Annotated in this window: 50 protein-coding genes and 1 pseudogene (1 of these 51 running past the window's edge); 25 read left to right on the forward strand and 26 right to left on the reverse strand. The window is 53.8% G+C overall.

From position 1 onward, the window contains the following. A protein-coding gene (locus B9K09_RS01210) for a fatty acid desaturase (RefSeq protein ID WP_087515135.1) crosses the window boundary here: on the reverse strand, positions 1-618 show its 5' portion. 453 nt of this gene lie to the left of the window's left edge; 618 of the gene's 1,071 nt are visible here — the first part of the coding sequence; the start codon lies at positions 616-618; its stop codon lies off the left edge, out of view. Positions 619-769: 151 nt separating this feature from the next. On the opposite strand from B9K09_RS01210, the gene B9K09_RS01215 reads away from it, so the two are divergent. From B9K09_RS01215 to B9K09_RS01235, 5 genes are all read left to right on the forward strand, one after another. Beyond that, positions 770-1,783 carry an AraC family transcriptional regulator gene (locus B9K09_RS01215; protein WP_087515136.1) on the forward strand — a complete coding sequence of 338 codons (1,014 nt, stop codon included), beginning with the start codon at positions 770-772 and terminating at the stop codon, positions 1,781-1,783. A gap of 8 nt (positions 1,784-1,791) precedes the next feature. After that, the gene (locus B9K09_RS01220; protein WP_087515137.1) at positions 1,792-2,868 is read left to right on the forward strand and encodes an FAD-dependent oxidoreductase; all 1,077 of its coding nucleotides are present in this window, start codon (positions 1,792-1,794) and stop codon (positions 2,866-2,868) included. A 401-nt stretch (positions 2,869-3,269) separates the two neighbouring features. Next, positions 3,270-4,634 carry a glutamine synthetase family protein gene (locus B9K09_RS01225; RefSeq protein WP_087515138.1) on the forward strand — a complete coding sequence of 455 codons (1,365 nt, stop codon included), beginning with the start codon at positions 3,270-3,272 and terminating at the stop codon, positions 4,632-4,634. A gap of 124 nt (positions 4,635-4,758) precedes the next feature. Further along, a complete protein-coding gene (locus B9K09_RS01230) occupies positions 4,759-6,072 on the forward strand; it encodes an FAD-binding oxidoreductase (protein ID WP_087515139.1) in 1,314 nt (437 codons plus the stop codon). 57 nt (positions 6,073-6,129) lie between these two features. Beyond that, a complete protein-coding gene (locus B9K09_RS01235; protein WP_087515140.1) occupies positions 6,130-6,654 on the forward strand; it encodes a DUF962 domain-containing protein in 525 nt (174 codons plus the stop codon). Between the two features lie 45 nt (positions 6,655-6,699). On the opposite strand, the gene B9K09_RS01240 is transcribed toward B9K09_RS01235, so the two are convergent. From B9K09_RS01240 to modA, 8 genes are all read right to left on the reverse strand, one after another. After that, entirely contained in the window at positions 6,700-7,473 is a 774-nt protein-coding gene (locus tag B9K09_RS01240; protein WP_087515141.1) for a hypothetical protein, read from the reverse strand. Positions 7,474-7,685: 212 nt separating this feature from the next. Further along, positions 7,686-8,510 carry a biofilm regulation diguanylate cyclase SiaD gene (siaD, locus tag B9K09_RS01245; RefSeq protein ID WP_087515142.1) on the reverse strand — a complete coding sequence of 275 codons (825 nt, stop codon included), beginning with the start codon at positions 8,508-8,510 and terminating at the stop codon, positions 7,686-7,688. A 3-nt stretch (positions 8,511-8,513) separates the two neighbouring features. Next, entirely contained in the window at positions 8,514-8,894 is a 381-nt protein-coding gene (siaC, locus tag B9K09_RS01250; protein WP_087515143.1) for a biofilm regulation phosphoprotein SiaC, read from the reverse strand. Between the two features lie 24 nt (positions 8,895-8,918). After that, complete coding sequence (gene siaB, locus B9K09_RS01255; RefSeq protein ID WP_087515144.1) at positions 8,919-9,461, reverse strand: biofilm regulation protein kinase SiaB; 543 nt, start codon at positions 9,459-9,461, stop codon at positions 8,919-8,921. A 79-nt stretch (positions 9,462-9,540) separates the two neighbouring features. After that, positions 9,541-11,538: a biofilm regulation protein phosphatase SiaA gene (gene siaA, locus B9K09_RS01260; protein WP_087515145.1), complete on the reverse strand. Its 1,998-nt coding sequence runs from the start codon at positions 11,536-11,538 to the stop codon at positions 9,541-9,543. 270 nt (positions 11,539-11,808) lie between these two features. Then, positions 11,809-12,942 carry a molybdenum ABC transporter ATP-binding protein gene (gene modC, locus B9K09_RS01265; protein WP_087515146.1) on the reverse strand — a complete coding sequence of 378 codons (1,134 nt, stop codon included), beginning with the start codon at positions 12,940-12,942 and terminating at the stop codon, positions 11,809-11,811. Beyond that, complete coding sequence (gene modB, locus B9K09_RS01270) at positions 12,939-13,622, reverse strand: molybdate ABC transporter permease subunit (RefSeq protein WP_087515147.1); 684 nt, start codon at positions 13,620-13,622, stop codon at positions 12,939-12,941. Before modB ends, modC begins: the two co-directional genes overlap by 4 nt. A 16-nt stretch (positions 13,623-13,638) precedes the next feature. Then, positions 13,639-14,397 carry a molybdate ABC transporter substrate-binding protein gene (modA, locus tag B9K09_RS01275; protein ID WP_087515148.1) on the reverse strand — a complete coding sequence of 253 codons (759 nt, stop codon included), beginning with the start codon at positions 14,395-14,397 and terminating at the stop codon, positions 13,639-13,641. A 225-nt stretch (positions 14,398-14,622) separates the two neighbouring features. Between modA and B9K09_RS01280 the strand changes: the two genes are divergently transcribed. From B9K09_RS01280 to B9K09_RS01310, 7 genes are all read left to right on the forward strand, one after another. Next, entirely contained in the window at positions 14,623-16,227 is a 1,605-nt protein-coding gene (locus B9K09_RS01280; RefSeq protein ID WP_087515149.1) for an inorganic phosphate transporter, read from the forward strand. Between the two features lie 25 nt (positions 16,228-16,252). Continuing rightward, positions 16,253-17,176, forward strand: a complete 924-nt coding sequence (gene ppk2, locus B9K09_RS01285) for a polyphosphate kinase 2 (protein ID WP_087515150.1) — start codon at positions 16,253-16,255, stop codon at positions 17,174-17,176. A gap of 104 nt (positions 17,177-17,280) precedes the next feature. Further along, the gene (gene chrA / locus B9K09_RS01290) at positions 17,281-18,633 is read left to right on the forward strand and encodes a chromate efflux transporter (protein ID WP_087515151.1); all 1,353 of its coding nucleotides are present in this window, start codon (positions 17,281-17,283) and stop codon (positions 18,631-18,633) included. Between the two features lie 130 nt (positions 18,634-18,763). After that, on the forward strand, positions 18,764-19,237 hold the full coding sequence (locus tag B9K09_RS01295; RefSeq protein WP_371917443.1) for a chalcone isomerase family protein: 474 nt from the start codon (positions 18,764-18,766) through the stop codon (positions 19,235-19,237). Between the two features lie 329 nt (positions 19,238-19,566). After that, positions 19,567-20,754, forward strand: coding sequence for a delta-9 fatty acid desaturase DesA (gene desA, locus B9K09_RS01300; RefSeq protein ID WP_087515153.1), 1,188 nt, complete (start codon positions 19,567-19,569; stop codon positions 20,752-20,754). A 138-nt stretch (positions 20,755-20,892) separates the two neighbouring features. Then, complete coding sequence (locus B9K09_RS01305; protein ID WP_087515154.1) at positions 20,893-21,864, forward strand: sensor domain-containing diguanylate cyclase; 972 nt, start codon at positions 20,893-20,895, stop codon at positions 21,862-21,864. Between the two features lie 478 nt (positions 21,865-22,342). After that, positions 22,343-23,605: an OprD family porin gene (locus tag B9K09_RS01310; protein ID WP_087515155.1), complete on the forward strand. Its 1,263-nt coding sequence runs from the start codon at positions 22,343-22,345 to the stop codon at positions 23,603-23,605. 85 nt (positions 23,606-23,690) lie between these two features. Here B9K09_RS01310 and aguA read toward each other — a convergent pair whose 3' ends face one another. From aguA to B9K09_RS01350, 8 genes are all read right to left on the reverse strand, one after another. After that, positions 23,691-24,797 (reverse strand): agmatine deiminase, encoded by a 1,107-nt coding sequence (aguA, locus tag B9K09_RS01315; RefSeq protein ID WP_087518932.1) that lies wholly within the window; start codon positions 24,795-24,797, stop codon positions 23,691-23,693. 81 nt (positions 24,798-24,878) lie between these two features. Continuing rightward, entirely contained in the window at positions 24,879-25,757 is an 879-nt protein-coding gene (aguB, locus tag B9K09_RS01320) for an N-carbamoylputrescine amidase (RefSeq protein ID WP_087515156.1), read from the reverse strand. 270 nt (positions 25,758-26,027) lie between these two features. Beyond that, positions 26,028-26,666, reverse strand: a complete 639-nt coding sequence (locus B9K09_RS01325) for a TetR/AcrR family transcriptional regulator (protein WP_087515157.1) — start codon at positions 26,664-26,666, stop codon at positions 26,028-26,030. 96 nt (positions 26,667-26,762) lie between these two features. Continuing rightward, positions 26,763-27,266: a TPM domain-containing protein gene (locus tag B9K09_RS01330; protein WP_087515158.1), complete on the reverse strand. Its 504-nt coding sequence runs from the start codon at positions 27,264-27,266 to the stop codon at positions 26,763-26,765. Continuing rightward, on the reverse strand, positions 27,266-28,126 hold the full coding sequence (locus tag B9K09_RS01335) for a YgcG family protein (RefSeq protein WP_087515159.1): 861 nt from the start codon (positions 28,124-28,126) through the stop codon (positions 27,266-27,268). The genes B9K09_RS01330 and B9K09_RS01335 overlap by 1 nt, the downstream gene beginning before the upstream one ends. 1 nt (position 28,127) lies before the next feature. Further along, on the reverse strand, positions 28,128-28,739 hold the full coding sequence (locus tag B9K09_RS01340; RefSeq protein WP_087515160.1) for a LemA family protein: 612 nt from the start codon (positions 28,737-28,739) through the stop codon (positions 28,128-28,130). Between the two features lie 192 nt (positions 28,740-28,931). Continuing rightward, on the reverse strand, positions 28,932-29,987 hold the full coding sequence (locus B9K09_RS01345) for a polyamine ABC transporter substrate-binding protein (protein ID WP_087515161.1): 1,056 nt from the start codon (positions 29,985-29,987) through the stop codon (positions 28,932-28,934). A gap of 312 nt (positions 29,988-30,299) precedes the next feature. Next, entirely contained in the window at positions 30,300-31,679 is a 1,380-nt protein-coding gene (locus tag B9K09_RS01350; protein WP_087515162.1) for a glutamine synthetase family protein, read from the reverse strand. A 277-nt stretch (positions 31,680-31,956) separates the two neighbouring features. Here B9K09_RS01350 and B9K09_RS01355 point away from each other — a divergent pair, with 277 nt between their 5' ends. The 9 genes from B9K09_RS01355 to B9K09_RS01395 all read left to right on the forward strand — a co-directional run bounded on the left by B9K09_RS01355 (position 31,957) and on the right by B9K09_RS01395 (position 43,118). Further along, complete coding sequence (locus tag B9K09_RS01355; RefSeq protein ID WP_087515163.1) at positions 31,957-32,709, forward strand: gamma-glutamyl-gamma-aminobutyrate hydrolase family protein; 753 nt, start codon at positions 31,957-31,959, stop codon at positions 32,707-32,709. A gap of 43 nt (positions 32,710-32,752) precedes the next feature. Continuing rightward, positions 32,753-34,111, forward strand: a complete 1,359-nt coding sequence (locus tag B9K09_RS01360; RefSeq protein ID WP_087515164.1) for a glutamine synthetase family protein — start codon at positions 32,753-32,755, stop codon at positions 34,109-34,111. A gap of 59 nt (positions 34,112-34,170) precedes the next feature. Continuing rightward, positions 34,171-35,544: an aspartate aminotransferase family protein gene (locus B9K09_RS01365; protein ID WP_087515165.1), complete on the forward strand. Its 1,374-nt coding sequence runs from the start codon at positions 34,171-34,173 to the stop codon at positions 35,542-35,544. A 162-nt stretch (positions 35,545-35,706) separates the two neighbouring features. Next, positions 35,707-36,801 (forward strand): polyamine ABC transporter substrate-binding protein, encoded by a 1,095-nt coding sequence (locus B9K09_RS01370; RefSeq protein WP_087515166.1) that lies wholly within the window; start codon positions 35,707-35,709, stop codon positions 36,799-36,801. 527 nt (positions 36,802-37,328) lie between these two features. Beyond that, positions 37,329-38,426 carry a polyamine ABC transporter substrate-binding protein gene (locus B9K09_RS01375; protein WP_256574176.1) on the forward strand — a complete coding sequence of 366 codons (1,098 nt, stop codon included), beginning with the start codon at positions 37,329-37,331 and terminating at the stop codon, positions 38,424-38,426. Positions 38,427-38,479: 53 nt separating this feature from the next. Continuing rightward, a complete protein-coding gene (gene potA, locus B9K09_RS01380) occupies positions 38,480-39,622 on the forward strand; it encodes a polyamine ABC transporter ATP-binding protein (protein ID WP_087515167.1) in 1,143 nt (380 codons plus the stop codon). A 26-nt stretch (positions 39,623-39,648) separates the two neighbouring features. Then, positions 39,649-40,530: an ABC transporter permease subunit gene (locus tag B9K09_RS01385; protein ID WP_177408693.1), complete on the forward strand. Its 882-nt coding sequence runs from the start codon at positions 39,649-39,651 to the stop codon at positions 40,528-40,530. Then, on the forward strand, positions 40,527-41,405 hold the full coding sequence (locus B9K09_RS01390) for an ABC transporter permease subunit (RefSeq protein WP_087515169.1): 879 nt from the start codon (positions 40,527-40,529) through the stop codon (positions 41,403-41,405). The genes B9K09_RS01385 and B9K09_RS01390 overlap by 4 nt, the downstream gene beginning before the upstream one ends. Before the next feature lie 393 nt (positions 41,406-41,798). Next, the gene (locus B9K09_RS01395; RefSeq protein ID WP_087518934.1) at positions 41,799-43,118 is read left to right on the forward strand and encodes a PAS domain-containing methyl-accepting chemotaxis protein; all 1,320 of its coding nucleotides are present in this window, start codon (positions 41,799-41,801) and stop codon (positions 43,116-43,118) included. 66 nt (positions 43,119-43,184) lie between these two features. On the opposite strand, the gene B9K09_RS01400 is transcribed toward B9K09_RS01395, so the two are convergent. The 5 genes from B9K09_RS01400 to B9K09_RS01420 form a co-directional block, all read right to left on the reverse strand. Next, a complete protein-coding gene (locus B9K09_RS01400) occupies positions 43,185-44,021 on the reverse strand; it encodes an ABC transporter ATP-binding protein (protein ID WP_087515170.1) in 837 nt (278 codons plus the stop codon). Next, the gene (locus B9K09_RS01405) at positions 44,009-44,812 is read right to left on the reverse strand and encodes an ABC transporter permease (RefSeq protein ID WP_087515171.1); all 804 of its coding nucleotides are present in this window, start codon (positions 44,810-44,812) and stop codon (positions 44,009-44,011) included. Before B9K09_RS01405 ends, B9K09_RS01400 begins: the two co-directional genes overlap by 13 nt. Before the next feature lie 70 nt (positions 44,813-44,882). Then, complete coding sequence (locus B9K09_RS01410; protein ID WP_087515172.1) at positions 44,883-45,866, reverse strand: ABC transporter substrate-binding protein; 984 nt, start codon at positions 45,864-45,866, stop codon at positions 44,883-44,885. A 138-nt stretch (positions 45,867-46,004) separates the two neighbouring features. After that, entirely contained in the window at positions 46,005-47,387 is a 1,383-nt protein-coding gene (locus B9K09_RS01415) for an aspartate aminotransferase family protein (RefSeq protein WP_087515173.1), read from the reverse strand. Between the two features lie 13 nt (positions 47,388-47,400). Next, positions 47,401-48,891: an aldehyde dehydrogenase gene (locus tag B9K09_RS01420; RefSeq protein WP_087518935.1), complete on the reverse strand. Its 1,491-nt coding sequence runs from the start codon at positions 48,889-48,891 to the stop codon at positions 47,401-47,403. Between the two features lie 388 nt (positions 48,892-49,279). Here B9K09_RS01420 and B9K09_RS01425 point away from each other — a divergent pair, with 388 nt between their 5' ends. Beyond that, positions 49,280-50,203, forward strand: a complete 924-nt coding sequence (locus B9K09_RS01425) for a LysR family transcriptional regulator (RefSeq protein ID WP_087515174.1) — start codon at positions 49,280-49,282, stop codon at positions 50,201-50,203. A gap of 11 nt (positions 50,204-50,214) precedes the next feature. Here B9K09_RS01425 and argE read toward each other — a convergent pair whose 3' ends face one another. The 4 genes and pseudogenes from argE to B9K09_RS01445 form a co-directional block, all read right to left on the reverse strand. Then, complete coding sequence (gene argE / locus B9K09_RS01430) at positions 50,215-51,375, reverse strand: acetylornithine deacetylase (RefSeq protein WP_087515175.1); 1,161 nt, start codon at positions 51,373-51,375, stop codon at positions 50,215-50,217. 24 nt (positions 51,376-51,399) lie between these two features. After that, positions 51,400-52,077: a DUF1028 domain-containing protein gene (locus B9K09_RS01435; protein ID WP_087515176.1), complete on the reverse strand. Its 678-nt coding sequence runs from the start codon at positions 52,075-52,077 to the stop codon at positions 51,400-51,402. Beyond that, entirely contained in the window at positions 52,074-52,493 is a 420-nt protein-coding gene (locus tag B9K09_RS01440) for a RidA family protein (RefSeq protein WP_087515177.1), read from the reverse strand. Before B9K09_RS01440 ends, B9K09_RS01435 begins: the two co-directional genes overlap by 4 nt. Continuing rightward, positions 52,493-53,840 (reverse strand): annotated as a pseudogene (locus B9K09_RS01445) (flavin-containing monooxygenase). Before B9K09_RS01445 ends, B9K09_RS01440 begins: the two are co-directional and overlap by 1 nt. A gap of 670 nt (positions 53,841-54,510) precedes the next feature. On the opposite strand from B9K09_RS01445, the gene B9K09_RS01450 reads away from it, so the two are divergent. From B9K09_RS01450 to B9K09_RS01460, 3 genes are all read left to right on the forward strand, one after another. Next, positions 54,511-55,038 carry a fimbrial protein gene (locus B9K09_RS01450; protein WP_087515178.1) on the forward strand — a complete coding sequence of 176 codons (528 nt, stop codon included), beginning with the start codon at positions 54,511-54,513 and terminating at the stop codon, positions 55,036-55,038. A gap of 147 nt (positions 55,039-55,185) precedes the next feature. Next, positions 55,186-56,505, forward strand: a complete 1,320-nt coding sequence (locus tag B9K09_RS01455) for a serine hydrolase (protein WP_087515179.1) — start codon at positions 55,186-55,188, stop codon at positions 56,503-56,505. Between the two features lie 199 nt (positions 56,506-56,704). Further along, complete coding sequence (locus tag B9K09_RS01460) at positions 56,705-57,421, forward strand: class I SAM-dependent methyltransferase (RefSeq protein WP_087515180.1); 717 nt, start codon at positions 56,705-56,707, stop codon at positions 57,419-57,421. Positions 57,422-57,671: the final 250 nt, after the last annotated feature.

Here is a 57,671-nt window from a genome sequence, read left to right on the forward strand (position 1 = left end):
GAGGAACAGATACCAGATGCCCCAGTTGAGCAATGCCAACGGTGCGTAAACCATCAATGAGCGCTTGAGGATTTTCCCGCGAATCTCGGCTGTAGGTGCGCGAACCGCGCGAATAACGGTAGACATGACGTTATCGCCAACCATTAACAAACGTGCAATTCCCCACGGTTCGCCGTTGGTAATGGCGCGCTCTTCGATATCCTGCTCGGTGCCGGAAACCTTGTGGTGATTAAGGTGCAGGTGGCGTCTGACCCACGGGTTGATCGTGCTTGGGCGAGCCATCCACACCAGCGCCATCATCAGGTTGTGCGGGATGCGTTGCTTGCGAAAATACATTGAGTGAATCAGGTCGTGTTCAAGTTCATGGGTCAATGATGCAAAAAACGCATTCAGTAACAGGCATACCCACCATGCCATATAGCCGCCGATGTACAGTGCTGCAGAGCCGATCATCCCAAGCAGGGCAAAGGTCAGAATCCCAGCACCCAAGGCATCTTGGTGCTGTAAAACCGGAAAACGCTGACGCAGCTCAACGCCATGCGCCATCACTGTTTGGCGAATATGCGCTGATCGTTGCTGATCATTCATCGCGTCAACGCTTGCAGAATTGTTCGACATAACCCCATCCTCTAATTATTGGCCGCAAAATGTCTTAAGGTGAGTTCAGTGATCTTGCTGGCAGCACTTTCAGTGACCTTAACCTTGCGCCATTTGTTGTGTGTGTGCCCAACCGAGTACGCCAACCTGTTGACTGGATACGCCAACCTGCATGACCCATGAAGCGACTACCCTAGCCAGTTGGACCCGCGCACTGCGTAAGCAGCTGGATGTGTTGGGGCTTGATAGCGAGCAACTGTGCGCACAGGCAGGGTTTGAGCCCGGCGCGCTGGATGATCCCAATGGACGTTGTCCGCTGTCGGCCACTACGCGGCTCTGGCAGTTGGCGGTTGAGGCCAGCGGTGATCCGGCGCTGGGTCTTAAAACCTCGCAGTTTGTGAGCCCGACGACCTTTCATGCGCTGGGCTATGCGCTGATTGCCAGTTGCAGCATGCGTGAGATGTTCGAGCGTACAGTCCGCTACTACCGTGTTGTCAGCGATGCAATGGAGCTGGAACTACGCGAATGCGCGGACTGTTATGAGTTCCGCTTTCTCACTGTCCCCGGCAACCTTGCGCCTGCGCCCGAGGCGCTCGATGCATTTGCGGCAATCTACGTGCGCAGTTGTCGTAATCGGTTGGGGCGCGACTTTGCGCCCTTGGCGGTTTATTTGCAGCGGCCTGAGCCTGCTGACCCCGAGCCTTGGCATGCGGTGTTTCGTGCTCCGTTGGTTTTTTCTGCAGCCGAGAACCTATTGCGCTTTGCAAAACCTGAATTTGAGCAGCAGCTTGAGGATGGTAACCCTGAGTTGGCTGAGCACAACGAGGTGGTGCTTAAGCGCAACCTGGAGCAATTGCAGGGGCCGCACTGGGTACGCAAGGTACGCGCTCGCCTGCAAGCACAATTGCCCGAGGGAGAGCCCTCGGCAGAGCGCATTGCACAAGCCCTGCACATGAGCTTACGCAGCCTGCAGCGGCACTTGGCTGACGAAGGTACAAGCTATGAGGCTGTACTTGCTGAGACTCGTCATGCGCTGGCTTTGCAACATATACGCGAAGCCAATTGCTCTATTAGTGAAATTGCCTATTTACTTGGCTTCTCAGATGTCAGTAGCTTTAGTCGCGCTTTCAAGCGCTGGACTGGACAGGCGCCGAGCCAATACCGCGAGACTCTCAAGAATGACTAAAAAGCGTTATGAATGACTACGATTTAATCTTGGTCGGTGCTGGCCACGCGCACCTTGGGGTATTGCGCCGTTGGGCGATGCTTGAGCGTCCGCCAGGACGTATTGCTTTGGTCAGCGCTGATCCGCAAGCCTGGTATTCAGGGATGCTTCCCGGTTTACTTGCTGGCCGTTTTTCAGCACAGGATTGTGCTGTTGAACTGCAGCCGATGTGTCGAGCTGCCAAGGTCGATTTAATCATCGCCCAAGTCGAATCGATTTCCGCCGAGCAACGCAGGGTGACGCTCACTGAGGGGCGCGGGCTAAACGCTAATTGGTTGTCGCTCAATGTTGGCGGGCAAATTACTTCTTTGGCGCAACAGGGCGATGCTATGCACTGCCTGGCAGTTAAACCCTTTGCGCAGTTCCTGGCGGGCTGGCAACAATGGCAGCAGTCGCCCAAGCCATTAGCCATTATCGGCGGTGGCGCCGCAGGGGTTGAGCTGGCATTGGCGCTTGCCGATAAAGTGCCGCAGTTATCGCTGTTTTGTGCGGGTAAGTTGCTGGCTGGGCATAGCCCTGGGCTGCATCTGCGGGCGATCGGTGCGCTACGCCAACGTCGAGTGCGGCTACGTGAATACAGCCCGGTAAGCCGCATCGAAGGCGACCAGTTATTCAGCGAGGATGAGTTGGTTTGGCGCGGCGAGCGGGTGTTGTTGGCAACGGGTGCGCAAGCATTACCTTGGCTTGGGCAAAGCGGCTTGCAGTGTGATGCGCGCGGTTTTGTGCAAGTTCTGCCAACGTTGCAGAGTCAATCACATGGGCAAATCTTTGCAGTAGGCGATTGTGCAAGCTTACCCGGCGTCCGCAAAAGCGGTGTTTACTCGGTACGTCAGGGGCCAGTATTGGCGCATAACCTGATGGCCGCACTGCGTGAGCAGCCATTCAAAAACTACCGCCCGCAAAAAAACAGCCTGGCACTGCTGGCCACGGGGGATGGTGGGGCGTTGCTGGCGTGGCGCGGGCTCAGTGCGAGCGGACAAATCTATGGTCGCTGGAAGGATTACCTCGACCAGAGCTTTATTCGTCGGCATAGATTTTCGGGATAACTGACGCCGAGTGTTCGATTGTTTAGTCTGAAATAATCTGAACATGTAAAAAATCTGCTTTAACAAACATTGTGCGCTGTGCCAGTCTTCAGCTCTATGAGTTCGCCAGCGCTTCTTTCTAGCCAGACCGTATTTGTTCCGTTGTCACGGGAACGGCTCTGCTTTGCTGCAAACCGGGTGAACCCTCTCTTCCCAAAAATTCTTGCCTTCTGGGCGCTTTGGCACTGCCGACATGCGCGCCCTCCCGATGGGGCTTTCGCCACGACCTGCTAACCGTCTGCACGCTTCGTGCATTCGCCGGTTATCGATCCTCCGCAGCCATCATACGCTGCTGCTCTATTGCTTATCCCGCCTGCCTATTGGCAAGTGACCTATGCGCACTGCTGCGCTATCGAGATCCCATGCAATTTGCTCACGTGCAAGAAGCTGAAAAATTTCTAGCTGATAATTCTGATATCGAGATGTTTGAGTTATTCATTCTCGACGCAAACGGCGTGCCGCGTGGCAAGCTGTTGCACCGTGATGAGTTACTCGCGGTGTACAAAACCGGACGGCCACTGCCGAGCACTATTCTGGGTTTGACCATGAATGGTGATGACGTTGAGGACTCGGGTTTGGTCTGGGAGGTAGGCGATATTGATTGCCGCGCCTATCCGTTATCCGGCAGCTTGACCCGTATGCCTTGGCGGCAAATTCCGACTGCTGCGGTGCAGGTCAGCATGCACCCAACAGAAGGCTTGCCAGCCACTGTCGCTGATCCACGGCATCTGCTGGTGCAGGTGATTGAGCGTCTGAAGGCAGACGGTTATCACCCGGTCATGGCCTGCGAGCTGGAGTTTTATCTGCTTGATCAGAAGCGCGATGCGCATGGTCGCCCGCAACCCGCTCTGGATGTTGACGGCGGTCGTCCGCGTAGCACACAGGTCTACGGTTTGCGTGAGCTGGAGCAGATTGAGCCCTTTCTGGCTGATCTCTACAGCGCCTGCAAAACCCAAGGTATTCCGGCGCGCACAGCGATTTCTGAATATGCACCGGGGCAGGTTGAAATTACCCTGGAGCATGGCGATGCGCTAGAGGCCATGGATCAAGCTGTTCGCTACAAACGCATCGTTAAAGGCGTCGCCCACAAGCACGGCATGCAGGCCTGCTTTATGGCCAAGCCTTACGATGATTTGGCCGGTACCGGAATGCATATGCACGTCAGCCTGGCGGATGGGCAGGGCAACAATCTCTATGCCAGCGAAGATCCAGCGGGTACGCCACTGCTGGCCATGTCCGTGGCGGGGATGCTCAGTGCCTTGCTCGACTCGTTGCTGTTGTTCTGCCCGAACGCCAACTCGTATCGCCGCTTTCAAGCCAATAGCTATGCGCCTTTAGCGCCAACTTGGGGAGTGGATAATCGCACCGTCAGCCTGCGCGTGCCGGGCGGTCCAGCGAATACCCGTCATGTCGAGCACCGTATTTGTGGCGCGGATGCCAACCCTTATCTGGCTGCTGCGGCGATACTCGCAGCGATTCATCACGGTATCCGTCAGGAGCTTGATCCGGGCGCACCGGTCACAGGCAATGGCTATGCGCAAGCCACAGAACTGCTGCCAACTGATTGGCTGACCTCTTTACGTGCGCTTGAAAAATCAAGCTGGGCACGTGAGGCGCTGGGTGGCGAATTTCTTGATGTGTACATCGCGGTTAAGCGCGAAGAGCATCGCCAATTCATGGCTGAAGTGGGTGAGCAAGATTGGCGCTGGTACTTAACCAACGCTTAGTTTTTAGCTGTAACCACTGATTCGTGCGTAATGCTGCGGCAGCCGATGCTGCGGCAGTCGATGCTGCGGTAGACGTTGATGCGTCAGCGGTCGTCAGGCCAGACAGTTTTAGTAAGGGTTTTGTATGAATGCTCAAGTAGATGTTGTGACCCCAGCAGCTGAGCGCTGCAAGTCGTATTACACGGCCACGCTTAATCAAGAAACCAATTATCCGACCCTGCAAGGTCAGGTCAGTGTCGATGTGGTGATTATTGGCGGCGGCTTTACCGGTGTTGCCAGTGCGGTTGAACTGGCGGAACGGGGTCTGAAAGTCGCGATTGTCGAGGCCAAGAAGATTGGCTGGGGCGCAACAGGACGCAACGGCGGTCAAGTCACCGGTAGCCTGTCGGGCGATGGCGCCATGCGTAAACAGATGCGCAGCAAGCTCGGCAGCGAGGTCGATGATTTTATCTGGGGACTGCGCTGGCGCGGTCACGAGATTATCAAGCAGCGTGTGGATAAGTATTCGATCGCCTGTGACCTCAAATACGGTCACCTGCACGCTGCCTACAAACCTAGCCACATGAATGACTTAAAGGCTGATTACGAAGAAGCGTTGCGCCGTGGTATGGATGATGAGCTGACGCTGCTGGACCGCAGTGCGATGCGCAAGCATCTCGACAGTGAGCTGTATTACGGCGCGATCAAGAACATGCGCAATATGCACTTGCACCCACTGAACCTGTGTATTGGTGAAGCCAAAGCTGCCGAAAGTCTAGGAGCGTTGATTTTCGAGCATTCAGAAGTGCTGGAAATTATCCACGGTGATAAACCCGCGGTGGTGACCGCGCAAGGCCGGATCGATGCAAAACAAGTGCTGCTGGCTGGCGATGTGTATCACCAACTGGAGCCGAAAAAGCTCAAGGGCATGATTTTTCCGGCCATGGGCGGAATTGTCACCACTGAGCCGCTTGGTGAATTGGCGGATCAAATCAATCCACAAGACCTGGCCGTGTATGACTGTCGTTTTGTTCTCGACTATTTCCGCCTGACTGCTGACAAGCGCCTGCTGTTTGGCGGTGGTGCCAATTACTCTGGGCGCGACTCGCGTGACATTGCCGCAGAGCTGCGTCCGGGCATTGAGCGTACATTCCCTAAACTGAAAGGCGTTGATATCGACTTCCAGTGGAGTTGCGCCATGGGTATCGTGATTAACCGCATTCCACAGCTGGGCAAGCTTTCTGACAACGTTTGGTATTGTCAGGGTTACTCAGGTCACGGCATTGCCACGACGCACATCATGGGTGAAGTCATGGCGAATGCGTTGACCGGCAGTTTGGAGAAGTTCGACACCTTTGCAGGCTGCTCGCACATTAAAGTGCCATTTGGCGATGTATTTGGTAACCCGATGCTGGCAGTCGGGATGTGGTATTACCAACTGCTTGAGAAACTGCGCTGATTCAGGATTGTCAGGTTATGATCTGCATAGTGACCCTAGCTACAGCGGAGAATAATAATGAAAACTCTGGTCGATCATCTGGCGCAATACGCGGCGTACCACCGCGATCAGCGAAATATTATCAGCCACTTTATCGGTATCCCGATGATTGTATTGGCCGTGGCGGTATTGCTGTCACGTCCAGGTGCTGAGTGGCTCGGGTTGTGGTGGTCTGGCGCAGCACTTGTAAGCCTTGTTGCAGCCGTATTTTACCTGCGGCTTGACCTGCGTTACGGCCTCGCCATGAGCGTCGGGCTGCTGCTGTGTGTCTGGGTGGGTGCGCTGCTGGCGCAGCAAAGTACAGCGGTGTGGTTGAGCTCGGGTATCGGCCTGTTTGTTATCGGTTGGCTGATCCAGTTTGTTGGGCATTATTTTGAAGGCCGCAAACCGGCTTTCGTCGACGATGTCATGGGTTTGGCAATCGGGCCGCTGTTTGTGGTGGCTGAAGCGACATTCCTGCTGGGATTACGCACTGAGGTTGAACAACAAGTCGTCGAGCGCTCCGGGCCGGTAAGACACCGGAGCGGCCAACAGTCGATTTAATACCCTCGATTTAAGCGCTGGTGGACAAACTTGGCGTTGTCCACCTTACGGCTGTGCGGCGACAGAAGGGGTGGTCAGTTGGCGATCCATCCAGTTTTGCGTCAGCGTGCGTGAGTGTCGATCAACTGTAATCGGTGCGAATGGCTTGCCCGAAACACTCTGCAGGGTATTGCTCTTGCTGTTCATGTCGGCGAGTGCGCTTTTTAGGTATTCCCAGCGTGCTCTGAGTTTGTTCTGCGCCGGGTCGTCGCTTGAGCCAAGGTCATTGAGTTGACGATCAATCTTTGGCAGCAGAATACGTTCGTCCTGCCCTAAGTAAGTGTCGGGCTGCTCGCGGGCAATTTCAAAAGTGCCCATATAAGAGCGACTCAGGTATTGCACCGCAAGGTATTCAACCTCAACAGGCAACTCGTTATCACTGCCTTGTGGCATTTGTCGCGCCTCATGCAGAAACTCACGTAGCGCTTTGCTAAGTTCCTGAGGATAACGCCATGGCACATTGTCTTCGCTGGGGCCATAGGAAACACCGTTGCGCAATTGGGTAACAAGCTCTGTGCGCGTGGTTATCAGGCTTTGGCTAGGCTGGGAAATAGCTTGCATGGCGCCATTTAGAGCCTGCAGATCATTTTCCAGGCGCTGTTGGTGGGTCTTTTGAAAGCCTTCGCCACGCAACAATAGCAAGCTGCTGGTGGCGCGACAGGCATATACCTGAGCGAGCTCGGCGGGGCTGAGCGCCGCCGCAAAAGTAATGGTTGGGAGGCTCGCCATGAACCCAATGATTAATATAAAAACATTAGTAGTCAAAAGCTTGGAACGCATTCCGGGGTGCTCCTTATTATTTTTGTGAGCAGTGCGGATAAGACTTTGCGCAGCAATACGCAGGGTTGTTGGCGTCAATTAAGCGGCTGTAGACCCTTGGTATAGATTACTTTTCTGAGGGTGTTATGAAATTAGCCGAAAGAGTGATTTCATCGAGCATTTAGGGTTAATCGTGCGACCGTTTCGATTGCACGGGTTAACAGCGTTGACTGTCAGGGCAATGCTTTAGGCTCGGCGCTGCTAATTGGCTCTTGCGATGCGTAAATGCAGCGGTCGCGGCCATCGCGTTTGGCCTGCAACAAGGCTGCGTCTGCTCGGTTGAGCGTTTGTGAGTAGCTTTCATCGCTTTGGTGCTCTGCTACGCCGAAGCTGGCAGACACGCTCAGCAGCTCAGTGCTGACCCGTACAGCCAGTGTGCGCAGGCCGTTGCGCACGCGCTCAATAACCAGCTCTGCCGCGCTCAAATCGGTGTCGGGCAACAGAATCAGGAACTCTTCGCCGCCCCAGCGTCCGCAAAGGTCATAGCCACGCACCTCGGCCTGTAATACGCGAGCTATCTCTTCGAGCATGCGGTCGCCGATATCGTGACCCCAGGTGTCGTTAATTTGTTTGAAGTGGTCTACGTCAACCATCGCCAAGACAAATGTCTTGTTTTGGCGGGTGGCCCTGGCAACCTCTTCCTTGAGCCGTTCAATCAACATCCGGCGATTGGCCAGGGAGGTCAGTGGGTCGCGGTTGGAGGCTTCTTTCAGGGCGAGGTTGAGGTCGCGCATCATTTGTTGGTAGCGGTCAGAAATACGCGCGACTTTTTCCAGTTTGCGCAGTTGCTTGTTATAGCGCTCGGACAACGACAGGTTTTGCTCGCGAGCCAGAGATTGATAGCCATCAGAGATTCGCGCAATACGTTCGATGCGACCTAGATGCTCAATATTCTGCTGGTGCAGGCGCTGCAGTGCATCACGTAGTGGGTGATCCGCATAAGCAGGATCAGCCAGCAGGCTTTCTATCAGCAGATCTAGGTCGCGCTCGCGGTTCATACCTTACTCGTCTAACGTGCTGATAGTGAACGCAAATGTACAGTCTTCCCGGAACTCTTCAGCGAGTTCCGCGACACGCTCGTTACGGCTGTCGTAAAGCCAGGTGACACTCACTTCCCGGCCCTGGTTATGCGCCTCTTCAAGCAGGTCGAAGATGTCCATCATGGCTTTGATCGAACTGGTATTGAGGTACAAAAGCCTTAGTTGTAGTGCTAGAGGGCGAGGTTCTTGCCCCAAAAAACGCTCAACCCATTGAATGACCTGATCGTACAGCTCAAAAGAGTTCTCGGGATAAGAATCGCCTTGCATTGCCAGCACACCAGCTACCCAGTCACCATGAATGGCCGGGGTAGATTGGGTGCTAGCGATATTAAGTTCGCTCATGGTTTTACTCTCAATATCCTTATTTCAAATGACCACGCTAAGACTGAAAAAAGCTCTGCCGTCTTGTTGCTCGCGCAAGCTGGTGCGCAGGGGGACGCTGGATTTACGGGCAATATCCAGTAAACCAAGGCCCGCACCACTACTGGCACCTTCTTCGCGCGGTTTGCGCAGCTGTTCTTTATAGGCGGCTTTGAGCTGAACTTTGTCTAGCGTAGATAATCGTGCGACAAAGTCGACCAGCTTCCGGCCGTCGTCAAGCGATACCAGGTTACCTGCCGACACTACATAGCGGCCTTCTTCATCGCGCGAAATGGCTACGGTGGCAGAGGCGTCTTGGTCACTAAAACCCTTCTGGGTCGCATAATGCCTGATGTTTTGCGTCATCTCGATGTAAACCGCAAATACGTCCATTGCCGCCGAAGGTTTGGCTTGTTCAGCCTGCATATAATTACGCAGTGCGTTGCCGATTTCTTCGATCAAGCTGCGTGATATCGGGCCATTGAAGCAAAGCATGACGCGCTGGCGATTGTAGCTTTCACGCATTGCAAGTAGGTCTAACGATTCCATAGGCGCCCTTGTTATTGTCTGCTCTCATGAATATGAGGGGAGCTTATCGGTCCGCCTCTTTCTACCCGGCATTTCAATTTTACAGCTGGCTGTTCTGGTCGAAGCGAAAGGACAGCACGGTGATGTCATCACGTTGCGGCAACTCGCCTTGATACTCTGCGAGTATTGCTGCAAATAGTTCAGCTTGCTCAGCTAACGGTAATCGGCCATGTTTTTTCAGCATAGCGGTGAACCGCTTATTGCCAAATCCGAAGCCATGTTCGCCGCCCGCCTGGTCGAGAAATCCGTCAGTGCACATGTAGTAGGTCCAGCCTGGGCTTAATGCCAGCTCGATGTTCTGGTATTCGCCTTTACGTTTGTCACCCAACGCTCTGCGACCACCACGCAACTCCTGGACCGCTTCGCCGTCAGTGGCAAACAGGCCAATCTTGGCCCCAGCAAATAATAGTTTGTTGTGGCTGGGATTAACCCAGACCAAACCGGCATCGGTATTGGTGGCCAGTGCACGAGATAATTGTGCGTCACCCAGCATGCCCCGCAGCGCCAGGTCTGTTTCGCGCAAAATAGCCGCAGGATCATCCTCGCCAGCAACACCAATAGCGTGGTCGATAGCCGCGCGGGCGAGCATGGTCATCAGCGCCCCAGGGACACCGTGACCTGCGCAGTCGAAGACGCCGAGCAAATAGCCGTTGGGGTGTTCGCGATACACATAAAAGTCGCCACCGACCGTATCGCGAGGCTGCCAAAGGACAAACTGCCGCTGACCGAGCGACGCACTGAGCTGGCGATCTGGCAGAATCGCACGTTGGATCAAGCTGGCGTAGTCGATTGAGTCATCAATCTTCTTATGTGCTGCGACCATCTCCTGGTTTGCCTGCTCCAGCGCATGGGTACGCTCTTGCACTTTGCCTTCCAGTTCTCGTGTGTGCTGCAACACTTGATCAGCCATGCTCGAAAATGCTTGAGTCAGCTCGCCAATTTCATCGTTACGAGCATCGGGAAGTGGCTCCTCATAATGGCCAGCAGCAATGGCCAAAGCGGATCGGCGTAGCCCCTTGATTGGTCTTACCACCAAGCTTTCAACGGCGTAGGCAAAGCCTAGTAAAAGCACGGCAAGCAGGGCGACAAAGCTGATCAGCAGTAACCATAACCAGCGGCTATCGACGACATTGGCAGCCTGCAGGTCAACCGAGGTCATGACATACCACTTGAGTGGTTCGATGTAGGTAAGTGCCAGCAAACGCGGCTTGCCGTTAACCATCGCGTCCATGGTTTTGACCCGATTCGGTTCGGTTAGCGCCTGCAGCATGATCTGGCGCAGCAATTGGCGATCGTCGCGATTACTCAGGTATTCGAAGATGTCGTGGCCGTTTACTGCGTTGCTGTTTACTGCGTAATTATTCTTAGGTTGCGCCTGAATAATGCCATCGTGATTAAACAGCATCGGCGTGATGCCCGGTTCGGTTCTGGCGAACAGCTCATCAATAAAGGGTTTGAGGCTCAACTCGCTGCCAGTGATGCCGAGAAGGTTGTTCTGCGCATCGCGAACCCGCACGTTGAAGCGGATCTTGCTGGCGTTATGCTGCTCGTCTACCTCAATGCTAAGGCTGTAGTCGGTTGGGTCTTCACGCAGGGCAAAGTACCAAGCGTCTTTCGGATCATTTGCGCTGAGGGTGTAACGGCGTATCTGACTGACTGGGCTGTTTTCATCGTTGCGATAAAGGTTCAGTGATGAGTCAACAATGATGAAATAGGACTTATCCAGAAAATCGCTGCGAAAACCTTCAGCCTCATCAAAAAAACGCGTTCGGTGTACCGAGATGCTTTCGTCTTGCAGCCACAGCCGGGTGCCGAGGGAATTAGCCAAGCGTTTTGATAATGCCAATTCACGGCTTAAGGGCGCCGCAATTTGCTGACGATGGAGGAGGGTGAAGTTACGTGCGTAGGCTTCACCAAAATGACCACGAATATCGCCAAGCGCGCGCCAGCCAAAAAGTGCTGCCGGTACAAGTGCAATAGCGCATGCAAGCAAGACTGCGAGCGCAGACTTACTCCGTAATCCCCATTTTGCAGCCATACGCTATGTCCTTTAGCCGCGGAGCTTTTGTGAGCTACGCGCTTTATAAATAGTGTTGGCGGTAGACCGGCAATTATAGCGTTTGCTTGAAAGTCGCAAATCTCTGGCTTAGAGACGTAGATCACAAATAAGTGATGCAGTTGGGCGGAAATGCGACAGGTTTTTGGATAAAAGAGCTTTGTGCGTCAGTTACAAGTGACGGATGAAAAACTCATCCACCTTTGCATCTGTCCGAAAGGGTTGGCATCCAGCGGCGTGCAGGTGCGCTAATCAGTCTGCGCTGAGCAGTGATACTGACTTGATTTGCAGCCACACCTGTTGCTGCGGCCAGAGCTTTAGCTTGTCGAACGAATAGCGGGTGATTCGCGCCACAATTTGTTCATCGCCCACCGTCGCATGGACCAGCACCTGAGCTTGATCCTCAACCGTCACGGTGCTGATGATCTGTGCTGGAATCAGGTTGAGAATACTGCTGGCATCGGCTTTTTGCAGGCTGATACTGACGTCCCGCGCCTTAATCTTGACCCTTACCGGTTGGCCATTTTCAAGCATCGAGTGAGGCAGTTTAAGTAGGCTATCGCTGCCGTTTAAGCGAATACTCAGCAACTGATAAGTCTCGTCGTAGTGGTTGACGTGCCCATCAACCACCGCTTCGGCGTCAGCCTCGAAAATAAACGGTAAATCATCACGGATCAGCGTCTGCTTTAGCGGGCCAGCGGCTTGTACCTGACCTTCTTCGAGTACGACCAGGTGGTCAGCCAAACGGCCAATTTCATCTGCGGAATGGCTGACATAGATGACTGGAATCTGCAGCTCTGCATGCAGACGCTCCAGATACGGCAGTACTTCAGATTTGCGCTTGGGGTCGAGCGCGGCCAAGGGTTCGTCCATCAATAGCAACTCGGGGCTACACAGTAGCGCCCGGGCGATGGCCACGCGTTGCCGTTCACCGCCCGAGAGTTTGTCGGGCATGCGTTGTAGCAAATGGCTGATGCCGAGCAACTCGACGGCTTGCTGCAGAGGGACTTTGCGCTGCTCGCGAGCGATACGTTTCAAGCCGTATTGAAGATTGCCCTGCACACTCAGGTGCGGAAACAAATTAGCATCCTGGAAGACGTAGCCAATCGCGCGTTTATGAGGCGGTATGAACACGCCATTTTGGCTGTCTTGCCAGACTTCGCCATTGACCTTCAGATACCCCACCTCGGGTTTTTCCAACCCGGCAAAGCAACGCAGGCAACTGGTTTTCCCTGACCCTGAGTGGCCAAAAAAACCAGTGACGCCGGCGCCTGGAAGTTGTAAATCAACATCCAAAGTAAAGCTGCTGTGGGCAAGTTTGAAGCGCGCTTGAATAGGCCCGCAACCCGAGGCCTCTGCTTTATCCAGCGCGGAGTGCTTGCTCATGATTGCCAGCTCTTATTCGTCTGGCGGCTAGAGTACAGCGCGAGCAGCACAACAAACGAAAACAGCAGCATTCCACCCGCCAGCCAATGCGCCTGAGCGTATTGCAGGGTTTCGACATGATTGTAGATTTGCACTGACACAACCTGGGTCCTGTTTGGAATATTGCCGCCAATCATCAGCACCACGCCAAACTCACCGACTGTGTGCGCAAACCCTAAAATCGAGGCCGTAATAAAGCCCGGGCGTGCCAGCGGAATGACCACTGAGAAGAATGTATCCAGCTTGCTTGCGCGCAGTGTCGCCGCGGCTTCAAGGGGAGCATTACCAATCGACTCGAAGGCATTTTGCAGGGGTTGCACAACAAAAGGCAGCGAGTAAAACACTGAGCCGATCACCAGCCCGGTAAAGCTGAATGTCAAAATCCCCAGCCCCAGACTTTCCGTGAGTTGGCCGATGTAACCATTGGGACCGAGGGCAATAAGCAAATAAAAGCCGATAACGGTCGGTGGTAATACCAGCGGCAATGCGACGATGGCGCCAATGGGGCGTTTTAACCATGAGTGTGTTCGTGCCAGCCACCAAGCGATTGGCGTGCCAATGAGTAGCAATAGCACGGTGGTTAGCGATGCCAGTTCAAGGGTTAGCCAAATGGCGCTCAGGTCGTCTTTGCTAAGGGGCATTACGCTGGCTCAGGTCTCAAATCTTGTAGCCGTAAGACTTGATGATCGCCTCGGCTTTAGGGCCTTGCAGGTAATCAGTCAGGGCTTTGGCTGCCGGGTTGTTTGCGCCTTTCTTGAGGATCAGTGCGTCTTGTTTAATCGGCTGGTAGTAGGACTCAGGCACCAGCCAAGCTGAGCCGCTGGTGATCGCGCCATCTTTATACACCTGCGACAGCGCAACAAAACCCAGCTCAGCATTGCCGGTTGAGACGAACTGCAGGGTTTGAGTGATGCTTTGGCCCTCAACGATCTTTCCCTTGAGGCTATCAGTCAGGCCGAGCTTGTCTAAGGTTTCAGTGGCTGCTCGACCGTATGGCGCGGCTTTTGGGTTCGCCATCGCCAAATGTCTGAACGTATTTTTCTTGAGTACAGCGCCTTGCTCGTCTACGTAAGCGGATTTGGCTGACCATAAAACCAGAGCGCCGGTGGCGTAGGTAAAGCGTGAGCCAGCAACACTATTACCCGTTTGTTCGAGCTTGGTTGGGGTCGTGTCATCAGCGCTGAAAAACACTTCAAACGGCGCGCCGTTGTTGATTTGCGCAAACAGTTGGCCAGTAGCACCGAATGCGGGGACAACGGTGTTGCCGGTGTCTTTTTCAAACTCGATTGCGATCGCCTTCATCGGCGCGGTGAAGTTGGCCGCAACGGCGACATGAACCTCATTGGCTAGGGCATGAGTGCTTAGTGCGCCAATAACGATGATGGCGCATAGCGCGTCGAGGCGAGGGCGGATCATGGACTTCTCCTGAGGTGTGGCGATCGCTATAGACAAAAATATACAGCGGTTTTCAGAATGAGGCCCAAATTATTTCCAGTGTAAGCGTCGGCCAACGGTCAGACGTCCATATTCTAAGCGTGGTCATCTGCGTTTCATCAGTCTGTCATCTCCAGCGGAATAAATTATTAGCCAAAACGACCTCCCCACAATGGGGCACAGGCGCTTTAGTCTGGAGAGATAAAAATGGCAGGCTCCCCAACATCCAGTAGCGTTAACGCTACTCCTGTAAGCGGTATCTCGAAAATTAGTGTGGCATTCGCTGCCATGCTGGTAGCGGTCACGTTGTATTTTATGGTTTGGGGGCTTGAGTACACCCACAGCAACTATGCGTTTTTATTCATTCTGGCGACGTTGTTCGGCATTTTTATGGCCTTCAACATCGGCGGTAACGATGTCGCTAACTCCTTCGGTACCAGCGTCGGCGCGGGCACTCTGACAATACGTCAGGCATTGATGGTGGCAGCGGTATTTGAGGTCAGCGGTGCTGTAATCGCGGGTGGTGAAGTAACCTCAACCATCCGCGGCGGCATTGTTGATTTGGGTGGCATGGCGGTTTCGCCGATGGACTTTGTTTACATCATGATGTCGGCGTTGATCGCGGCGGGCGTCTGGTTGCTGTACGCGACCAAAAAGGGTTATCCCGTCTCAACCACTCACTCGATCATTGGGGCGATTGTCGGCAGCTCGATCGCCTTGGGCATCTTGATGAATGGCACCGAGTCGGCGCTGGCCTTGGTGCAGTGGGGCAAAATCGGTCAAATCGCTATTTCCTGGGTGCTCTCGCCGCTACTGGGTGGCGCTGTAGCGTATCTGCTGTACTCGCAGATTAAAAAATACATCCTCACTTATAACGACGAAGCTGAAAGCCAAATAAAGCAGATCCGCGAAGAAAAGCGCGACCATCAGCGTCGGCATAAAGAAGCATTTGAGCGGCTCTCGGAGATCCAGAAAATCTCTTACACCCACGCCATGACGCGCGACATGCAAGTGGTCTATGACCGTGATTTCCAAGCTGAAGATCTGGAGTCTGATTACTACCGCGACCTGCAGAAAATCGAGAGTAAACGCGGCCAGTTGCGTACCCACAATGCGCTCGAAACCTGGGTGCCGATGATTGCCGCGCTCGGCGCGGTGGTTATCTCTTCAATGCTGCTGTTCAAGGGCTTGAAGAACATGAACCTGGGTCTCAGCACACTCAACAGCTACCTGATTATGGTGATGATTGGCGCGCTGGTTTGGCTGGCTACCTTTATCTTCGCCAAAACCCTGAAATCTGAGTCGCTGAGCCGGGCGACTTTCGTCATGTTCAGCTGGATGCAGGTGTTTACCGCTTGTGGCTTCGCCTTCAGCCATGGTTCCAACGACATCGCTAACGCCATTGGCCCCTTTGTGGCGATTCTTGAAGTGCTGCGCACCGGCGCCATCGGTTCTGAAGCCGCTATACCAACGGCGGCAATGATTACCTTCGGCGTCGCCTTGATTGCTGGCTTGTGGTTCATCGGCAAGGAAGTGATTCAAACCGTTGGCCACAACCTCACGGCATTACACCCCGCTTCGGGATTTTCCGCTGAGCTGGCGGCCGCGGCCGTGGTGATGCTGGCCTCGGTAATGGGCTTGCCGGTATCGAGCACGCACATTCTGATTGGTGCGGTACTGGGTATTGGTTTGGTTAACCGGCAAACCAACTGGGGATTGATGAAACCGATTGCACTGGCGTGGGTGATCACTTTGCCTGCGGCTGCAGTTCTTGCCGCGGTCGCCTTTCTTGCCTTGCGAAGCATCTTCTGACGCTGTCTAACCCTGAGGATCTGTCATGACTGATAATTTGAATCTGGATTTCGCCGAGCAAGCCTCGCGCCTGCATGCCGATATTCTTGACAGTTTTGATGAAGAGCTTGAGATGGAGTTTGACGATGTTCGTCTCGATCCCATTCTCAAAGAGTTAGGGCATGAGGCGCCGGTCGGCATGGATCGGCGTGTGTATCTGCGCGAGCTGCTGCGCCTGCAGTCCGAGCTGGTCAAATTGCAGGAATGGGTTGTCGAGCAAAAACTCAAAGTCGTGGTGCTGTTTGAGGGCCGTGATGCGGCCGGTAAGGGCGGCGCAATCAAGCGTATTACCCAGCGCTTGAACCCGCGTGTATGTCGTGTTGCAGCCTTGCCTGCACCGAGTGAGCGTGAGCGCAGCCAATGGTATTTCCAGCGTTATACGGCGCATTTGCCCGCAGCCGGTGAAATGGTCCTGTTCGACCGTAGTTGGTACAACCGCGCGGGTGTTGAGCGAGTCATGGGCTTTTGTAATGACGCCGAGTACGAAGAGTTCTATCGCAGCGTTCCAGAGTTTGAACGCATGCTGATTCGCTCAGGGGTTATCTTGGTCAAATACTGGTTTTCGATTACCGATGACGAACAATATCGGCGGTTTTTGATGCGTATTCATGACCCGCTCAAGCAATGGAAACTGTCGCCAATGGATCTGGAGTCCCGCCGCCGCTGGGAGGATTACACCCGCGCCAAGGAAGAAATGCTTAGCCGTACGCATACCGAGCAAGCGCCTTGGTGGATCGTTGAGGCCGACGATAAAAAACGTGCACGGCTCAATTGTATTCAGCACCTGTTGACGCAGATCCCATATGGCCAAACCGAGCAGCCGGAGGTGGTGCTGCCCGCTCGGGTCTATAATGCAGACTATCTGCGCTCTCCGGTTCCGCAGGAGATGCTGGTGCCGCAGGTATACTGACTTTATATTCGTCTGACTTTGGCTTCGTTGGTGACGTTTTCACGCAGCCTGTTTAGCAGTGGTTTTTTGTCTGCCCGTAATTTATGACGGCTAATAAGGGGTCTATGTCTTCCTCGTCAACCGCACGCCAAGCGCCTGAATCCGTCAGCCTGTTTGAGGCATTCCGTTTCTGGCTGAAGCTGGGGTTGATCAGCTTTGGTGGCCCGGCCGGGCAAATTTCAATCATGCATGAGGAGCTGGTGGTGCGGCGTCGCTGGCTGTCCGAGCGACGATTTCTGCACGCACTCAATTACTGCATGATGCTGCCGGGGCCAGAGGCTCAGCAGTTGGCGACCTATATCGGCTGGCTAATGCATCGAACCTGGGGCGGTGTGATTGCTGGGGCACTGTTTATCCTGCCGTCGTTGATTATCCTGATCCTGTTGTCCTGGCTATACATTGCCTTTGGCGACTTACCGCTGGTTGCCGGGGTGTTCTACGGGATTAAACCGGCGGTCACCGCCATTGTTATTCAGGCGGCCTATCGAATAGGTTCACGAACCCTGACCAACCCGGCACTCTGGGTAATCGCCGTGGCTGCGTTTTTGGCGATTTTTGCGTTCAATGTTGCCTTTCCGTTGATTGTTTTAGGCGCCGCGGTGACTGGCTACTTTGCCGGGCGTTTCTGGCCGCACTGGTTTAGCTCCAGGGGCAGTCATGGTGAGGCTAAACAGGCGGGGCTTGGCGCCTTGATTGACGATCACACGCCTACACCGTCGCATGCCCGCTTTTCAGTGACAGGTTTAATCAAGTTAGGATTTATTGGTGCTTTGCTTTGGCTACTGCCAATGGCGCTGCTGATACTTACATTTGGTTGGGATGGCACGCTGACGCAAATGGCGTGGTTCTTCACCAAGGCGGCGCTGCTGACATTTGGTGGCGCCTATGCGGTGTTGCCCTATGTCTACCAAGGCGCGATCGCTCAGTATGGCTGGCTGACGCCGTCACAGATGATTGATGGCCTGGCCCTGGGTGAAACCACGCCAGGGCCGCTGATCATGGTCGTTGCCTTTGTTGGTTTTATTGGCGCCTATGTGCAGCAGGTATTTGGTGCCGAACAGATGTTTCTGGCTGGAGCGGTAGCGGCAATACTGGTCAGTTGGTTTACCTTTTTGCCATCGTTCTTATTTATTCTGGCTGGCGGGCCACTGGTTGAATCGACTCATAACCAGTTGCAATTCACCGCGCCACTGACTGCAATAACTGCTGCGGTGGTTGGGGTAATTCTTAACTTGGCGCTATTTTTTGCCTATCACGTTCTCTGGCCGCAAGGCTTAAGCGTAGCGTTCGACTGGCCGTCGGCGTTAATAACCGCCGCAGCAGCTGTGGCGCTGCTGCGCTATAAACGTGGTGTTATTCAGGTAATTGCGCTGAGTGCCTGTTGCGGGCTGCTGGTGCATCTGCTTCGCGTAAGTTAGCAGTGGCTCTGTACTCGATTGCACCGGGCTATCAACCGGCAACGGTTTAACTCACATGGAGAGTTTCTGATGAGTAGCGCCACCAGCGCAGCTATGCAGGGCTCTGTGGCTCAGCTGCTGTTTAGCCGTTATTCCGCTTACAGCGACAGCCAGTTGGCGCAATGTCTTGCCTGATGCCGAGTTGGTTGGCCAAGGCGATTTGCGCATTTGGGGTTTTCGCATCTATACCGCACGGCTATGGAGCGCCCAGCAGCCGTTTGATAGCAGCCAGCCTTTTGCCCTTGAGCTGACTTATCACCGTGAAATCAGTCGTGACGAGTTTGTTGACGCCAGTCTTGATGAAATCCGTCGCACATCCGCTGGTCAGGTTAGCGATTTGCAGTTGCAGGCGTGGCGCAGCGAAATGCAGCGTGCTTTCGTCGATATCAAAGAGGGGCAACGCATCACTGGGGTAAATTTGGCCGAAGGCTGTCAGTTTTATGTAGATGGTCGTCTGCACTATGAGGTGCGCGACAGTGCATTTGCCAAGGCATTCTTTGACATTTGGTTTGACCCGAAAACCCGCGACCCGGGACTACGAAAGCAGTTGCTCGGCAGCCGCTGATCTTGTCGGAAGATCGGCACCCAGCGAGACCACAACAGCCGGCCAGGCTTGTTTTTGCAGATTTAAACACCATATCCATAATGACCGGCTGTCTATTCCTTCATGTCAGTCATTTCGTCGAGCGCAGGTCAATATGGCCGAACTTCCCATAAACCCGCAGGTTGCTGCCGGTTTTTGGCGCTGGCGTGCAACGTAACAGCACGGCTGGCAGTCTCGTAACATTCATATGCAAAAGTCCGTCTGGTTTTCTTCATTAAGAAAGAGATAATGCAGCACGGTGATAATTCTAACGACACCGTGTATTTACCTTCCGAGAGGTTCTCTAACGCATGTGGTACAACGGTATTCTCGACTTGTCGATCTGGCAATTGATCGCAGTCACCCTGCTGATGACGCACATTACGATCGTCAGCGTAACGGTATATCTGCACCGTTACTCCGCGCACCGTGCACTTGAGTTGCACCCGGCGCTTAAACACTTCTTCCGCTTCTGGCTGTGGCTGACCACGGCACAGAACACTCGCGAGTGGACCGCTATCCACCGTAAACATCACGCCAAGTGTGAAACGCTGGATGACCCACACAGCCCGGTAGTCAAGGGGCTGAGCACCGTATTACGCAAAGGTGCCGAGTTGTACGCTGAAGAGGCCAGCAACCCGGATACGCTGCGTATCTACGGCAAAAACTGCCCAGAAGACTGGATCGAGCGGAATCTGTATTCACGCTTCCGCTTGGGCGGCGTGGCGATCATGGCGGTTATCGACCTGGCACTGTTTGGTGCGGCTGGTATCACCGTTTGGGCTGTGCAGATGATGTGGATCCCGGTGTGGGCTGCTGGCGTCATCAACGGCCTTGGTCACGCTGTCGGTTACCGTAATTTTGAATGCCGTGATGCCGCGACCAATCTAGTGCCCTGGGGTATTTTGATTGGTGGTGAAGAGCTGCATAACAACCATCACACCTACCCGAACTCCGCCAAGCTCTCTGTGCGCAAGTGGGAGTTCGACATGGGTTGGGCGTGGATCAAGCTATTCAGTTTCTTTGGTCTGGCTAAAGTTCAGCGCGTCGCACCTATCGCGCACCGCGTCGAAGGCAAGCACAGCCTCGATATGGACACCGCGATGGCGATTCTCAACAACCGCTTTCAGATCATGGCCCAGTATCGCAAGTTGGTGATCGGTCCGCTGGTCAAGCAAGAGCTGGCGAAGGCGGATGCCTCGGTACGTGACCGCTTTCATCGCGCCAAACGCCTGTTATCGCGTGAGCCCAGCTTGCTCAACGATCATCACCAGATACGCATTGATGCGATGCTTGAGCAAAGTCAGGCACTGAAAGTCATTTATGAGAAGCGTTTGGCGTTGCAATTGATCTGGGCCAAAACCAGTTCCAATGGCCACGAAATGCTCGAAGCCATCAAGCAGTGGGTGCACGAGGCTGAAGCCAGTGGTATCCAGTCGCTGCGTGACTTTGCCGCTCAGCTGAAAACCTACTCGTTGCGGCCTACCGCCAGCGTTTAGATGCTCGTTCGTCTAAAAAGCCCGCCAATTGGCGGGCTTTTTGTTTTTATTAGAACTAAACACTATGTTTCATCTCTTATCTAGGCATTTACTAGCAGCAACTCAATGTTAGTACTAACCCATGCTAGGAATAACCCCATGGTTGAGCATAGTCAGCTCCCTACAGAGCTCGAAGAATTAACGCTGGCGTTGTTGCACAGTCGTTCTGAAGTCACGCGTTTACGTGAGCGTGAGCAGTTAATCAGCTCATTATTGGGCAGTATCAATGCTGTGGTCTGGGCGCTTGACTGGAATACCCAAAAAGTCATTTACGTAAGCCCTGCTTACGAAGTGATATTTGGCCGTCCTGCTGCCTCGCTCATGGCGGACTACGGCGAATGGCGTAACTCGATTTATCCGGATGATGTTGAGTATGCCGCGAATAGCCTGGCCAAGGTGTTGCAAACCGGTGCTGTCGAGTCCCGCGAATACCGCATTATTCGTGCGGATGGGCAACTGCGCTGGCTTAGTGATAAGTGTTTTATGGGCCGCCTGAGCCATGAAGATGAGGCAAGTGTCGTGGTTGGCATCGCCGAAGATATCACCGAGAAGAAGCAGCTTGAAGGTGAACTCCAGCGTTTGGCAACCACTGATGTGCTGACTGAAAGCAGTAATCGTCGGCATTTCTTCGAGTGTGCTCAGCAAGAGTTTGAGCATGCTCGCAAGTTCGGTTCGCCGCTGTCTTTCTTGTTACTTGATATCGATAACTTCAAGCTAATTAACGATCAGCATGGGCATCAGGTTGGCGACCAAGTCTTGCGGAAAATGGCTGCCTGCGGCGTCTCGGTCCTGCGTCGAGGCGACTTGTTCGGCCGCGTCGGTGGCGAAGAGTTTGCCGCGTTATTCCCCGGTTGTGAGACTGCTTTGGCCAAACAAATTGCCGAGCGTCTGCAGCGTGAGATCAAACAGTTGCGATTCAATCACGGCGACACAGAGTTCGGTGTCACCGTGAGCCAAGGCCTGACAAGCCTGAATAGTGCAGACATGAGCCTCGACAGTATGTTTGCTCGCGCAGATGAGGCTATGTACAAAGCCAAAAACCAAGGTAAAGACCAGATCGTTCTAGGTTAATCAGCGTGTGGTTGGCGGCGTTTCCCTGTTGGCGGTATTCCGCCTGAAGGGGTACTGCATTCGGCGAGAAAGCGCTTATGCTTTGGTTTTCTTATGCGGTTTTTATCTCTGGATTATGCCGTAAGCTATTGTTTTGTAATATGTTTTTAGTTTTTTTAAATAATTGGCACAGAATCTGTAACAAAGTCTTCATAAGTGAGTCCGACGCTCTGTGATCGGCTGACAATAAAAATGAAGAGACCTGTGCCATGAAGATTTCCTGCCTTTCGCAAAACCTACTCTGCTGCACATTAAGATTCAGGCCCGCAGGCTTAATTCCCTGATTTTTTAGCCCCACCGCTAACGCTTTGCTGGCGCCTATTCGGCTGCCTGAGTGTTGCTGTGTGGGCTTGGAAAGGATTCGGCATGCGTGATGTCTTCGTCCCTGAATGGTGTGCGTGTGTTGATGTGTGTCCCTATAACACTGGAGTAAACCATAATGAGAAAAACCACCTTGGCGCTGGCTGTTACTGCCAGCACTTTGGGCTTGTCCTTGAGCCAAATTGCCCATGCTGAGTTTTTGAAAGACAGCACGGCGACTCTTGAAGCGCGCAACTTCTACTTTAACCGCGACTTCCGCGACTCGGGTGCTACCCAGTCGAAGTCGGAAGAGTGGGCTCAAGGCTTCATTCTGCGTGCTAACTCGGGCTATACCGAAGGCACAGTCGGCTTTGGTGTTGATGCGATTGGCACGTTCGGTTTCAAACTGGACTCAGGTGACGGCACCGCGGGGAGCGGTTTGCTGGTTCCGGATGGTTCTTCTGGCGGTTCGCAGGATACCTCCTCTGGCCTGGCCGTTGCCGGTAAAGCCAAGATCTCCAAGACCGTTTTGAAGGTCGGTAGCTTGCAGTACAAAAACCAGGCAATTGCCTCGAGCGATGGCCGTCTGTTGCCTCAGGTATTCAGCGGTGGCCAACTGGTTTCGCAGGAAATCGAAGGCCTGACCCTTGATGCTGCGCATATCCGCGAAGTTAACAACCGTAACTCCAATGATTACGAAGACATCACGGTCGCCAGCGGCAAAACTCGTGGTATCGCCGTTACCGGTAGCAACACCACTGATTCATTCGACTACATCGGCGGTACCTACAAGGTCACCAAAGAACTGACCGCAGGTTACTACTACTCCAACCTGGAAGACTTCTATAAGCAGAACTCTTTCAACTTGGTGCATGTATGGCCAGTAGCTGAAGGTCAGACGTTGAAGACAGATGTGCGCTATGCACACTCGACTGACGACGGTCGTAGCACCATTGATAACGATGCTTACGGCATCATGACGACTTACAGCGTTAGCGGTCACAGCTTTGGTCTGGGTTATCAGAGCATGACCGGCGACAGTGGTTTTGCCTATGTCGGTAACACTGACCCGTTCTTGGTCAACTATGTACAAATCAGCGACTTTGCCAACAAGGACGAAAAGTCCTGGCAGGCGCGCTACGACTTTAACTTCGCTACCATTGGTATTCCGGGGCTGACCTTCATGACCCGCTACCTCAGCGGCGATAATGTTGATCTGGCCACCGCCAACTCGAGCGAAGGCAAAGAGTGGGAACGCGATACCGAGTTGATGTATGTGTTCCAGGAAGGTGCCTTGAAGAACCTGGGCGTGCGCTGGCGTAATGCGGCTGTGCGCTCGAACTTCGCCAAGGACATCGATGAAAACCGTCTGATCGTGAGCTACACACTGCCATTGCTGTAAGCATTTGCAGTTGTAGATCGCAATAAAAAAGCCCGGTTCTGGATGCAGATGCCGGGCTTTTTTTTAGCAGTGTTCAGCGTTTGCGTTATCGCGTTTGCGCTGCAGGTTGTTGCTGGGTAATGCAGTGAATGTTGCCACCGCCGAGCAGAATTTCACGGCCTGGCACCATGACTACGCGGTGTTCGGGGAATACCCGACCAAGAATGGCTTTGGCCTCTTCATCTCGCGGGTCATCAAAGCTGGGCGCAATAATGCCGCCGTTGACGATCAGGAAATTCACATAGGAACCGGCAAGGCGTGACTCAGGGTGACGGTCCTGTGAACCCTCAACCAAGTCCACACCGGCGCACTCTTCTTCGGTGGCGTACATCGGCCCCGGAATCGGCATCTTATGCACAACCAGTTTGCGGCCTTTGGCGTCTGGGGTGTTTTCTAAAACCCGCATGGCCTTCTGGCAACGTTGGTAGTTTGGGTTCTGTTCATCATCGGTCCAAGCCAGCATGACTTCGCCAGGGCGTACATAGCAGCAAAAGTTGTCGACGTGGCCATCGGTTTCATCGTTGTACAAGCCGTCTGGCAGCCAGATGACTTTATCAATTGCCAAGTGCTGGTTAAGTACGGCCTCGCACTCTTCACGGCTCAGATGCGGATTGCGGTTACGGTTGAGCAGGCACTCTTCAGTGGTGATCAACGTGCCTTCGCCATCAACGTGAATGGAGCCGCCTTCCAGGACAAAACCTTCGGTGCGATAGCGTTTGCAGCTCTCGATCTGCAGGATTTTGCTGGCGACCTGATCGTCACGGTTCCATGGCGAGTACAAACCACCGTCAAAGCCGCCCCACGCATTGAACTGCCAGTCAACGCCGCGTACTTCGCCCTTGTTGTTAGTGACAAAGGTAGGGCCAGTATCGCGAACCCAGGCATCATCTGTACTCATCTCAACAATGCGGATATTGCTGTGATCAAGCCGCGCGCAGGCATTTTCATATTGCTGTGCAGATACACAAACAGTCACCGGCTCAAACTCGGCAATCGCTTTGGCCACCGCGGTGAATGCGTGTTGCGCGGGTTTTCCGCCCAGGCGCCAGTTGTCCGGACGCTGCGGCCAGACCATCCAGGTTTTGCTGTGGGCTTCCCACTCGGCTGGCATGCGAAAGCCATCAGCGCGGGGAGTACTGTTTAAGGTCGTCATCACAAACACCTGCATATAAACGTTAGAAACCGCCTCTGCAGATCCCCCGAAAGGGGCGCAGCAGAGGGCACTGTGAATAAGTTAAGACTCGAGTACACCATCGAGGGTTTTTAGTGGCCCGTACAAATCAGGGCGACGGTCACGGAATGAGCCCCAGGCGCTGCGCGTGTGTTCAAGCTTGTCGAGATCGAAGCTGTGTACCAGCACACCTTCTTCGGTTTCGTTCAGTTCCTCAACTTTAGCGCCAAATTGATCTGCAATAAACGATGAGCCGTAGAATGTAATGTCATAGTCGTCTTGTTCTTCGCGACCTATGCGGTTGCTGGCGACCAGCGGCATCAGGTTGGCGCCAGCATGGCCTTGTTGCACGCGTTGCCAATGATCGCGGGAGCTGATGCTGGGGTCATGTGGCTCGCTACCAATTGCGGTCGGGTAAAACAGAATTTCGGCGCCAAGCAGCGCCATGCTGCGTGCGCATTCGGGGAACCATTGATCCCAGCAGATACCCACACCGATCTTGGCGTAACGAGTATTCCACACTTTAAAACCGCTATCGCCGGGGTTGAAGTAGTACTTCTCGTGATAGCCGGGGCCGTCTGGAATGTGGCTCTTGCGGTAGACACCCAGGTTGCTACCGTCGGCATCGATAATCGCAATGCTGTTAAAACGCGCCCGCCCGGCCAGTTCATAAAAGCTGATTGGCAGCACTACTTGCAGCTCTTTGGCAACTTTCTGGAAATGGGCAATGGCGGCGTTGGCTTCAACGCTGGTCGCCAACTGCAGGTAATCGGGGTTGGGCTTCTGACAGAAGTACGGCGTTTCAAACAGTTCCTGAATCAGGATGATCTGTGCGCCTTTGGCGGCGGCTTCCCGCACCAACTTTTCAGCGTTAGCGATGTTGGCTGCGCGGTCCCACGAGCAAGTCATTTGCGTGGCGGCGACGGTAACGGTACGTGACATTGAACACCTCGTGGATAAATTCAGCGCTGGCGCCACAACCTGGGTTGGGGCTTGCTAGGTTGGCAACTTGCGAGCGGGTTGAAACGACATGGGTTGGCTTGCAATGGCTGTATTTATAGTCGATAAAAATCTGCTTTTAAAGCATTTTATTGATGTTAATTATTTATTAAGTGATTTTATGCAGATATTTATCGATATTTATTGAGGTGGCGCAACAAGGCAAGCAACTGTCGGGCGGCAGCCGTCAAGAGCTTTAGATGGGAGAGGGCGTTACAGCGGAGAGGAGCGTTTAGGCAAGCAGCTAGGCAGATACAGACCCAGATAAGCATCGAACACACGCATGCCTTCTTCTGCGAGTCGCGGGCTGATATGGCCATGCAGCTGGACTGAACGTGCATACACGCGGTCACCTAGTGCCATGGCCAGAGCGAACACATCAATATCATCAGGCAGGGTCGGCAGGGCAAAGTGTTGTTCGAACAAGGCTTGCATCTGTTGGCCCAGCTCGATGTCGTGTTGGCGGTCGGCGTGGGTAATCTCGCTTAAGCCATGCTGCGCGAGAATCAGTTGGCGGGCTGCAGCATCATTCGCGTAAATCGCCAGCATGCGCTGCTCGACGATGGCTGAAAGGTCGCGCCAACTGCGTAACTGCTGATGATCAACAGGTTCCTGCAAACAGGCGCGAAAAGCTGCATGAATATCCGCCGTGAGTGCTTCAAGCAACGCCGGGACGCTGGTGAAGAAGTGATAAACCGAGGACGGCGGGATTTGCGCACGTTCGGCAACGCTGTAGATCGATAGGCTGGCGGCGCCTTGTTCGGCAAGCAGCTCACGGGCAACCGCAAGAATCGCGGCGATGCGAGCCTGGCTGCTGGCGCGAGGTTTACGGACAGTTGTAGGGCGCGGCATGGTTTGCTCGGGTCAAGAAACTTATTGGATGTTAACTCGCCGAGTCGCTAAGCGCGGTGCGACTCCCCAACTCGACGCTATTTATGCTTGCGCAGATTACAGAATAATCGGTTGGTCGGGCAGCTCATTCGGGTTGCTCACTTGCAGGTTCGCAAGGTATGGCCTCAGCAAGCCATGCACCTGGTTTATGGCTTCGAGACTGCCTTGGCGCCACAAACCTTGAGCGAAGTGTTTGCACATCCGCGAGCAGATTGCGTCCCACTGCTCTTGTTCCACGTAGCGCGAGATACCGCGATCTGCGACTATTTCAACGCGATGCTCGGCCAACAGCAGGTAAATCAAAATACCGCTGTTGTGCTCGGTATCCCATACGCCTTGCTCGGCAAAAACCTGCTCGGCACGCGAGCGCGACGTTACCCCGGCCAATACATCAACGATGGACAGGCGTGCTTCAATAGCAAAGCGCACCTCGCCAATATGTTGTGCTTCACCTGTGCCAATGGCTTGGCTGATCTCGTCCAGCAAGGGTGCAGGAAAGCTGCGGCGTAGTTGAAACCAGCCTGAGAACAGATTGGTGAATATTCGTTTTATCACTGTCATCACCAACTACCCGACGAACCGCCGCCTCCAAAACTACCGCCGCCGCCGCTAAAGCCGCCGCCCCCGCCACCAAAACCACCACCGCCAAAGCCGCCTCCACTGCGTCCTGTGCCGCCCCCAAGGCTAATGCCGCCGAAGGGTAGCAACATAATCATTGCGCCGATGAATCCGCCGATTAAGGCGGCGCCAAGGGTGCCAATAATAAAAGCACAGAGAATGCCGGTGATGACGCCGCCCAGGCCCATGCGCAGCAATGTCGGGATGCGTCCGGCCATACCCCGAAAGAACATGGCAATGACCAGACCAAATACACCGACATCCAGCGGGTTTGTGTTTGAGTTGTCGGCCTCGCGAGAGGGTGCAGGTAAGTCTTCGCCATCAATCAGCAGCGTCAGTGCATTGAGCCCATCGCGAATACCGCCGTAGAAATCGCCCTGCTTAAACCGTGACTCAATGTACTCACGCTGGATACGCGCGGCCGCAGCATCGGGCACCGCGCCTTCAAGGCCGTACCCGACCTCGATGCGATCGCGTCGGTCATCCTTGGCGACCAGCAGCAACAGGCCGTCATCTGTGCCTTTGCGGCCAATCTTGTTGGCTTCGGCCACGGCTAATGAGTAACTCTCAATATCTTGTGGCGCGGTGGTCGGCACGATCAGCACGACCACTTGCGCGCCTTTGCGTTTCTCTAACGCCACCAACTGCTGGTCGAGTTGATCGATCTGCTCAGCGGTCAGGGTGCCGGTCTGGTCGGTGACATGGCGCTTGAGCATTGGCACTTCGGCGGCATGGGCCAAAACCGGGGCGATAATCATCAGCGCCAGAACAAGGCGCTGAATCCAGTGGCTAAATGACTGCATGTTATTGCGTGGCAGGTTCTGTGCTGCCGCCGAAGTCTACCGTCGGTGCCGTAGAGATTTCTTTCTCGTTTTCGACACTGAAGTTTGGCTTAACCTCATAACTCAACACCATCGCCGTCAAGTTGTTCGGGAAGGTGCGAATCAAGGTGTTGTATTGCTGAACCGCTTGTACATAGCGGTTGCGCGCAACGGTGACGCGATTTTCGGTGCCTTCGAGTTGGGCCTGGAGGTTCTGGAACAGACCGTCGGCCTTCAAATCGGGGTAGCGCTCACTGACCACCATCAAGCGCGACAGGGCGCTGGATAATTCACCTTGAGCCGCCTGGAATTGCTGCAGCTTTTGTGGGTCGTTGAGCGAGTCAGTATTGATCTGCATGCTGCCAACCTTGGCGCGCGCATTGGTTACTTCGACGAATACTTTTTCCTCGTGTTGAGCGTAACCCTTCACGGTATTGACCAGGTTGGGGACCAAGTCTGCACGGCGCTGGTATTGGTTGACGACTTCAGACCACGCCGCTTTAACCGCTTCGTCCTGACGTTGCATGTCGTTGTAGCCGCAACCCGTAAGCAGGGTCGTCAACAGCACGGTTAATAGTATATGTGCAGCTTTCATCGGCGCTCCAGTTCATTCCATTGCGGAGAATATATAGCCGTCAACAATAAGTGAGTCGGTGCAGTTGCGTCAATTTATCACCATTGAGCAGGCTAAATTGCCGTGGTTGTGCGGGCTCATCTCATGCTGATCTGTCGGGTAGCGTCTTAACATTAGCCGTTACCCGACAGGCTTCAAGTGAATGCGAGTCGACTACTGCGCAGTAAACTGTTGCCAAACCTCGTCGCGCACAGCTTTTTGCTCGTCTGAAAGCGTTTTTAACGTGTACAGGCGGCGTTTGATGTCGATATTAGGATACAGATCGGGCATCGCCTGCAATGAAGCATCCAGGAACTGTTTGGAGTCGCTGTTAGCGTTCGGATAAAGCGTCTCGGTGGTGATTTTCGCCGCTACCTTTGGCTGCATCAGATAATCGATGAAGCGGTGCGCCAGGTCAGCGCGACGTGCAGTGCTTGGAATAACCAGGTTGTCGATAAACAATACCGAGCCTTCCTCGGGCACGATGAAGTCAACCGGCTGGCCTGCCTGTTTGGCTGCCAGTGCGTCGCCGACCCAGGCCATGGCCATGCACAACGTGCCGTTGTTGAGATCCTCGATGTACTGCTCGCTGTCGACGTAACGCAGGTTGGGACGAATGTTTTTCAGCAACTCTCCGGCACGGCGAATGCGGCTGGGTGCGCTGCGTGAAAATTCGCGGCCTTGATAGTTAAGCACTAACGAGAGTGTTTCATCGGATGCATCCAGAACACTGATGCCGCAGCCGCTAAGGAGTGCACTGCTTTGTGGGTCAAACAGCACGCTCCAGCTATCCGGTAATGGACCGCCGTACGCGGCCTCAGCTTGTGGCGTGTTGATTGCCAAGCCGACGGCGCCCCATAAGTAGGGGACGGCGTAGCGGTTATCGGGGTCGACAGCTGCAAGCTTGCTCAGTAATTGTTTGTCGAGGTGCGTGCGATTAGGCAAACGACTCATATCCAGGGGCAAGATGGCCTTGGCTTCGATCAATTCGGGAATGGTGTCATTGGATGGCACGGCAACGTCGATGGCTTCACCGCTGGCCATTATCTTGTTCAGCTCTTCCGCTGTGCTGAAGGTGTGATATTCGACCTTGATACCCGTCTCTGCTTCGAAGTCCTTGAGTACTTGCGGGGCAATGTAATCGTTCCAGTTGTAGACGCGAATCATCTCTTCAGCGTTGGCCGCGAGTGGAGCCAGTGCGAGTAAAAGTAGAGCGTACAAACGGGGCATAAGTCTGTTCCTGTAAACATAATCAACCGTACCAATCATGACGGTTGGAAAGTGGGTACTTGGCAGGTCAAACGAAACTACTACGCAATTTATCGCTATGTTGAGACGCTACTCACAGCCTTCAACGGAACATGTTTTATTAGGCATGGGCATTGCTGAGGCCCGCAGGTCTGGACAATGCCAATCTAGTATTCGGTCAAAACGGCCAATGCCGAGCGCACCTTGTTGTTATTTACGCCTTTGGCCCGGAACGGCTTTATGCATACACAAAAAGACGCCGGCTCAATGGCCGGCGTCGGGTGTTACCTGAGCTTATACAGTGTGGAGATACCAGTTGTACTCCAGGTCTGAAATCGAGTGTTCGAATTCAGCCAGCTCACTTTCTTTGCACGCGACGAAGATGTCGATGTATTCAGGGCTGATGTATTTGGCCATGATTTCACTGTCGTCCAACTCACGCAGGGCATCACGCAGGTTGTTTGGCAGGCTCTGTTCTACTTGCTCGTAGGAGTTGCCTTCAATCGGCTCGCCCGGATCAATTTTGTTAGTCAGGCCATGGTGAATACCGGCCAAAATCGAGGCCATCATCAGGTATGGATTAGCGTCAGCACCGGCAACACGTTGCTCGATACGTACAGAGTCTGGGCTACCGGTTGGTACGCGGACCGCGACCGTACGGTTATCAAGCCCCCAGCTCGGCGCGTTTGGCACATAAAACTGTGAACCAAAACGACGGTACGAGTTGACGTTAGGGCAAAGGAAAGCCATTGACGCTGGCATGGTCTCCAAAATGCCGCCAATTGCGTGGCGCAACGCATCGTTTTCCAACGGATCTTCCGAGGTAAAGATGTTTTCGCCAGTCTTCTTGTCGAGCAAGGAAATATGCACGTGTAGACCATTGCCTGCCTGACCTGGATACGGCTTGGCCATAAAGGTCGAGTCCATTTCGTGGTCGTAGGCAATGTTCTTGATCAGGCGCTTAAGCAGCAACGCATAGTCGCAGGCCTTGATCGCGTCTTTGGTATGGTGAAGGTTGACTTCGAACTGCGCCGGAGCACTTTCCTTGACGATGGCGTCTGCTGGCAAGTCTTGCTCTTTTGCAGCTTCGAGCATGTCTTGCAGGCAATCAACGTATTCGTCGAGGTCGTCGATCAGGTAAACCTGAGTCGAGTGCGGGCGTTTACCTGAAATAGGCGAGCGTGGCGGCTGCGGACGGCCGTTCACGTTCTCCTGGTCAATCAGGTAAAACTCCAATTCGAAAGCGGCGCAAATTGTCAGGCCTAGTTCGTCGAACTTCTGTACTACCTGTCGCAACACTTCTCGTGGGTCGGCAAAGAATGGCTTGCCATCGAGTTCGTGCATGGTCATCAACAGTTGCGCGGTTGGGCGCTTCTGCCACGGCTCATTACACAGCGTGTCAGGGATAGGAAAACAGATACGGTCCGCATCGCCAATATCCAGACCCAGACCGGTACTTTCTACCGTTGAGCCATTGATATCGAGTGCGAATAAAGAAGCGGGAAGGTTAATACCTTTCTCGTACACTTTATGGAGACTGGCGCGTTCGATGCGTTTACCACGCACCACGCCATTCATATCTGCAATAAGAAGGTCGACGAACTGGACCTCAGGATGTTCCTTAAGGAACGCGTTCGCTTCATTAAGCTGAACGGCACGCGGGGGTACCGACATGATGCAACACCTTTCTTGTTAAAAATATCAATCATGCGAATGCACAGGTGTGAGTCAATCTTAAACACCTGGCGCTGTCAAGAGAGGTGTATTTTGCCCCAAAAAGGTGCTGCATGGCCAATTTCAGGGCGTTTCGGGGCTTTTCAGTGATCGTGAAAGCCTTTGCCTGTGCGGTGCTCAGTGGTGTGTGTTTAATTTTTTACATGGCTATTGTGAAAAAAAATGAACAAGGCTAAGCTCGGCTCAAACCCACTAACAGCAATAAAACGGGTGTCCCATGTCACGCCTGCCGATAATCGGCGTTACCTCTGATACAAAACAGATTGGCCCTCATCCTTACCACGTTACCGGCGACAAATATGTTCGCGCAGTGGTTTTGGGTGCCGGTGGTCTGCCAGTGATTATTCCATCAATTGGCGAGCTGCTGGATCAGCCTGCTCTGCTCGATAATCTGCATGGTTTACTGTTTACCGGCTCACCGTCCAATGTCGAACCTCATCACTATGGTGGCCCGGCCAGCGAGCCAGGCACTCTGCATGATCCTGCGCGTGACAGCACTACGTTGCCTCTGTTGAAGGCCGCTATCGCGGCGGGGCTTCCGGTGCTTGGCGTGTGTCGCGGTTTTCAGGAGATGAATGTGGTCTTCGGCGGTACGCTGCACCAGAAAGTGCACGAAGTTGAAGGCTTTATGGATCATCGCGAGCCTCAAGATGAACCGCTCGAGGTGCAATATGCACCTAGCCACGCGCTGCATGTGCAGCCCGGTGGCATTCTCGCTGGCATCGGCTTGCCAGCAGAGTTTGAAGTCAATTCTATTCATGGCCAGGGCGTCCAGCGTCTGGCGCCGGGCCTTCGAGTTGAAGCGCTGGCGCCTGACGGGTTAGTCGAAGCTTTTTCCGTCGAAGGTGCTAAAAGCTTTGCTTTAGGGGTGCAATGGCACCCCGAATGGCAGGTACGATCTAACCCGAATTATCTCGCCATCTTCCAGGCCTTTGGTGAGGCTTGCAGGAAGAGGGCGGGGCAACGCTGAGGTCGACTTATTAATAGTCGACTCAACCAACCCTGAGGTCTCTATGAGTACCAAAATAGACCAGCTATCTAGCTGGCTGAAAGAACGCAAAATCACCGAAGTTGAGTGTCTGGTCAGCGACCTTACCGGCATCGCCCGCGGCAAGATTTCGCCAACCAGCAAGTTCATCGCGGAAAAAGGCATGCGCCTTCCAGAAAGTGTATTGCTGCAAACCGTGACGGGCGACTATGTCGAAGACGACATCTATTACGACCTGCTTGATCCGGCGGACATCGACATGGTTTGTCGTCCCGACGAGACTGCCGTATTTCTTGTGCCTTGGGCGATTGAGCCGACCGCGCAGGTGATCCACGACACCTACGACAAGCAAGGCAACCCGATTGAGTTGTCGCCGCGCAACATTCTTAAGAAGGTACTCAAGCTCTATACCGATAAAGGTTGGCAGCCGATTATGGCGCCGGAAATGGAGTTTTACCTGACCAAGCGTAACGCTGATCCGGATTTCCCGCTGGAAGCCCCGCTCGGTCGTTCGGGTCGCCCTGAAACCGGACGTCAGTCGTTCTCGATCGATGCCGCGAACGAATTCGACCCGCTGTTTGAAGATATGTACGACTGGTGTGAAATCCAGGGCCTGGACCTCGATACCTTGATTCATGAGGAAGGTCCGGCGCAGATGGAAATTAACTTCCGTCATGGCGAACCACTGCATTTGGCAGATCAGGTGTTGGTGTTTAAGCGCACCATGCGTGAAGCGGCGCTCAAGCACGATGTAACGGCTACTTTTATGGCGAAGCCGATTACTGACCAGCCAGGTAGCGCGATGCATGTGCACCAAAGCATCATCGACAAGGCGACGGGCAAGAACCTCTTCTCTAATGAAGACGGCACGATGAGTGAGTTGTTTCTGCACCACATTGGCGGTTTGCAGAAGTTGATTCCTGAGCTGTTGCCGCTGTTTGCGCCGAACGTTAACTCGTTCCGCCGCTTCCTGCCGGATACCTCGGCGCCGGTAAACGTGGAGTGGGGCGAAGAGAACCGCACCGTAGGTCTGCGTGTGCCTGATGCTGATCCACAAAACCGTCGTGTTGAAAACCGTTTGGCCGGTGCTGACGCCAATCCATATCTCGCGCTGGCAGCTAGTTTGTTATGCGGCTATATCGGTATGGTTGAAGGCATTGAGCCAAGTGCGCCAGTTGTCGGACGTGGTTATGAGCGCCGTAACCTGCGTTTGCCACTGACTTTGGAAGCAGCACTGGAACGTATGGAAAGCTGCAAGGTGGCCGAGGAGTATCTGGGCCGCAAGTTCATCAGCGGCTACGTCGCGGTAAAACGTGCCGAGCATGAGAACTACAAGCGGGTGATCAGCTCATGGGAGCGTGAATTCCTGCTGCTGTCTGTGTAATTGGACGCGCGCCGGACATCACTTGTCCGGCGCTCGCTACATGCATTTTTGAGGTGGATATGACTAACCAAGCGACTAACCCGAAAACCCGTGAATGGCAGGCGATGAGCCGCGAGCACCATCTCGCGCCGTTCAGCGACTTCAAACAGCTGGCGGAAGTAGGGCCGCGCATTATCACCCATGCAGACGGCGTTTATCTGTGGGACAGCGAGGGTAATAAAATCCTCGATGCCATGGCGGGTCTGTGGTGTGTGGCAGTGGGCTATGGTCGTAAGGAATTAGCCGAAGCTGCTTATAAACAGATGCAAGAGCTGCCGTACTACAACATGTTCTTCATGACGGCCACGCCGCCAGCACTCGAACTGGCCAAGGCGATTGCAGAGCTGGCCCCGGAAGGTATGAACCATGTGTTCTTTACCGGCTCCGGTTCTGAAGGCAATGACACTATGCTGCGTATGGTCCGCCATTACTGGGCGATCAAGGGCAAGCCAAACAAGAAAGTCATCATCAGCCGCCTCAACGGTTACCACGGTTCAACCGTGGCCGGTGCGAGCTTGGGTGGTATGACTTATATGCACGAACAAGGCGACTTGCCAATTCCAGGCATCGTCCATATTGCCCAGCCATACTGGTTTGCCGACGGCGGTGACATGACGCCCGATGAGTTCGGTATCTGGGCCGCTGAAGAGCTGGAAAAGAAAATTCTCGAAGTCGGTGCTGACAATGTCGGTGCTTTTATTGCTGAGCCAATTCAGGGCGCTGGCGGTGTGATTATTCCGCCAGATACTTACTGGCCGAAAGTGCGTGAGATCCTCGCCAAGTACGAGATTCTGTTTGTTGCTGACGAAGTAATTTGTGGCTTCGGTCGCACTGGTGAGTGGTTCGGTAGCGACTATTTCGGCAACGCTCCGGACATGATGACTATCGCCAAGGGCCTGACCTCTGGGTACATCCCAATGGGCGGTTTAATTGTGCGCGATGAGATTGTTGAAGTGCTCAATCAAGGCGGTGATTTCAACCATGGCTTCACCTATTCCGGGCACCCGGTTGCGGCGGCCGTTGGTTTGGAGAACCTGCGCATTCTGCGCGAAGAGAAGATTGTTGAGCGGGTTAAAGAAGAAACGGCACCGTATTTGCAGAAACGTTTACGAGAGCTGGCTGACCACCCGCTGGTGGGTGAGGTTCGCGGTGTTGGCATGCTCGGCGCCATTGAATTGGTGAAGAACAAAGCAACGCGTGAGCGTTATCCGAGTGATAAAGGTGTTGGCATGATTTGCCGTACTCACTGCTTCAGCAATGGTTTGATCATGCGTGCCGTGGGCGACACCATGATTATTTCGCCACCGCTGGTTATCACTAAGGCAGAGATCGACGAACTGGTTACCAAGGCGCGTCAATGTCTCGATCTGACGGCTGAGGAGGTACTGGGTTAAAGCATCTGAGTAATTAAACGCGCAACGGTAACAGTTGAGTGTTTAAAAAAGTCGATGAAATTGCCAGACTGCGCTAGTGCGTTGGCCAGGCTCGCCGGAAGGTGGTGCAAACAGGCTGCGCCATCTTCTGGAATAACTTATAAAACAACAGGAGCTTTACGCATGAAATTTTTCGGCAAAACCCTTCTCGCGTTGTCCTTGGCAGGTGCTGTAGTGGGAGCAGCACAGGCTGAGAATAAGGTTTTACACGTCTACAACTGGTCCGATTATATCGCTGAAGACACCCTGGAAAATTTCCAGAAAGAAACCGGCATCAAAGTGGTTTATGACGTTTTCGACAGCAACGAAACGCTGGAAGCCAAGCTGCTTGCCGGTACTTCGGGTTATGACGTTGTAGTGCCGTCTAACCAGTTTCTGGCCAAGCAGATCAAGGCGGGTGTTTTCCAGAAGCTGGACAAGTCAAAACTGCCAAATTGGAAAAACCTCAATCCAGATTTGATGAAGTCACTTGAAGCCGCGGACCCAGGTAATCAGTACGCATTCCCGTACTTGTGGGGCACCACGGGCATTGGCTATAACCCAGAAAAAGTTAAAGCTGCGCTGGGCGTGGATAAGATCGATTCGTGGGACATCATGTTCAAACCAGAGAACATGGATAAGCTCAAGCCTTGCGGTGTTGCCATGCTTGACGCGCCTGAGGAAGTTTATGCAGCTGCGTTGCATTACCTCGGTCTGAACCCGATCGCACAAAGTGTCGAAGATGTTAAAAAAGCCGAAGAACTGCTGCTCAAAGTTCGTCCAGATATCACCTATTTCCACTCGTCCAAGTACATCTCGGACCTGGCTAACGGCAACATCTGCGTGGCGCTGGGTTGGTCTGGTGATGTCTTCCAAGCCGAGGCGCGTGCTATAGAAGCCAAGAATGGCGTGCCAGTCAGTTATGCCATTCCTAAAGAGGGTGCGGCTGCATTCTTCGACATGATGGCTATTCCAGCTGACGCGAAGAATGCTGAAGAGGCTTATACCTTCCTCAACTACATCCTCGAACCTGAAGTCATTGCGCCAATTTCTGACTATGTGGCTTACCCGAACGGTAACGCTGCTGCAACGCATCTGGTTTCGGAAGAAATTCGCAATAACCCAGGTATCTACCCAACCGAGGAAGCTTCGAAGAAGTTGTACACCTTCACTGAGCTGTCTCCGAAGGTACAGCGTGCCATGACCCGCAGCTGGACCAAGGTCAAGTCGGGCCGTTAAGCGTTGTTGATTTAAGACTGTAGCTCTGCATCAGGCGGGAAACCTCCGCCTGATGCAGAAGTTGTAACCCGCTGGTGGTATCAAAAATGGATACAGCTTTCCTGGCATTCAGGAGCTTCTGAAAAAGGTAGTGAGCGACGGGAGTACAAGGCGAAAAGGTGCGAGATAGCGACCGGGGTCGCGCTCGACTTTAGTTGTCCTAAATGTGCATGTTGAGCAGCTTTTCAACCCAGCACGGGCTGCCCCAGCATCGGCTGCCGCAGTAATCCCTAGCGCAGTAGTTTTTCAGAGGTTCCTTAGCTGTGCCCGGTCAACTGGAAAAGGGAGCTTGCATGTATTGTTCAATTCTTCTGTTCGCCGCTATGTGCGTTCAGTTTGAGATCTCGCGATCAGCTACTCGGTCGCCAGGGAGCGCGGTAAATACCGTGTTGTTCAGCCTGACAAGCAATGGACTACTGAACAGAAGCAATTTTATCCGATACAGTGCCGGCCCTTTTTTGGCCGCTCAATAATAAGAGGACTTACGTGTGCGATTCTCAATAAGCAAAACTCTGACCGCAAGCTTACTAGCACTCGGCGTAGCGACTGCAGCCCAAGCAGCTGAGTCGACAGTACATATCTACAACTGGAGTGATTACATTGGCGAGAACACCTTAGCCGACTTCCAGAAAGCCACTGGCATCAAGCCGGTGTACGACGTATTCGATTCCAACGAAACCCTTGAAGGCAAGCTGCTGTCTGGCAATACCGGCTATGACATCGTGGTGCCGTCTAACAATTTCCTGGGTAAACAAATTCGTGCTGGCGCGTTCCAGAAACTGGACCGTAGCCAACTGCCTAACTGGAAAAATCTTGATCCGCGCTTGCTCAAGCAGCTAGAGACCAATGATCCGGGCAACCTGTATGCCGTGCCTTATCTGTGGGGCACCAATGGCATCGGCTATAACGTCGATAAAGTTAAAGAAGTACTGGGTGTCGACCATATCGATTCGTGGGCGGTGCTGTTCGAACCAGAGAACATGAAGAAGCTGACTGCTTGTGGCGTGTCGTTCCTTGACTCGGCGGATGAAATGATCCCGGCAGTTCTTAACTACATGGGCCTTGATCCAAACAGCAAGAACCCGGACGACTACAAGAAAGCGGAAGAGAAGCTTCTGGCAGTGCGTCCATACGTGACTTACTTCCACTCATCAAAATTTATCAGTGACTTGGCTAACGGCAATATCTGCGTGGCCGCGGGTTTCTCCGGCGACGTACTGCAAGCTGCAGACCGTGCTGAAGAGGCGGGTAAAGGCATTGATATCGCTTACGCGATTCCCAAAGAGGGCGGCAACCTTTGGTTCGACATGATGGCAGTTCCAGCGGACTCGAAAAATGTCAAACAAGCGCACGCGTTTATCAATTACTTGCTGCAACCTGAAGTGATTGCCGGTGTAAGTGATTACGTGGGCTACGCCAATCCTAACATTAAGTCCGCCAAGTTCATGGACGAGGATGTCAGCACAAATCCATCGATATACCCACCACAAGAGGTGCTGGATCGGTTGTATATCCAGCAGGAAATGCCTCGCAAGATCCAGCGTCTAATGACACGCAGCTGGACCAAGATTAAGTCGGGACAATAATTTAAGCAGCCCGCTGCCAAGTCGGCGGGCGCGATTTCGCGGGAGTTTTGGTAATGGCAGTTGCTTCTAGCACCTATAAAAAGGTCCTTGAGGGTGATCAGCAACCGAAAGAGGTGCTGGTTAAAATCGAACGTGTGACCAAGAAATTTGATGAAACGGTTGCCGTTGAAGATGTCTCTCTGACTATCAATAAAGGCGAGATCTTTGCCTTGCTAGGCGGTTCTGGCTCGGGAAAATCAACGCTATTACGCATGTTGGCAGGTTTTGAACGACCGACCGAGGGGCGCATCTTCCTCGACGGTGAAGACATCACCGATATGCCGCCATACGAACGACCAATCAACATGATGTTTCAGTCTTACGCATTGTTCCCGCATATGACTGTGGCTGAAAACATCGCTTTCGGTCTCAAGCAAGACAAAATGCCAAAAGCTGACATTGAGGCGCGTGTTGCCGAGATGCTCAAGTTGGTGCACATGACCGAATATGCCAAGCGCAAGCCGCATCAGTTGTCGGGTGGTCAACGTCAGCGTGTGGCACTGGCACGCTCTCTGGCGAAAAGCCCGAAGCTGCTGTTGCTCGATGAGCCAATGGGCGCTCTGGATAAAAAACTGCGCTCTGAAATGCAGTTGGAACTGGTTGAGATCATCGAGCGCGTAGGCGTGACCTGCGTAATGGTGACCCACGACCAGGAAGAAGCCATGACCATGGCCCAGCGCATTGCCATTATGCACCTGGGTTGGATTGCGCAGATCGGTAGCCCGATTGATATTTATGAAACACCGACCAGTCGCCTGGTTTGCGAGTTCATTGGTAACGTCAACCTGTTTGAAGGCCAGGTGGTTGAAGATGCTGAAGCGCATGCGCTGATCGACAGCCCAGACCTTGAACGCAATATTTTTGTGGGCCACGGTGTCAGTACCTCGGTACAAGACAAGAGCATCACCTACGCGATTCGCCCTGAAAAACTGCTGGTCACCACTGAACAGCCAGCATTCGAATACAACTGGTCGCGCGGTACTGTGCATGACATCGCCTACCTTGGCGGTCACTCGGTATTCCACGTGCAGCTGCCAAGTGGCAAGATCGTTCAGTCCTTCGTGGCTAACGCTGAGCGCCGTGGCGCACGACCTACTTGGGACGACCAAGTCTTCGTCTGGTGGGAGGACGATAGCGGGGTGGCATTGCGCTCATGAACATATCCCGAAGCATCAGTCGCCGGATGCCCAAGGGCCGGCATGTCGTAATCGGCATTCCGTTCATTTGGCTATTTCTGTTCTTCCTGCTGCCTTTCATCATCGTGATGAAAATCAGCTTTGCCGAAGCAGACGTCGCGATTCCGCCATACACCGAGATTTACACCTGGGCTGAAGGTCAGCTGTCGATCATTCTCAATCTGGGTAACTACATCTTCCTCACCGAAGATGAACTGTACGTGGCAGCCTATCTGGGCTCGCTGAAGATGGCTTTCATCAGCACGTTGATCTGCCTGTTCATTGGCTATCCAATGGCTTACGCGATTGCCCGTGCCAACAAAGAAATGCAGATGGTTTATCTGCTGTTGGTGATGATGCCGACCTGGACTGCGATCCTGATCCGGGTTTACGCCTGGATGGGCATCCTCAGTAACAACGGTTTGCTCAATGGTTTCCTGATGTCGATTGGGGTTATCAGTGAGCCGTTACAGATACTCAATACCAACTTTGCGGTGTACATCGGTATTGTTTATTCGTACTTGCCATTTATGATTCTGCCGCTGTTTGCCAACTTGGTTAAACATGATCAGAGCTTGCTTGAAGCAGCCTCTGACCTCGGTTCAAGCACCTTTAACAGCTTCTGGAAAATCACTGTTCCGCTGTCTAAAAACGGCATCATTGCGGGCTGCATGTTGGTATTCATTCCAGCGGTAGGCGAGTTCGTGATTCCTGAACTGTTGGGTGGTCCAGAAACGCTGATGATCGGTAAAGTGCTTTGGCAAGAGTTCTTTAACAACCGTGATTGGCCGGTTGCTTCGGCACTGGCGGTGGTGATGCTGGCGCTGTTGATCGTGCCAATCATCCTGTTCAACCGTAACCAAGCCAAAGAGATGGAGGGCAGGGCATGAATAAGCGCTTTAGTTTCTCCAACATTATGCTTTGGGTCGGCTTCCTGTTTATCTACCTGCCGATGCTTATCTTGGTCATCTACTCGTTCAACGGTTCCCGTCTGGTAACCGTTTGGGGTGGCTGGTCGGTTAAGTGGTACGTCGGTTTGCTTGATAACACGCAGTTGATCAGTGCGGTCATGCGCTCGCTGGAAATCGCCTGCTACACCGCAATTGCTGCGGTGGTGCTGGGTACGATGGCAGCGTTTGTGTTGACTCGTGTGACACGCTTTAAAGGCCGCACCATGTTCGGTGGCTTGGTCACCGCCCCACTGGTAATGCCAGAGGTCATCACCGGTCTGTCGTTGTTGCTGCTGTTTGTGGCGATGGCGCAGATTTTAGGCTGGCCATCGGAGCGTGGCATCGTAACCATCTGGATCGCGCACACCACCTTCTGCACCGCCTATGTGGCTGTGGTTGTGTCGTCGCGCTTGCGTGAACTGGACCTGTCGATCGAGGAAGCGGCGATGGACCTCGGCGCGCGCCCATTGAAGGTGTTCTTCTTGATCACCATTCCAATGATCGCGCCATCGTTGGCAGCCGGTGCAATGATGTCCTTCGCACTGTCGCTGGATGACCTGGTATTGGCGAGCTTCGTTTCCGGGCCGGGTTCTACGACCTTGCCGATGGAAGTGTTCTCGGCGGTACGTCTTGGGGTTAAACCTGAGATCAACGCCATCGCCAGTCTGATCCTGCTCTCGGTATCGCTGGTGACCTTGATGGTCTGGGCGCTGACTCGTCGTGCGGAAAACGCACGCAAGAAAGCAGTTCAACAGGCGATTGACGAGGGAACAAAATCGACTTGGAAGCAAGCTCCGACGAGCGCCAAAAGCTGATTGATAAACGGTGAATAAAAACGGGCCTTATTGGCCCGTTTTTTTATACTTTAAATTTAAAGCTTTAACCGTAGTTGTCGATTAATAGTTATGCGCTGTGCAACTGGGATGGCTGATTAATACTATTGTACTGATGACGAATGCCAAGCAAAGCTGCATAGTTAAATTGTCAGTAGTGGCTAAATAGTGGCGTGCGGTTGAATCCCACTGATTACGCAGCCTGTACAAGTTTCAGTGTAAAGCTTGTAAAGATTTTCGCGTATTAAAAGTTGTGTCGATATAGCGATTAATGGATTAGCTAATAAGTATTAATACATAAGCAATGTGTATGTGCTTGTGCAATATCAGTGTATGCAGTTTCTAATTGAATACAGGGCCGGCGAGGGTCACTTCATGTTTAATGCATTGCGTAAAACAGATCGCTTAGAACAAGAGCGCGCAACGATTGCATTGGCTGCGGTCAGTGAGAAGTTAGCGGCAATCAGTCGTTCAATGGTGATGATTGAATTCCGCCCTGACGGCATCATTCTCGATGCTAATCAGAATTTCTGTGAAGCCATGGGGTATGGCGCGGAGGAGATCCGCGGCAAGCATCACCGAATCTTTTGCGAGGAGTCTTATTATCGCAGCGAGGCGTACACCAAGCTATGGGCCGATCTGGCGCGAGGTGAGCCGATCAGCGACACCTTTATGCGTTTGGATAAGTCAGGGCGCGAACTTTGGCTTGAAGCCAGCTACATGCCGGTTAGAGACGCTAATAATCAAGTTGTGAGCGTGATCAAAATTGCCTCCGATGTTACTCAGCAGGTGCACCGGGAACGTGAAGGCAAAAGCATTATGGATGCGCTGAGCCGTTCGATGGCAGTCATTGAGTTTTCCCCGGATGGGCACATCCTAAGTGCCAATGAAAACTTCCTGAAAACGACGCATTACTCACTTGATCAAGTGAAAGGCCAACACCATCGTATTTTTTGTGACCGCAGTGAAAGCGAGTCGATGGGATACAAGAACTTTTGGGCCTCGCTGAACCGTGGTGAATTTCATTCCGGGCGTTTTAAGCGCGTTGACAGTCGCGGCCAGCGAATCTTTCTTGAAGCCTCTTACAACCCGATCTTTGATGCCAAAGGCCGCTTGTACAAGGTGGTTAAGTTTGCCAGTGATATCACCGAGCAAATGGTTGGCCAGCAAAGCGCTGCAGATGCTGCGCATGCCACCTCATTGCAAACCGATACGTGCGCGCAGAAAGGTTCTTCAGTTGTGCAGCAAACGGTCAAGGTGATTGAAGATATCTCCAGCGACTTGAATAATGCGGCGAAGAGTATTGATGCGGTGAACAAACAGTCTGAGCTGATCGGCAATATTGTTCAGACTATTCGCGGTATTGCCGACCAGACCAACCTGCTTGCACTCAACGCGGCTATCGAGGCGGCCCGGGCAGGCGAACATGGCCGTGGCTTTGCTGTCGTTGCCGATGAAGTTCGAAGTCTCGCTGCGCGTACCAGCAAGGCAACACTTGAGATTGTCGAGGTGGTACGCCAGAACCACGAACTGTCGCTCAGCGCAGTTGAAAGCATGCGTTCGAGTTTGGGCCGAACTGAACAGGGCGTCGAACTGGCCAATGAGGCCGGTGAGGTGATTCTCGAAATCCAGCAAGGTTCACGGCATGTTGTGGATGCTATCAGTCAGTTCAGCACCACGCTGCGGCTGCAGTAAGAAGCAATCAATGGTCGCGGCATCTATCGCCAGTACCGAGCGATAGATGCCGCGACCTTGATCTGATTAGTCTGCGTCTTCCAGTTCGTCGTGCAGCAAACCAAGGATCTGGCGTTTCATGCCGATGAATTGTTGATCCATAACCATATCGAGGTCACGTGGGCGCTGAATTGGCACATCCAGCGTTTGCTGAATATGACCCGGCCGTGCGCCCATTACATAAATCCGATCACCCAGCAGAACGGCTTCATCAATGTCATGGGTGACAAACACCACGGTCTTCTTGCGGTTTTCCCAGATGCGTAACAACAGCTTTTGCATTTGCATACGGGTCTGGCTGTCGAGCGCGCCGAATGGCTCATCCATCAACAGAATTTGCGGGTCATTGGCTAATGCGCGAGCAATCGCTACGCGCTGCATCATGCCGCCAGATAGCTGTTTGGGGTAGTTATCCGCAAAAGACGTCAGGCCAACCTCGTTGAGATAGAAATCCACCACCTCTTTACGCTCAGCAACCGGCATGCGTTTGCGCTTAAGCCCAAACTCAATATTCTGGCGCACGGTCAACCACGGGAATAGCGTGTAGCTTTGGAACACCATGCCGCGGTCTGCACCGGGACCGTCAACCCGTTGCCCGCCCACGTATATCTCGCCATCGCTGGGCTCAGCAAGCCCGGCTGTTAAATAAAGAAGACTGGATTTACCGCATCCGGAAGGGCCAACTATCACTGCGAACTGTTGGTCAGGAACTTCCAGTGAGACGTTATCCAGCGCAGTGAAAACGCCGCCCGATGGTGTGTCGTAACGCAGACTGACGTTGTTCACACGCAGTCGCGCAGGCAGGTCGTTAGGCTCTGTTACAGATGCCTGAATGTCGTGTCGCACCGCAGCTACTGCGCCCATGAGGCCACCTTTAAGCGTAAGAGTCGGAACAGTTGATCGGTCATCAAGCCAAGCAGGCCGATGATCGCGATGGCCAGGAAAATCACGTCTACTTGAAAGCCACGCATGGCTTTCAAGCTCATGTAGCCCAAACCGCTGGAGGCTGCGACCAACTCTGCAACCACAAGATAAGTCCACGCCCAACCCATGGTTACGCGCAAGGTGTCGAGTATTCCCGGCAGCGAGGCTGGCCCAAGCACATGCATCACCACATCGCGGCGACTGGAGCCAAGGGTGTAGCTGGCATTGATCAGATCCTTGGATATGCCTTTTGATACGTCGGCGATCATCACCAACTGTTGAAAGAACACGCCAAAGATGATCACCGTGACCCGCTGTTCGAGACCAATTCCAATCCACAAAATAAACAGCGGTACAAAAGAGGTCACCGGCAAATAGCGGATGAAATTAACCAGCGGTTCAAGCAGTGCCTGAACGATGCGAAAGCTGCCCATCAGCAATCCCAGTGGTACGGCGACCAATGAAGAAATACCGAAACCGATGACCACAACTTCGACACTGGCCAGCACGTGCTTGCTTAATGTGCCATCGGCGCCGAGGCGCACCGCGGCGTCCAGTACGGCACCCGGTGTCGGTAAAAACATGGTTGGAACGACGCCGCCATAAGAAAAAAGCGCCCATAAACCTAAGACCAACACCCAGCAGGCGATGCTGGCGGTCAGGGTAAGTGTTGCGGGAAGCTCAACTTTGGGCGTCAGGCACCGCTGCAAGGTAGATTTTTGAGTAGCCATACGGCGTCTCCGAGGCATACGCAAGTGTCAGAAGGCCCGCCGCTGTCGTAACAACCGGCGGGCGGCGAGGCTATGGTGTGACGAAGCGGGTATCGACCAGGTCGCTGTAGCTGGCGCTGTATGTCTTGCCTTGCAGTTTGCTCCAGGTCTCATTGGCCAAGTTGATGATGTTGGCAATGTCGCCTTGCGTTTCAGCTGTGCCGAGCAGTTTTTCACTCATGGCTTGGTCGTAGAAACGCACGCCTTTAGCGGCTTCTGCGAGTTCCTTGGGGTCGGAGAGGTAGCCGCCAACGCCCTTCGCCATGATCTTGTAGGCTTCGGCCGGGTGCTCTTTGGTGTACTCAACCGCTTTGTACAAGCCGCTGACCAGCGCTTTCACGTCTTCAGGTTGTTTGTCGATGACATCGCAACTCAGTGCCACCACGTCGACAATCACCCCAGGTGTTTGGCTACTGTCGATCAAAACCTTGCCTATCTTCTTGGTGCGAACCAATGATAAATGCGGCTCCCAAGTCACGGCTGCGGGGATACGCCCGGCAATAAACGCGGTTGCAGCGTCGTCTGCGGTCATGTTCTTGATATCCAGATCAGCCATGCTCATGCCTTTTTGCTTGAGCAGGTACGACAGCCAGAACTGTGAAACCGAACCTTCGTTCACCGCAATTGACTTGCCCTTCAAGTCACTCAAGCTATTCACATCGTTGCCGACGAGTATGCCATCACCACCTGAGCTTTCGTCCAGAGCCGCAACTGCCTTGAAGCAGAACTCCTTGGAGCGATATCTGAGTATTTCATCAATGGTCGAGGCTGAGCCGGACAACTGACCAGAAGCCTGCGCCGCCATATACATGGCGGCTTCCTCAACGGTGGTCAGTTCAACGGTCAGGCCTTGTTCCTTGAAATAGCCAAGGTCACGGGCCAAGTACAGCGTGCCGTAGCCGACCCAGGTGGTGTGCCCAATCGACAAGGTGCCGGCTTGAGCAGTTGCAGTGCCTGCTGCCAGTGCAGCGCAGAGCAGAGTTGGGGCGAAGTAATTACGTAAGGACTTGTTCATAACGCACTCCCACAGCCTTTCGGCTTGTTATAGGTTTGTAGTGGCAGAGCTGGTCAGTTGACCAATAAACGTCCGTTGCGCCGGTCATCGGGGCCGGCACTGGAGTATTTCTTTACCCTCTACGGGGCTTTTTAAGGGTTAAAGCAAACCCAGTTGCTGTGCAGTCCGATCTACTGCTCGGCGGGTTTTCTCGACCAGTTCATCCAGCGTTGCGTGATCGGCAACCAGTGCTGGAGCCATGATCATGCGGCCTAAGGTTGAGCGAATAATGACCCCTTCCTCAAAGCCAAATGTGCGGCATTGCCAGGTGATATCGCTTTCGTTGGCGAAGCGTTTGCGCGTGGCTTTGTCTTGGCAAAACTGCAGCGCCGCGACCAAGCCCGTGCCTTGAATTTCACCAATCAGCGGGTGATCCGCAAACACCTCACGCAAAGCTTTATGCAAGTAAGGGCCGGTGTCGTTTTTGACCTGGCTGACAATCTGTTCATCGCGAAGCGCCTTGAGATTGGCGATGGCTACGGCTGCGGCAACCGGGTGGCCAGAATAGGTCAAGCCGTGGGCGAAGACGCCGCCTTGCTCGACCAATACTTCAGCCATGCGCTTGCTTAGCACCAAGCCACCCATTGGGATATAACCCGAGGTCAGACCTTTAGCGATGCTCAGCGTGTCTGGCTCGAAACCGAAGTATTGGTGGGCGAACCACTCACCGGTGCGGCCGAAACCGCCAATCACTTCATCGGCGCACAGCAGCACGTCGTACTTGCGGCAAATACGTTGGATTTCTGGCCAGTACGATTCAGGCGGGAAGATCATGCCGCCAGCGCCCTGGAACGGCTCGGCAACAAATGCAGCGACGTTTTCAGCGCCGAGTTCGAGAATCTTGCTCTCCAGTTCGCCCGCCGCTTTCAAGCCAAACTCGGCTGGGCTCAGGTCGCCGCCTTCGGCGTACCAGTAAGGCTCACCAATGTGGGCGAAATCAGGCAGCATGCCGCCCATTTCATGCATAAAACCCATGCCGCCCAATGCCGTGCTGGCGAGGGTCGAACCGTGGTAGCCGTTCCAGCGGCCGATCATGACTTTTTTCTGTGGCTTGCCAAGAATTTGCCAGTAACGGCGCACGGTACGGATCAACACCTCGTTAGCTTCAGAGCCAGAGTTAGTGTAAATCGCGTGGCTGTAATGAGCGGGCAGCAGACTGAACAACAGCTCGGAAAGCTCGATCACCGCCGGGTGCGTGGTGTGGAAAAACATATTGTAGTAAGGCAGCTGCTCAAGTTGGCGGGTCGCCGCTGCAACCAAGTCGTTGCGACCGTAGCCAAGATTGGTGCACCACAATCCAGACATGCCGTCGAGGTAGCGGTTGTCGTCGTTATCCCACAGATTGAGGCCCTGGCCTCGGACCATCACGCGAGCACCTTCTGCGTTGAGCGCCTTCTGGTCGAGGAATGCATGAATGTGGTGAGCCGCATCCAGTGCTTGATAATCCTCGGTTGTGCGTTTTGGGGTGAAGGGGGCAGTCATTACAAAACTCCTCTTAGCGCAGCTGAAACCAAGTTGTTTTTAGTTGGGTGAATTTATCGAATGCATGTAGCGACAAGTCGCGGCCGAAACCTGATTGCTTGCTGCCACCGAAGGGCACGGTGACATCCAGCGCGTCCACGGTATTGACTGAAATGGTGCCGGCCTTGAGTTTTTTCGCTACGCGGTGAGCGCGGTTCAGATCATCACTCCACACCGATGCAGCGAGGCCATAAACACTGTCGTTGGCAAGCTGGATGGCTTGTTCTTCAGTGTCGAATGCGATCACCGCCAACACCGGGCCAAACACTTCCTCGCGGGCGATCTGCATAGTGCTGCTGACGTTGCACAAAATGGTCGGTTCGATGAAGTTTGTTGAGCCGTTGAACTCACGTTGCTTGGCGCCACAGACGACTTGCGCTCCCTCATTACGCGCTTGCTCGATGTAGTCGAGAATGCGTTGCGTCTGGCGGGAATCAACAATGGCGCCGGCAGTGCTCGCAGGGTTGAGCGGATCACCCGGCAACCAGGCGCGGGCTTTATCGATAAGCAGTTCAACAAACTGATCATGAATCGAACGCTCAACCAATAGTCGTGAATTGGCTGAGCAGACTTCGCCCTGATTGAAGAAGATGCCGAAGGCAGCTTTCTCAGCGGCCAGTTCAAGGTTCTGGCAATCAGCAAATATCAGGTTGGCGCTCTTGCCGCCGCACTCCAGCCATACCTGCTTGAGGTTGGATTGTGCAGCGTATTGCATAAAGTATTTGCCCACCTCGGTAGAGCCGGTGAATACCAGACTGTCGACATCTGGGTGTAACCCCAGCGCTTTGCCTGCGGTTTCACCCAGGCCCGGCACTACGTTGAGTACGCCAGCGGGAAGGCCCGCCTCAAGCGCAAGTTCTGCTAAGCGTAGGGCCGAGAAGGGCGATTGTTCAGCGGGCTTGAGCACCACGCTGTTACCGGACGCCAATGCGGGTGCAAGTTTCCATGCGGCCATATCCAGCGGAAAGTTCCACGGCACGACGGCGCCAATTACCCCGAGCGGTTCGCGCGTGATAGTCGCCAGCGTGTTGGCCGCTGTCGGAGCGACCTGGTCATACAGTTTGTCGATGCTCTCGGCATACCAGGCGAACACGTTAGCCGCGCCTGGCACATCGATATTCCAGGCATCCATCACCGGTTTGCCCATATTCAGGGAATCAAGCAACGCCAGTTCTTGACGATTTTCGAGGATCAATGCGGCCAGCTTTTGCAGCACGGCTTTACGCTCCACTGGGGCCATGCGCGCCCAAGAACCATTCTCGAATGCTTCACGCGCAGCGCTAACGGCCAGATCAATCTCTGCCTCGCCGCATGCACTTACCTCGGCAAGCACTTGTTGGGTGGCTGGGTTGATGGCCGCGAAGGTTGTGCCGCAAGCAGGGGTTACCGGTTGGCCTGCAATCAGCGCGGTGGTGATAAAGCGTTGCTGCTGCGCACGTTGTTGCCAGTCACTGAATTCAAACACCGGACTCACCCTCGCTCACTGCCCAAACTGAATAGGCGTTGTTGATTGCAGTAGGGTCGATGGTGGCTGATGCGCGCTCTAAGGAAAATTATTAAATATGTCTTCGGGGTATATGAAAAAGCTGGTTAAGCAAGCACCAATAAGGAGCGCCATGCAAAGTGATTGTGCAGTAAGGTTAAGCGAAGGCGGTTTTATCCTTGCAGTTGCGCATCTGCGCAGTGTGCGGATAGCTTGGGACGGCCGACATAATCAATAACAGCAGTGAGTTATTCGAGTTTCAGCGAGGCAAGGCGAGTAATTTGCTTGCAAATGCTGATGCATTAAACCGAATAATTAAACACTGCAATGCCCCATCCTGGTTCGCCGGGATGGCCAGACGAGGTTTATCGTGGCGGCTTATACCCTGCGTCAATTGAAGTATTTTGTAACCACCGTCGAATGCGGCAGCGTGGCCGAAGCATCGCGCAAGCTTTACATCGCCCAACCGTCGATATCGACCGCGATCAAGGGCTTGGAAGAAAGCTTTGGTGTACAGCTATTCATTCGTCATCACGCTCAAGGCGTATCGCTGACACCGAGCGGCGCCCGCTTTTACCGCAAGGCGCAAGAGCTGCTGCGCATGTCCCACGAGTTTGAGCAGAACGCGCTGGCAGACAACGACGTGGTCTGTGGACAGATCGATATCGGTTGTTTCGAAACCGTTGCGCCCTTGTATTTGCCAGGATTGATTGCAGGCTTTCGCACGCTGTATCCGGGTGTGGATATCCGCATCTTTGATGGTGAACAGCAAGAGTTGGTGCAGGGTTTAACCGGTGGCCGGTTTGATTTGGCGATTCTGTATGAGCACGACCTCGATGCCACCATTGAGGTTGAACCGCTGATGCCGCCGCAGCCGCCTTATGCGCTGCTCCCGGAAAATCATCGCTTTGCGCAGCAGGCACAGGTTTCACTGCGCGATTTGGTGCTGGAGCCGATGATCTTGCTCGATGTACAGCCGAGCCGTACCTATTTTGTCAGCCTGTTTGAAGAGCTCGGTCTGACCCCGAACATTGGTTTCAGCTCACCCTCAATCGAGATGGTACGTGGCATGGTTGGCCAAGGTTTTGGCTTCTCGGTGCTGGTCACCCGGCCACGCTCGGAATGCACCTACGACGGTCAAAAAGTGGTGATGGTCGATATCAGTGAAACGGTCACCGGTTCCGGTTTGGTCGCCGCTTGGCTTAAACGTGCACAGCTAACCAAACCGGCGCAGTTGTTTGTTGACTACTGCAAAGAACATCTAGCTCCGCCGAGTGAGGCCAATGGCGGATAAAAAAGCGCTATCTACCTTACGGTTTTGTTAAACCATTGCGCCAAACGACTGAGCATGGCGTCGCACTGATTGAGTTGTTCAATGCTGATGAACTCGTCTGGCTTGTGCGCTTGTTCAATGCTGCCCGGACCGCAGACAACGCTGGCAATCCCGGCTTTATCAAATAAACCGCCTTCGGTGCCAAATGCAACGGTGCTGAAATCATCGGATTGGCTGAGCAGTGCAATTAACTGAGCAGCTGGGCTTTCGGCATCGGTTGCCAAGCCCGGATACGCGGAGAGTTGGCTGAATTCAATAGCGGTCTGTTTGTTGATCGCGTGCATCTTTGGCAGTAATTCGCTGTGGGCGAATTGCTCCAGTTGGTCGGCGACTATTTGTGGATTATCCGATGGCAACGCGCGAACTTCGAAATCAAACTGGCATTCAGCGGGGACAATGTTCAGCGCCCGCCCGCCACTGATAACGCCGGTTTGCACGGTTGAAAAGGGTGGCTCAAAACGGCTGTCGTGCCGTTCGGGGGCACGCAGGTGCTGGCCGATTTCACCGAGTTTGCCAATCAGCTGTGCTGCATATTCGATGGCATTAACGCCTTGCGGGGCGTAAGCCGAGTGACAAGCCGCGCCCTGAATATTGCAACGCATGGCCAACTTGCCTTTGTGCCCCAGCACCGGCTTCATCAAAGTGGGTTCGCCGATGATACACATGCTCGGTTTATGCGGTCGTTGCTGCAAGTCTGCGAGTAATGAGCGCACGCCAAGGCAACCCACTTCTTCGTCGTATGAGAAAGCAAAATGCACGGGTTGTTTGAGTGGCGCGGCAAGAAACTGCGGCACTGCGGCCAGTACGCAGGCGATAAAACCCTTCATGTCGGCGCTGCCGCGGCCAAATAAACAGCCGTCACGCTCGGTCATGGAGAAGGGCGGCAGGGTCCATGCCTGACCATCGACCGGCACCACGTCGGTATGCCCTGAAAGCACCACACCGCCAGCGATATCCGGGCCAATCGTGGCGAACAGATTCGCTTTGCTGCCCTCGGCGTTGAAGAACAACTGACACGGGATATCGAAGCCTTTGAGGTAGGCGCTGATAAATTCGATCAGCGCCAGATTTGACTCGCGGCTTACGGTATTGAACTCAATCAGTTTGCTCAGTAATTGACGGCTGTTTTGCATGACTGATCTCTTCGGGAAATAGCACTATTCGTCGCCAGGCACGCCGTAAGTCGGGGCTTTGGTCGGGTCGAGTGCGCGGGTCACATAGTCCTGCATCTGTGGGCGATAGGCTTGCCAAAGCTTATTCAAGTGTGCAATTGGATCGTGCTCTGACCAGTCGACGCGCAGATCAATAATAGGCCATAACAGATCGCTGACGACCGACAGCGCAGCAGAATGCACGGGGCCTGCTTCGCCACCGGCACTCATTGCCGCGTTCAGCGCATTCAGCAAGCGATCGGCAAGGGCTTCGCCCGCGCTGTCTTCGAAGGCACGGACCATGGCCACGATCACCGCCTTGTTACTCAAAAGATTGCCTGCCGCAACGCAACTCTCACCTGCGAGAGCATGGTTAATCCCCAGCGCCTGGCTGCCAGTGAAGTGCGCGGTTTCACCATGCATGTCGATCACGGTGACTTGGCGGTACTGGCTGTAGCCGTGGCGCGAAAGTGCCTTGTCCAGTGCGCTGGCGGCAGGCTCACCTGCTTCTAGCAAGTCGAGAATCTCCGGGCCAAGTGCAGGTAAGGTGATGTTCTGGGTTGAAACCGCGCCAACCGAGCCTTTCAGCCACGGGCAACGTGCGCCAACAGCGATGCTTGATGAGCTAATGGCGATACCCAGTTGGCCGGTTTCTGGACAGCGGCCGACAATTGAAAAGGTCATGCTTGCTCCTCAGGAATTACTGCAATTACATCAATCTCCATCAACCATTGCGGCTGGCCAAGTGCAGAAACCACCAGCCCGGTTGAGATTGGAAATACACCTTTTAGCCATTTGCCGACTTCCTGATACACCGCCTCACGAAAGCGCGGGTCGGTCAGGTAAGTGGTGGTTTTGACGATGTGGCTCATGTCACTGCCAGCTTCTTCAAGCAGTTGCTTGACGTTCTTCATTGCCTGCTCAGCCTGTGCTCGCGGATCGCCCAGCCCCACTAGATTGCCGTCAAAGTCGGTGCCGACTTGACCGCGTACATACACGGTGTTGCCCGCCCGCACAGCCTGGCAAAGGTCGTTATCCAAAGACTGATTGGGATAGGTGTCTTTGGTGTTGAACATACGGATGCGAGTGTGTGTCGGCATCAACTGACTCCCATGATACGAAGGGGTTTCGAGGCGTCGCTAGCTTCAGCCTGACGCTGCGCGGCATCGCGGTAGTCGCGGTACTTGTGTTGCGTGACGATGTGATCAGCAATGTGTTTGGCGTCGTGCCACACGCCCCAGATAAAGGTCGAGCCACGACGTGACAACCAAGGCAAACCGAGAAAGTAGATGCCCGGTTCGCTGGAGACACCGCGTTGATGCTGCGGCTTGCCTTGGGCATCGAAGGCGTCAACCTTGAGCCAACTGAAGTCAACCGCATAACCGGTCGCCCAGATGATTGAAGTAATGCCCGCCGCCGCTAAGTCCAGCTCAAGAATCGGCTGGGTGACGCATGCCGGGTCCGGGTATTTTTTGCGCGCCTCGGGCTCTTCTGGCAAGTCGAGCTGATTACGTTCGATATAGGCATCGGCGGCGTCGAGCAGCGCCAGATAGTTCTCATCGCCCCGCGCCAGGTTCTCGGCAAGGTCCGGCTGAAAGGTTACAACGCCATTGTTGAAGGCTTTGGTCAGGCCAACAAGGGTCATGCCTTGGCTGGCAAGGTTGCGAAAATCAATTGTCTGTCCGCCCCGCGCGCCACTCACCGCAATGGTGACGTGTTCTTTGCCCGGCTGCGCTGCTTCTGCATCCCACTGGCCAAGTACGCCCAGCCACCAGCAAAAATCACGATTGCGATAGCTGCGTGGCGGGCGGTCATGGGCGCCAACCGAGAGGTAAACCTGTTTGCCTGCACGCATTAATTCATCGGCGATTTGCACCCCGGATGAGCCCGCACCGACCACCAGCACAGCACCCTCGGGCAGCTGCTGTGGGTTGCGATATGTCGCTGAGTGCAGTTGGTGGATGTCGCTATCGGTTGGCGCAATTGGTGGGATCACCGGACGCTGGAAAGGGCCCGTGGCGGCAACCACGCGATTGGCTTCGATGATGCCTTCAGAGGTTTCGATGGTGAAGCCTGGGCGGTCGCTATTGCGCATAACCTGTTTCACTTCCACGCCCGTGCGAATCGGCGCGTTGAAGGTTTTGGCGTACTCGACGAAGTAATCCGCGACCTGTTCTTTCGGCGCAAAAGCATCGGGGTCAAGGTCGAATTCCAACCCCGGAAAGCGGTCATGCCAAGCTGGGCCATTGGCAACCAGTGAGTCCCAACGCCCGGTTCGCCAGGCCTCGGCGATGCGGTTGCGCTCCAAGACAAGGTGTTCTACCCCAAGTTTGCTCAGGTGTTCGCTCATGGCCACACCTGCTTGGCCAGCGCCAACGACAAGCGTATCGATTTGAATGTTTTCAACTGTCATATCTGAGCCCATGTGGAAGGCGGGACTGATTCAGGTCGAGACGCGGCCTTTACTGACGGCGCCGAACTGCCTACACCCGCATTCTGTCCACCGGGGCTGATTAGCGAAATTATGTTTTTTGTCGTTGTTGCCTATCTAAAAGCTGCTTTGCCTTGCAGCTATAGGCCTCTAGGCCACTGCTTGCCGGGTGTGAGAGGTTCAGTTAAACGCAGAGAGTTGCCGCAAGGTGTGGTTAATAACTGTGCGGATAGCGCCGGTGCCAGCAACAAATACCGGCTAACGAGCTTTAGCCAGGATAGGGTCTGACGAGAAAACCTTCCGGTTTCCACCATGGCTGTGGAGAGGGACATTAGAACAATCAATGTGAGGGTAAAGATCAAAGCGTCGCTAACGGCCAGAAGCGATTACCCGCGAACGGCTTCTAACGACCTCAAACAGTCGTTCAGCGGCATAACAAGTGTGGTCTGCCTCCGACTGTTCGTGTGGGATGCGGGTGTAGGATGTTTCCTATTGTTTACGAAAAATGGATGTAGGTCAGTTTCTCATCGCCGATACATGTATCTTCGGTAATCCAAGGAACAACTGGGTATGGAGCTTAGGGCGGCATTCAGCTGTGTTTCCTGACTCCTGATTTCTGACTGGAAGATTTGATTCTCAGTCTTGAAATTTGAATTACCACGTTAGTTCATTGCGGAGAAGATCATATGAAAACTTCTATCAAGTTGTTTATTGCTATCTGCAGCGTCCTGATTTCCAGCAGCGCACTCGCTGTCGATGGCACCATCAATATTACCGGTAATATTATCGACGCTTCCTGCACCATCAGTATTAATGGTGGTGCTGCCAACACCACTGTTGAACTGCCTAAAGTATCGACTACCGCACTGGCTTCTGACGGTGCTGTGGCCGGTTCTATGCCCTTAAACTTCAATCTATCAGGATGTCCGCCAAACAGCGTTGTACTCGCCTCCTTCGAATCGAACAATGTCGATCAGAGTACCGGCTTTCTGGCCAACAAATCCGCTGCGCCCGCTGGCAACGTTGAGGTACAGATTCTTAATCGTAATGGTCATGTCATCGACCTGCGTAACCAGGTCAACAACTTCGGTGGCTTTACCGATGCCATCGGTAACACCAATCTGACATTCAACCTGCGGTATGTCGCAGTGGGCGGCGCCGCGACTGCTGGGGGCGTTGATACTCTGCTGGTTTATACCTTGCATTATCCCTAAGCAGTTTTACCAAGAAGCAGACCACGATTGCTATGCTACGACGACCAACAATCGTAGCCTGTACCCTAATGCCTATGAGACCTTTGAAGGCACTCCCTCCGTGATCGCTGCATAGCGCTGAACGAAAACTGCCAAAAGGAAGCTGGTATGAGTTTTAAACGCAATTCGCTGTTGTTGGCATTAATAGGAGCTTTACTGGTGAACCAGAATGTCTCTGCTGCTACGGGAGCTGCACCACTGGATGCAAAAGCCAGTGAGCCACAACTGCTGGGCTTGATGCAGGGCACACCACCGGCTGCAGAAAAAGTCGTGAATTTTTCCAACTTTCTGCAATTTCCTTTCACTCGCTGGTCGTTCTCCCACATCCGTGAAGTGGTGCCTACGGTGCAGGTGCCCCGCGGCAGTGGCGCGGTTAGCGCACTGCCCCGCGCTGAACGTGACGATATTGATGGCCTGAGTTTCAAACCCATGGGTAGCGACAACGTCATGACCTGGAAGCAGTCGCTGGCGGCCAATTACACCGATGGCATTGTGGTGCTGCACCGCGGAAAGCTTGTGTACGAACGTTATTTGGGTGCGCTTAAACCTGAAGGGCAGCATATTGCCTTTTCCGTGACCAAATCCTTTATCGGCACCCTGGCTGCGATGCTGGTTGCTGATGGGACGCTGGACGAAAACGCGTTGGTTTCACGTTATGTGCCGGAGCTCAAAGACAGCGCATTTGGCAATGCCACCGTGCGGCAAGTAATGGACATGACCACCAGCATTGATTATTCCGAAGACTATGCCGACCCCAAAGCCGGTGTTTGGGAGTACAGTCGCGCCGGCCATCTGATACCGCGTCCTGCCGGCTATACCGGCGCCACCTCCCTCTACGGCTTCTTGCAGAAACTTAAAGCCGACGGCGAGCACGGCCAGGAGTTTGCCTACAAAACCGTCAACTCCGATGCACTGGCCTGGGTGGTGCAGCGGGTAACGGGTAAGCCCTTTGCCGAACTCTTGCAAGAGCGAATTTGGAGCAAGCTGGGCGCAGAACAGGACGCCTACATAATGGTTGATGAGGTCGGCACTGGCTTTGCCGGCGGTGGTTTCAATGCCAGCCTGCGGGATATGGCCCGCTTTGGCGAAGCCATGCGCCTCAATGGTCGCTTCAACGGACAGCAGATAATTCCCGAAGCGGTGGTTGCCGATATCCGCAAGGGTGGGGACCAGAACCAGTTTGCCAAGGCAGGCTACAAAACCTTGCCAGGTTGGAGTTACCGCAATATGTGGTGGGTGACCAACAACGACCACCAGGCGTTTACAGCGCGGGGTATCTACGGCCAAACCATTTATGTCGATCCCAAGGCCGAGATGGTGATTGCCCGCTTTGCTTCCTACCCGGTGGCGATGAACGCCCAGATCGATCCGACTTCACTGCCTGCTTACTCTGCTCTGGCCGACTTCCTGATGGCCAAAGACAAATAGGGCATTCAACTCTTGATTGATCAGTGCTCTTGCCGCCACTGGTCAATCATCTCCCGCCGCCAGTTAGCTGAAAGGCTCTGGAAGTGTCCACTGCGAAGACGAGTTAAGCATTCCTTTCGAGAATGCATATTATGAAATTAATGAATTTTTATTATTTCATGATGTGGCGTAGCTTGATTCAAGGACATGGAGAATTGCCTTGAAATCATCCCCTCTAAATTCGGCTGAAAAATTCGATACCTCACGCGCCAATGAGTACGCACGGCAGAGCCGTATTGCACTTGCAGGGTATGACGCCTGCCAAGATTTGGCTGCTTGCATGCTGGCGGCAAGCCTGGGTAATGCGCGTTCCGCGAAAATACTGGTCGTTGGCGCTGGCGGTACGGCGCAAGAGATTATTGCGATGGCAACGTTGGAGCCGGGTTGGCGCTTCACGGCCGTTGATCCATCCGAGCCGATGCTCGAGGCTGCGGCGGAGCAGTTGAAAGCCAATAATTTGCTCGAAAGAACAAGCCTGTATCTTGGGCATGTTGAAGACCTTACCGCGGACGAATCATACGACGCAGCCACCTTGATCGGTGTGCTCCATCATCTCGATGGGGATGCTGCGAAGCGACAAATCTTACAATCCATTCAGGCTCACCTAAAACCGGGCGCGCCGCTGATCGTCGCAGGCAATCAATATGCTTATGCCAGCCAACCGTTACTGCTTGCCGCTTGGGGGCAGCGGTGGCGACAGCATGGCGCCAGCGCGGATGAAGTGAAGGCCAAACTCGGGAAAATCCTGCAAGGCGCTGATCCTCCGCAATCCGAGGCAGCAGTTCAAAAACTCCTGCATGACGCCGGATATGGAGACGCTACGCGTTTCTTCAGTAGCCTTTTCTGGGGGGCGTGGTTGACGTGCAAAGAGGTTTGAACAGGGGCGTGAATGACTGACTCTGGCTGGCTTCAGTTGCTCGTAATCGGCCGCTAGCGGCCCAGAGTGTGTAAAAACGCGTAGCTCAAATCGAAGTACGTGCGTCTGCGTGAAATCTAAAATTTGTTGCTATGTCAGCAAACCAAGATTTCGCATAGAAGCGCGATTTTCTGCGCAGCTGTGGGCGCCTAGTGTGCTCAAAAACGGTTTTACACAGCCAGGGCCAAAAGCGGCCCTTCACGACAGGCCG

The sequence above is a fragment of the Pseudomonas sp. M30-35 genome (genome assembly GCF_002163625.1).
Classification (GTDB): domain Bacteria; phylum Pseudomonadota; class Gammaproteobacteria; order Pseudomonadales; family Pseudomonadaceae; genus Aquipseudomonas.

What these genes read in the sequence shown, in the direction of transcription:
- B9K09_RS01235 (WP_087515140.1), top strand. Translation starts at nt 6,130, where the DNA reads ATGAAAACTCTGGTCGATCATCTGGCGCAATACGCGGCGTACCACCGC.
- modA (WP_087515148.1), bottom strand. Translation starts at nt 14,397, where the DNA reads ATGATCCGCCCTCGCCTCGACGCGCTATGCGCCATCATCGTTATTGGC.
- chrA (WP_087515151.1), top strand. Translation starts at nt 17,281, where the DNA reads ATGTCTTCCTCGTCAACCGCACGCCAAGCGCCTGAATCCGTCAGCCTG.
- argE (WP_087515175.1), bottom strand. Translation starts at nt 51,375, where the DNA reads ATGCAAAACAGCCGTCAATTACTGAGCAAACTGATTGAGTTCAATACC.
- B9K09_RS01385 (WP_177408693.1), top strand. Translation starts at nt 39,649, where the DNA reads ATGCCCAAGGGCCGGCATGTCGTAATCGGCATTCCGTTCATTTGGCTA.
- B9K09_RS01350 (WP_087515162.1), bottom strand. Translation starts at nt 31,679, where the DNA reads ATGTCGGTACCCCCGCGTGCCGTTCAGCTTAATGAAGCGAACGCGTTC.
- B9K09_RS01365 (WP_087515165.1), top strand. Translation starts at nt 34,171, where the DNA reads ATGACTAACCAAGCGACTAACCCGAAAACCCGTGAATGGCAGGCGATG.
- B9K09_RS01415 (WP_087515173.1), bottom strand. Translation starts at nt 47,387, where the DNA reads ATGACTGCCCCCTTCACCCCAAAACGCACAACCGAGGATTATCAAGCA.
- aguB (WP_087515156.1), bottom strand. Translation starts at nt 25,757, where the DNA reads ATGTCACGTACCGTTACCGTCGCCGCCACGCAAATGACTTGCTCGTGG.
- potA (WP_087515167.1), top strand. Translation starts at nt 38,480, where the DNA reads ATGGCAGTTGCTTCTAGCACCTATAAAAAGGTCCTTGAGGGTGATCAG.
- siaC (WP_087515143.1), bottom strand. Translation starts at nt 8,894, where the DNA reads ATGAGCGAACTTAATATCGCTAGCACCCAATCTACCCCGGCCATTCAT.
- siaB (WP_087515144.1), bottom strand. Translation starts at nt 9,461, where the DNA reads ATGGAATCGTTAGACCTACTTGCAATGCGTGAAAGCTACAATCGCCAG.
- modC (WP_087515146.1), bottom strand. Translation starts at nt 12,942, where the DNA reads ATGAGCAAGCACTCCGCGCTGGATAAAGCAGAGGCCTCGGGTTGCGGG.
- B9K09_RS01335 (WP_087515159.1), bottom strand. Translation starts at nt 28,126, where the DNA reads ATGCAGTCATTTAGCCACTGGATTCAGCGCCTTGTTCTGGCGCTGATG.
- B9K09_RS01215 (WP_087515136.1), top strand. Translation starts at nt 770, where the DNA reads ATGACCCATGAAGCGACTACCCTAGCCAGTTGGACCCGCGCACTGCGT.
- ppk2 (WP_087515150.1), top strand. Translation starts at nt 16,253, where the DNA reads ATGACTGATAATTTGAATCTGGATTTCGCCGAGCAAGCCTCGCGCCTG.
- siaD (WP_087515142.1), bottom strand. Translation starts at nt 8,510, where the DNA reads ATGAACCGCGAGCGCGACCTAGATCTGCTGATAGAAAGCCTGCTGGCT.
- B9K09_RS01305 (WP_087515154.1), top strand. Translation starts at nt 20,893, where the DNA reads ATGGTTGAGCATAGTCAGCTCCCTACAGAGCTCGAAGAATTAACGCTG.
- B9K09_RS01340 (WP_087515160.1), bottom strand. Translation starts at nt 28,739, where the DNA reads ATGAAAGCTGCACATATACTATTAACCGTGCTGTTGACGACCCTGCTT.
- B9K09_RS01390 (WP_087515169.1), top strand. Translation starts at nt 40,527, where the DNA reads ATGAATAAGCGCTTTAGTTTCTCCAACATTATGCTTTGGGTCGGCTTC.
- B9K09_RS01405 (WP_087515171.1), bottom strand. Translation starts at nt 44,812, where the DNA reads ATGGCTACTCAAAAATCTACCTTGCAGCGGTGCCTGACGCCCAAAGTT.
- B9K09_RS01225 (WP_087515138.1), top strand. Translation starts at nt 3,270, where the DNA reads ATGCAATTTGCTCACGTGCAAGAAGCTGAAAAATTTCTAGCTGATAAT.
- B9K09_RS01325 (WP_087515157.1), bottom strand. Translation starts at nt 26,666, where the DNA reads ATGCCGCGCCCTACAACTGTCCGTAAACCTCGCGCCAGCAGCCAGGCT.
- B9K09_RS01450 (WP_087515178.1), top strand. Translation starts at nt 54,511, where the DNA reads ATGAAAACTTCTATCAAGTTGTTTATTGCTATCTGCAGCGTCCTGATT.
- B9K09_RS01410 (WP_087515172.1), bottom strand. Translation starts at nt 45,866, where the DNA reads ATGAACAAGTCCTTACGTAATTACTTCGCCCCAACTCTGCTCTGCGCT.
- aguA (WP_087518932.1), bottom strand. Translation starts at nt 24,797, where the DNA reads ATGACGACCTTAAACAGTACTCCCCGCGCTGATGGCTTTCGCATGCCA.
- modB (WP_087515147.1), bottom strand. Translation starts at nt 13,622, where the DNA reads ATGCCCCTTAGCAAAGACGACCTGAGCGCCATTTGGCTAACCCTTGAA.
- B9K09_RS01455 (WP_087515179.1), top strand. Translation starts at nt 55,186, where the DNA reads ATGAGTTTTAAACGCAATTCGCTGTTGTTGGCATTAATAGGAGCTTTA.
- B9K09_RS01435 (WP_087515176.1), bottom strand. Translation starts at nt 52,077, where the DNA reads ATGACCTTTTCAATTGTCGGCCGCTGTCCAGAAACCGGCCAACTGGGT.
- B9K09_RS01355 (WP_087515163.1), top strand. Translation starts at nt 31,957, where the DNA reads ATGTCACGCCTGCCGATAATCGGCGTTACCTCTGATACAAAACAGATT.
- B9K09_RS01400 (WP_087515170.1), bottom strand. Translation starts at nt 44,021, where the DNA reads ATGGGCGCAGTAGCTGCGGTGCGACACGACATTCAGGCATCTGTAACA.
- B9K09_RS01220 (WP_087515137.1), top strand. Translation starts at nt 1,792, where the DNA reads ATGAATGACTACGATTTAATCTTGGTCGGTGCTGGCCACGCGCACCTT.
- siaA (WP_087515145.1), bottom strand. Translation starts at nt 11,538, where the DNA reads ATGGCTGCAAAATGGGGATTACGGAGTAAGTCTGCGCTCGCAGTCTTG.
- B9K09_RS01370 (WP_087515166.1), top strand. Translation starts at nt 35,707, where the DNA reads ATGAAATTTTTCGGCAAAACCCTTCTCGCGTTGTCCTTGGCAGGTGCT.
- B9K09_RS01330 (WP_087515158.1), bottom strand. Translation starts at nt 27,266, where the DNA reads ATGACAGTGATAAAACGAATATTCACCAATCTGTTCTCAGGCTGGTTT.
- B9K09_RS01440 (WP_087515177.1), bottom strand. Translation starts at nt 52,493, where the DNA reads ATGCCGACACACACTCGCATCCGTATGTTCAACACCAAAGACACCTAT.
- B9K09_RS01360 (WP_087515164.1), top strand. Translation starts at nt 32,753, where the DNA reads ATGAGTACCAAAATAGACCAGCTATCTAGCTGGCTGAAAGAACGCAAA.
- B9K09_RS01345 (WP_087515161.1), bottom strand. Translation starts at nt 29,987, where the DNA reads ATGCCCCGTTTGTACGCTCTACTTTTACTCGCACTGGCTCCACTCGCG.
- B9K09_RS01310 (WP_087515155.1), top strand. Translation starts at nt 22,343, where the DNA reads ATGAGAAAAACCACCTTGGCGCTGGCTGTTACTGCCAGCACTTTGGGC.
- B9K09_RS01280 (WP_087515149.1), top strand. Translation starts at nt 14,623, where the DNA reads ATGGCAGGCTCCCCAACATCCAGTAGCGTTAACGCTACTCCTGTAAGC.
- B9K09_RS01395 (WP_087518934.1), top strand. Translation starts at nt 41,799, where the DNA reads ATGTTTAATGCATTGCGTAAAACAGATCGCTTAGAACAAGAGCGCGCA.
- B9K09_RS01230 (WP_087515139.1), top strand. Translation starts at nt 4,759, where the DNA reads ATGAATGCTCAAGTAGATGTTGTGACCCCAGCAGCTGAGCGCTGCAAG.
- desA (WP_087515153.1), top strand. Translation starts at nt 19,567, where the DNA reads ATGTGGTACAACGGTATTCTCGACTTGTCGATCTGGCAATTGATCGCA.
- B9K09_RS01240 (WP_087515141.1), bottom strand. Translation starts at nt 7,473, where the DNA reads ATGCGTTCCAAGCTTTTGACTACTAATGTTTTTATATTAATCATTGGG.